Origin of the sequence: Curtobacterium sp. MCPF17_031, assembly GCF_003234035.1 — a bacterium.
Lineage (GTDB): Bacteria > Actinomycetota > Actinomycetes > Actinomycetales > Microbacteriaceae > Curtobacterium.
Genome location: NZ_QKSG01000010.1, coordinates 56326 through 109618, shown reverse-complemented (window position 1 = coordinate 109618; position 53293 = coordinate 56326). Strand labels below are relative to the sequence as shown.

General features: G+C 70.4%; 62 protein-coding genes (2 of these 62 running past the window's edge). 31 read left to right on the top strand and 31 right to left on the bottom strand.

Annotated features, from left to right (window positions below; translation table 11 throughout):
- A protein-coding gene (locus DEJ31_RS14245; protein ID WP_110904158.1) for an MFS transporter crosses the window boundary here: on the bottom strand, positions 1-866 show its 5' portion. It extends 340 nt beyond the left edge of the window; 866 of the gene's 1206 nt are visible here — the first part of the coding sequence; the start codon lies at positions 864-866; the stop codon falls past the left edge of the window.
- 365 nt (positions 867-1231) lie between these two features.
- Here DEJ31_RS14245 and nrdH point away from each other — a divergent pair, with 365 nt between their 5' ends.
- The 4 genes from nrdH to nrdF all read left to right on the top strand — a co-directional run bounded on the left by nrdH (position 1232) and on the right by nrdF (position 5220).
- Positions 1232-1465: a glutaredoxin-like protein NrdH gene (nrdH, locus tag DEJ31_RS14240; protein WP_058769310.1), complete on the top strand. Its 234-nt coding sequence runs from the start codon at positions 1232-1234 to the stop codon at positions 1463-1465.
- Between the two features lie 117 nt (positions 1466-1582).
- Entirely contained in the window at positions 1583-1999 is a 417-nt protein-coding gene (nrdI, locus tag DEJ31_RS14235) for a class Ib ribonucleoside-diphosphate reductase assembly flavoprotein NrdI (protein WP_110904159.1), read from the top strand.
- A 17-nt stretch (positions 2000-2016) separates the two neighbouring features.
- Positions 2017-4122, top strand: coding sequence for a class 1b ribonucleoside-diphosphate reductase subunit alpha (gene nrdE, locus DEJ31_RS14230; RefSeq protein ID WP_111122178.1), 2106 nt, complete (start codon positions 2017-2019; stop codon positions 4120-4122).
- A 96-nt stretch (positions 4123-4218) separates the two neighbouring features.
- Positions 4219-5220 carry a class 1b ribonucleoside-diphosphate reductase subunit beta gene (nrdF, locus tag DEJ31_RS14225; RefSeq protein WP_258366318.1) on the top strand — a complete coding sequence of 334 codons (1002 nt, stop codon included), beginning with the start codon at positions 4219-4221 and terminating at the stop codon, positions 5218-5220.
- 423 nt (positions 5221-5643) lie between these two features.
- Here nrdF and DEJ31_RS14220 read toward each other — a convergent pair whose 3' ends face one another.
- From DEJ31_RS14220 to DEJ31_RS16955, 5 genes are all read right to left on the bottom strand, one after another.
- Positions 5644-5841, bottom strand: a complete 198-nt coding sequence (locus DEJ31_RS14220) for a hypothetical protein (RefSeq protein ID WP_111043930.1) — start codon at positions 5839-5841, stop codon at positions 5644-5646.
- Positions 5842-6053: 212 nt separating this feature from the next.
- Entirely contained in the window at positions 6054-6584 is a 531-nt protein-coding gene (locus tag DEJ31_RS14215; protein ID WP_111043931.1) for a hypothetical protein, read from the bottom strand.
- A 44-nt stretch (positions 6585-6628) separates the two neighbouring features.
- Complete coding sequence (locus tag DEJ31_RS14210) at positions 6629-7255, bottom strand: hypothetical protein (protein ID WP_111043932.1); 627 nt, start codon at positions 7253-7255, stop codon at positions 6629-6631.
- Positions 7256-7422: 167 nt separating this feature from the next.
- On the bottom strand, positions 7423-7905 hold the full coding sequence (locus DEJ31_RS14205) for a hypothetical protein (RefSeq protein WP_111122177.1): 483 nt from the start codon (positions 7903-7905) through the stop codon (positions 7423-7425).
- Positions 7906-8105: 200 nt separating this feature from the next.
- Positions 8106-8459: a hypothetical protein gene (locus DEJ31_RS16955; RefSeq protein WP_146240614.1), complete on the bottom strand. Its 354-nt coding sequence runs from the start codon at positions 8457-8459 to the stop codon at positions 8106-8108.
- Positions 8460-8676: 217 nt separating this feature from the next.
- Between DEJ31_RS16955 and DEJ31_RS14195 the strand changes: the two genes are divergently transcribed.
- Together DEJ31_RS14195 and DEJ31_RS14190 are read left to right on the top strand one after the other, a co-directional pair.
- On the top strand, positions 8677-9012 hold the full coding sequence (locus DEJ31_RS14195) for an SdpI family protein (RefSeq protein WP_111043934.1): 336 nt from the start codon (positions 8677-8679) through the stop codon (positions 9010-9012).
- The gene (locus DEJ31_RS14190; protein ID WP_181433539.1) at positions 8969-10012 is read left to right on the top strand and encodes a CPBP family intramembrane glutamic endopeptidase; all 1044 of its coding nucleotides are present in this window, start codon (positions 8969-8971) and stop codon (positions 10010-10012) included. Before DEJ31_RS14195 ends, DEJ31_RS14190 begins: the two co-directional genes overlap by 44 nt.
- Before the next feature lie 138 nt (positions 10013-10150).
- Here DEJ31_RS14190 and DEJ31_RS14185 read toward each other — a convergent pair whose 3' ends face one another.
- Both DEJ31_RS14185 and DEJ31_RS14180 read right to left on the bottom strand, forming a co-directional pair.
- Positions 10151-11200, bottom strand: coding sequence for a methionine synthase (locus DEJ31_RS14185; protein WP_110904169.1), 1050 nt, complete (start codon positions 11198-11200; stop codon positions 10151-10153).
- A gap of 32 nt (positions 11201-11232) precedes the next feature.
- Complete coding sequence (locus DEJ31_RS14180) at positions 11233-12216, bottom strand: putative oxygenase MesX (RefSeq protein WP_111122175.1); 984 nt, start codon at positions 12214-12216, stop codon at positions 11233-11235.
- Between the two features lie 119 nt (positions 12217-12335).
- Between DEJ31_RS14180 and DEJ31_RS14175 the strand changes: the two genes are divergently transcribed.
- The 3 genes from DEJ31_RS14175 to DEJ31_RS14165 all read left to right on the top strand — a co-directional run bounded on the left by DEJ31_RS14175 (position 12336) and on the right by DEJ31_RS14165 (position 14132).
- Positions 12336-13277, top strand: coding sequence for a LysR family transcriptional regulator (locus tag DEJ31_RS14175; protein ID WP_110904171.1), 942 nt, complete (start codon positions 12336-12338; stop codon positions 13275-13277).
- 191 nt (positions 13278-13468) lie between these two features.
- Positions 13469-13702 (top strand): hypothetical protein, encoded by a 234-nt coding sequence (locus DEJ31_RS14170; RefSeq protein WP_111043939.1) that lies wholly within the window; start codon positions 13469-13471, stop codon positions 13700-13702.
- A gap of 25 nt (positions 13703-13727) precedes the next feature.
- Positions 13728-14132 (top strand): hypothetical protein, encoded by a 405-nt coding sequence (locus DEJ31_RS14165; protein WP_111122174.1) that lies wholly within the window; start codon positions 13728-13730, stop codon positions 14130-14132.
- 601 nt (positions 14133-14733) lie between these two features.
- On the opposite strand, the gene DEJ31_RS14155 is transcribed toward DEJ31_RS14165, so the two are convergent.
- Positions 14734-15837, bottom strand: a complete 1104-nt coding sequence (locus DEJ31_RS14155; RefSeq protein ID WP_111122172.1) for an SDR family oxidoreductase — start codon at positions 15835-15837, stop codon at positions 14734-14736.
- A 366-nt stretch (positions 15838-16203) separates the two neighbouring features.
- Between DEJ31_RS14155 and DEJ31_RS14150 the strand changes: the two genes are divergently transcribed.
- The 3 genes from DEJ31_RS14150 (at position 16204) to DEJ31_RS14140 (ending at position 18236) form a co-directional block, all read left to right on the top strand.
- The gene (locus DEJ31_RS14150) at positions 16204-16743 is read left to right on the top strand and encodes an RNA polymerase sigma factor (RefSeq protein ID WP_110904174.1); all 540 of its coding nucleotides are present in this window, start codon (positions 16204-16206) and stop codon (positions 16741-16743) included.
- A complete protein-coding gene (locus DEJ31_RS17305) occupies positions 16733-17554 on the top strand; it encodes a hypothetical protein (protein ID WP_111122171.1) in 822 nt (273 codons plus the stop codon). Before DEJ31_RS14150 ends, DEJ31_RS17305 begins: the two co-directional genes overlap by 11 nt.
- Before the next feature lie 139 nt (positions 17555-17693).
- Positions 17694-18236, top strand: coding sequence for a hypothetical protein (locus DEJ31_RS14140; RefSeq protein WP_110904176.1), 543 nt, complete (start codon positions 17694-17696; stop codon positions 18234-18236).
- Between the two features lie 103 nt (positions 18237-18339).
- Here the strand turns inward: DEJ31_RS14140 and DEJ31_RS14135 are convergent, their stop codons facing one another.
- Entirely contained in the window at positions 18340-19020 is a 681-nt protein-coding gene (locus DEJ31_RS14135) for an NUDIX hydrolase (RefSeq protein ID WP_375334539.1), read from the bottom strand.
- A 116-nt stretch (positions 19021-19136) separates the two neighbouring features.
- On the opposite strand from DEJ31_RS14135, the gene DEJ31_RS14130 reads away from it, so the two are divergent.
- Both DEJ31_RS14130 and DEJ31_RS14125 read left to right on the top strand, forming a co-directional pair.
- Positions 19137-19697 (top strand): MOSC domain-containing protein, encoded by a 561-nt coding sequence (locus DEJ31_RS14130; RefSeq protein WP_110904177.1) that lies wholly within the window; start codon positions 19137-19139, stop codon positions 19695-19697.
- A 37-nt stretch (positions 19698-19734) separates the two neighbouring features.
- Complete coding sequence (locus tag DEJ31_RS14125; RefSeq protein ID WP_111122170.1) at positions 19735-21201, top strand: SDR family oxidoreductase; 1467 nt, start codon at positions 19735-19737, stop codon at positions 21199-21201.
- Between the two features lie 9 nt (positions 21202-21210).
- Here the strand turns inward: DEJ31_RS14125 and DEJ31_RS14120 are convergent, their stop codons facing one another.
- Together DEJ31_RS14120 and DEJ31_RS14115 are read right to left on the bottom strand one after the other, a co-directional pair.
- On the bottom strand, positions 21211-21759 hold the full coding sequence (locus DEJ31_RS14120; protein ID WP_110904179.1) for an alternate-type signal peptide domain-containing protein: 549 nt from the start codon (positions 21757-21759) through the stop codon (positions 21211-21213).
- Between the two features lie 238 nt (positions 21760-21997).
- Positions 21998-23569 (bottom strand): phospholipase D-like domain-containing protein, encoded by a 1572-nt coding sequence (locus tag DEJ31_RS14115; protein ID WP_111122169.1) that lies wholly within the window; start codon positions 23567-23569, stop codon positions 21998-22000.
- Between the two features lie 217 nt (positions 23570-23786).
- Here DEJ31_RS14115 and DEJ31_RS14110 point away from each other — a divergent pair, with 217 nt between their 5' ends.
- Positions 23787-24137, top strand: a complete 351-nt coding sequence (locus tag DEJ31_RS14110) for a hypothetical protein (RefSeq protein WP_110904181.1) — start codon at positions 23787-23789, stop codon at positions 24135-24137.
- Positions 24138-24209: 72 nt separating this feature from the next.
- On the opposite strand, the gene DEJ31_RS14105 is transcribed toward DEJ31_RS14110, so the two are convergent.
- Positions 24210-24851 carry a GntR family transcriptional regulator gene (locus tag DEJ31_RS14105; protein ID WP_111122168.1) on the bottom strand — a complete coding sequence of 214 codons (642 nt, stop codon included), beginning with the start codon at positions 24849-24851 and terminating at the stop codon, positions 24210-24212.
- 105 nt (positions 24852-24956) lie between these two features.
- Here DEJ31_RS14105 and DEJ31_RS14100 point away from each other — a divergent pair, with 105 nt between their 5' ends.
- From DEJ31_RS14100 to DEJ31_RS14090, 3 genes are read left to right on the top strand one after another with little or no spacing between them, the layout of a single operon-like run.
- Positions 24957-25655 (top strand): DUF969 domain-containing protein, encoded by a 699-nt coding sequence (locus DEJ31_RS14100; RefSeq protein ID WP_110904183.1) that lies wholly within the window; start codon positions 24957-24959, stop codon positions 25653-25655.
- The gene (locus DEJ31_RS14095; protein WP_111043948.1) at positions 25652-26722 is read left to right on the top strand and encodes a DUF979 domain-containing protein; all 1071 of its coding nucleotides are present in this window, start codon (positions 25652-25654) and stop codon (positions 26720-26722) included. Before DEJ31_RS14100 ends, DEJ31_RS14095 begins: the two co-directional genes overlap by 4 nt.
- Positions 26709-27764 (top strand): DUF2891 family protein, encoded by a 1056-nt coding sequence (locus DEJ31_RS14090; RefSeq protein WP_111122167.1) that lies wholly within the window; start codon positions 26709-26711, stop codon positions 27762-27764. The genes DEJ31_RS14095 and DEJ31_RS14090 overlap by 14 nt, the downstream gene beginning before the upstream one ends.
- An 84-nt stretch (positions 27765-27848) precedes the next feature.
- Here DEJ31_RS14090 and DEJ31_RS14085 read toward each other — a convergent pair whose 3' ends face one another.
- From DEJ31_RS14085 to map, 5 genes are all read right to left on the bottom strand, one after another.
- Positions 27849-28154: a putative quinol monooxygenase gene (locus tag DEJ31_RS14085; protein ID WP_110904186.1), complete on the bottom strand. Its 306-nt coding sequence runs from the start codon at positions 28152-28154 to the stop codon at positions 27849-27851.
- A 100-nt stretch (positions 28155-28254) separates the two neighbouring features.
- Positions 28255-29196: a biotin-dependent carboxyltransferase family protein gene (locus DEJ31_RS14080; protein ID WP_181433538.1), complete on the bottom strand. Its 942-nt coding sequence runs from the start codon at positions 29194-29196 to the stop codon at positions 28255-28257.
- On the bottom strand, positions 29193-29900 hold the full coding sequence (locus DEJ31_RS14075) for an allophanate hydrolase subunit 1 (protein ID WP_111122166.1): 708 nt from the start codon (positions 29898-29900) through the stop codon (positions 29193-29195). The genes DEJ31_RS14080 and DEJ31_RS14075 overlap by 4 nt, the downstream gene beginning before the upstream one ends.
- Positions 29897-30667 carry a LamB/YcsF family protein gene (locus DEJ31_RS14070; RefSeq protein ID WP_111122165.1) on the bottom strand — a complete coding sequence of 257 codons (771 nt, stop codon included), beginning with the start codon at positions 30665-30667 and terminating at the stop codon, positions 29897-29899. The genes DEJ31_RS14075 and DEJ31_RS14070 overlap by 4 nt, the downstream gene beginning before the upstream one ends.
- A 75-nt stretch (positions 30668-30742) precedes the next feature.
- Positions 30743-31519, bottom strand: coding sequence for a type I methionyl aminopeptidase (gene map, locus DEJ31_RS14065; protein WP_110904189.1), 777 nt, complete (start codon positions 31517-31519; stop codon positions 30743-30745).
- Positions 31520-31568: 49 nt separating this feature from the next.
- On the opposite strand from map, the gene DEJ31_RS14060 reads away from it, so the two are divergent.
- The 3 genes from DEJ31_RS14060 to DEJ31_RS14050 all read left to right on the top strand — a co-directional run bounded on the left by DEJ31_RS14060 (position 31569) and on the right by DEJ31_RS14050 (position 34646).
- Positions 31569-31892 carry a helix-turn-helix domain-containing protein gene (locus DEJ31_RS14060; protein ID WP_111044086.1) on the top strand — a complete coding sequence of 108 codons (324 nt, stop codon included), beginning with the start codon at positions 31569-31571 and terminating at the stop codon, positions 31890-31892.
- A gap of 129 nt (positions 31893-32021) precedes the next feature.
- Positions 32022-33563, top strand: coding sequence for an MFS transporter (locus tag DEJ31_RS14055; RefSeq protein ID WP_111122164.1), 1542 nt, complete (start codon positions 32022-32024; stop codon positions 33561-33563).
- A 207-nt stretch (positions 33564-33770) separates the two neighbouring features.
- Complete coding sequence (locus DEJ31_RS14050; RefSeq protein ID WP_258366317.1) at positions 33771-34646, top strand: glycoside hydrolase family 16 protein; 876 nt, start codon at positions 33771-33773, stop codon at positions 34644-34646.
- A gap of 111 nt (positions 34647-34757) precedes the next feature.
- Here DEJ31_RS14050 and DEJ31_RS14045 read toward each other — a convergent pair whose 3' ends face one another.
- Both DEJ31_RS14045 and DEJ31_RS14040 read right to left on the bottom strand, forming a co-directional pair.
- The gene (locus tag DEJ31_RS14045; protein ID WP_111043953.1) at positions 34758-36890 is read right to left on the bottom strand and encodes an Ig-like domain repeat protein; all 2133 of its coding nucleotides are present in this window, start codon (positions 36888-36890) and stop codon (positions 34758-34760) included.
- A 127-nt stretch (positions 36891-37017) separates the two neighbouring features.
- Positions 37018-38316, bottom strand: coding sequence for a HupE/UreJ family protein (locus DEJ31_RS14040; protein WP_111044088.1), 1299 nt, complete (start codon positions 38314-38316; stop codon positions 37018-37020).
- Positions 38317-38444: 128 nt separating this feature from the next.
- Here DEJ31_RS14040 and DEJ31_RS14035 point away from each other — a divergent pair, with 128 nt between their 5' ends.
- Together DEJ31_RS14035 and DEJ31_RS14030 are read left to right on the top strand one after the other, a co-directional pair.
- Positions 38445-39203 (top strand): hypothetical protein, encoded by a 759-nt coding sequence (locus tag DEJ31_RS14035; RefSeq protein WP_111122163.1) that lies wholly within the window; start codon positions 38445-38447, stop codon positions 39201-39203.
- Positions 39204-39401: 198 nt separating this feature from the next.
- Positions 39402-39767 carry a hypothetical protein gene (locus DEJ31_RS14030; protein ID WP_111043954.1) on the top strand — a complete coding sequence of 122 codons (366 nt, stop codon included), beginning with the start codon at positions 39402-39404 and terminating at the stop codon, positions 39765-39767.
- 68 nt (positions 39768-39835) lie between these two features.
- On the opposite strand, the gene DEJ31_RS14025 is transcribed toward DEJ31_RS14030, so the two are convergent.
- Positions 39836-41314: an MFS transporter gene (locus DEJ31_RS14025; protein ID WP_110904194.1), complete on the bottom strand. Its 1479-nt coding sequence runs from the start codon at positions 41312-41314 to the stop codon at positions 39836-39838.
- 155 nt (positions 41315-41469) lie between these two features.
- Here DEJ31_RS14025 and DEJ31_RS14020 point away from each other — a divergent pair, with 155 nt between their 5' ends.
- Positions 41470-42048 carry a TetR/AcrR family transcriptional regulator gene (locus DEJ31_RS14020; RefSeq protein ID WP_110904195.1) on the top strand — a complete coding sequence of 193 codons (579 nt, stop codon included), beginning with the start codon at positions 41470-41472 and terminating at the stop codon, positions 42046-42048.
- A gap of 42 nt (positions 42049-42090) precedes the next feature.
- On the opposite strand, the gene DEJ31_RS14015 is transcribed toward DEJ31_RS14020, so the two are convergent.
- A complete protein-coding gene (locus DEJ31_RS14015; protein WP_110904196.1) occupies positions 42091-42390 on the bottom strand; it encodes a hypothetical protein in 300 nt (99 codons plus the stop codon).
- Positions 42387-42701, bottom strand: a complete 315-nt coding sequence (locus tag DEJ31_RS14010; protein ID WP_110904197.1) for an ATP-dependent DNA ligase — start codon at positions 42699-42701, stop codon at positions 42387-42389. Before DEJ31_RS14010 ends, DEJ31_RS14015 begins: the two co-directional genes overlap by 4 nt.
- Before the next feature lie 81 nt (positions 42702-42782).
- On the opposite strand from DEJ31_RS14010, the gene DEJ31_RS14005 reads away from it, so the two are divergent.
- The gene (locus DEJ31_RS14005; RefSeq protein WP_110904198.1) at positions 42783-43115 is read left to right on the top strand and encodes a hypothetical protein; all 333 of its coding nucleotides are present in this window, start codon (positions 42783-42785) and stop codon (positions 43113-43115) included.
- Here the strand turns inward: DEJ31_RS14005 and DEJ31_RS14000 are convergent.
- On the bottom strand, positions 43015-44298 hold the full coding sequence (locus DEJ31_RS14000) for an MFS transporter (protein ID WP_181427347.1): 1284 nt from the start codon (positions 44296-44298) through the stop codon (positions 43015-43017). The two genes, DEJ31_RS14005 and DEJ31_RS14000, sit on opposite strands and share 101 nt — an antisense overlap.
- Positions 44299-44321: 23 nt before the next feature.
- On the opposite strand from DEJ31_RS14000, the gene DEJ31_RS13995 reads away from it, so the two are divergent.
- Positions 44322-44879, top strand: a complete 558-nt coding sequence (locus DEJ31_RS13995) for a TetR/AcrR family transcriptional regulator (RefSeq protein WP_110904200.1) — start codon at positions 44322-44324, stop codon at positions 44877-44879.
- 118 nt (positions 44880-44997) lie between these two features.
- Here DEJ31_RS13995 and DEJ31_RS13990 read toward each other — a convergent pair whose 3' ends face one another.
- The gene (locus tag DEJ31_RS13990) at positions 44998-45639 is read right to left on the bottom strand and encodes an NAD(P)H-binding protein (protein WP_110904201.1); all 642 of its coding nucleotides are present in this window, start codon (positions 45637-45639) and stop codon (positions 44998-45000) included.
- A gap of 102 nt (positions 45640-45741) precedes the next feature.
- On the opposite strand from DEJ31_RS13990, the gene DEJ31_RS13985 reads away from it, so the two are divergent.
- The 5 genes from DEJ31_RS13985 to DEJ31_RS13975 all read left to right on the top strand — a co-directional run bounded on the left by DEJ31_RS13985 (position 45742) and on the right by DEJ31_RS13975 (position 47782).
- Complete coding sequence (locus tag DEJ31_RS13985) at positions 45742-46272, top strand: DUF1990 family protein (protein WP_111043956.1); 531 nt, start codon at positions 45742-45744, stop codon at positions 46270-46272.
- Positions 46273-46573: 301 nt separating this feature from the next.
- Positions 46574-46771, top strand: a complete 198-nt coding sequence (locus tag DEJ31_RS13980; RefSeq protein ID WP_111043957.1) for a hypothetical protein — start codon at positions 46574-46576, stop codon at positions 46769-46771.
- A gap of 87 nt (positions 46772-46858) precedes the next feature.
- Positions 46859-47023: a hypothetical protein gene (locus DEJ31_RS17300; RefSeq protein WP_181421611.1), complete on the top strand. Its 165-nt coding sequence runs from the start codon at positions 46859-46861 to the stop codon at positions 47021-47023.
- Positions 47020-47181: a hypothetical protein gene (locus DEJ31_RS17295; RefSeq protein ID WP_181421612.1), complete on the top strand. Its 162-nt coding sequence runs from the start codon at positions 47020-47022 to the stop codon at positions 47179-47181. The genes DEJ31_RS17300 and DEJ31_RS17295 overlap by 4 nt, the downstream gene beginning before the upstream one ends.
- A gap of 1 nt (position 47182) precedes the next feature.
- On the top strand, positions 47183-47782 hold the full coding sequence (locus tag DEJ31_RS13975; RefSeq protein WP_110904204.1) for a TetR/AcrR family transcriptional regulator: 600 nt from the start codon (positions 47183-47185) through the stop codon (positions 47780-47782).
- A 70-nt stretch (positions 47783-47852) separates the two neighbouring features.
- Here DEJ31_RS13975 and DEJ31_RS13970 read toward each other — a convergent pair whose 3' ends face one another.
- The 6 genes from DEJ31_RS13970 to DEJ31_RS13945 form a co-directional block, all read right to left on the bottom strand.
- Entirely contained in the window at positions 47853-48830 is a 978-nt protein-coding gene (locus DEJ31_RS13970) for a helix-turn-helix domain-containing protein (RefSeq protein WP_181433537.1), read from the bottom strand.
- A gap of 104 nt (positions 48831-48934) precedes the next feature.
- Positions 48935-50020: an ABC transporter permease gene (locus DEJ31_RS13965; protein WP_110904206.1), complete on the bottom strand. Its 1086-nt coding sequence runs from the start codon at positions 50018-50020 to the stop codon at positions 48935-48937.
- Positions 50017-50898, bottom strand: coding sequence for an ABC transporter ATP-binding protein (locus tag DEJ31_RS13960; RefSeq protein WP_110904225.1), 882 nt, complete (start codon positions 50896-50898; stop codon positions 50017-50019). Before DEJ31_RS13960 ends, DEJ31_RS13965 begins: the two co-directional genes overlap by 4 nt.
- A gap of 210 nt (positions 50899-51108) precedes the next feature.
- Positions 51109-51822: a response regulator transcription factor gene (locus tag DEJ31_RS13955; RefSeq protein WP_111122161.1), complete on the bottom strand. Its 714-nt coding sequence runs from the start codon at positions 51820-51822 to the stop codon at positions 51109-51111.
- Positions 51804-53102, bottom strand: coding sequence for a sensor histidine kinase (locus tag DEJ31_RS13950; RefSeq protein ID WP_146236768.1), 1299 nt, complete (start codon positions 53100-53102; stop codon positions 51804-51806). Before DEJ31_RS13950 ends, DEJ31_RS13955 begins: the two co-directional genes overlap by 19 nt.
- Positions 53103-53245: 143 nt before the next feature.
- Positions 53246-53293, bottom strand: the 3' portion of a protein-coding gene (locus tag DEJ31_RS13945; protein WP_111043962.1) for an NADH:flavin oxidoreductase/NADH oxidase. Its footprint extends 1035 nt past the window's final position; 48 of the gene's 1083 nt are visible here — the last part of the coding sequence; the start codon falls outside the window, past its right edge — the gene reads right to left on this strand; its stop codon occupies positions 53246-53248.

Sequence of the window (53293 nt, the reverse complement as noted above, 5' to 3'; positions counted from 1 at the left end):
GTCGGGTTGCCGACCGCGAGCACGAGTCCGACGAAGACGATCGTCATGCGCAACCAGAGGGCGTTCGGTGAGATCGGGAGGTGCCCCAGCGCGAGACCGCCGACGAGCGACCCGACCGCGAACACGGCGAGGACGATGCCGGCGTTCGGGCTGCCCTCGCCGAAGACGCTGGTGACGCTGGCCTCCACCGCGGCACACGCGCCGATGAGCAGCAGGCCCGTGACGGTGGCGACCACGACCGACGGCCGCTTCATGACGACCCCGAACGCGCGCTTCGAGCGGGGGATGCGGACCCGGCCGAGCTCGGGCGAGGCGATGAACCAGGCGCCACCGATGAGCAGGAACACCATCGCGACGACGATCGCCTGGACCGTGCCGATCTGCGTCGCGACGAACGTGGTGATGACCGGGCCGGCGACCCAGATGAGCTCCTGGGCGCTGGCGTCGAGGGAGAAGAGCGGGGTGAGCTGCGAGGACGTGACCATCTTCGGGTAGATGGTGCGGACGGCGGGCTGCACCGGCGGGACCGCCAGACCGCCGACGAAGCCGATCACGACGTAGGCCCAGAGCGGCATCACGAAGAAGGCGATGACGCCCATCGTCACCAGCGCCACGACGCTCGTCAGGATGAGGACGGGGCGCATGCCCCAGCGGCCCATCCAGCGGCTGGTGAGCGGACCGGCGAGGGCCTGGCCGATGCTCGTGGTCGCCAGGACGAGTCCTGCTGCGCCGTACGAGTCGAAGATGTGCTCGACGTGCAGCAGGTACGCCAGCGACAACATGCCGAACGGGAACCGCGCGGTGAGTTGCGCGGCGATGACCCTGCCGACCCCGGGCGTCTTCAGCAGGGACCCGTACGCGCTCACGAGACGAGTGTACGGACTGGACGGACCGCGTTGCGGCGGCTGTGGAGAACCGTGCCACCCGTGCGGGGGACGGCGCTCGGGGCGGTGTCCGCGCAGCGCTCTCAGACACGCCGAGCGGGAGGTTTCCACACCCGTGGAGAAGGCCCCCCAACAGGGTGTGGGAAGTGTCGGTGGGCGGTGGCAGAGTGGCGGAAAACCGGGCCTCACGGGAATCCACAGACTGTGGATGACGTTGTGGAAACTACAGGGGTGTAACACTTCCTCTAGTGGTCCACCCGCCCATCGGGCACTACATGTAGTAGCGTCATCGACAACACAGCACCAGAACGACGGGCCTCCTACCGGGCCCAGAACCAGGGGAGATCATGGCCGTCACCGTGTACACCAAGCCGTCCTGCGTCCAGTGCACTGCGACGTACCGCGCCCTCGACAACAAGGGCATCCAGTACGAGGTGCACGACGTCTCCACGGACGAAGCCGCACTCGAGCACGTCAAGAGCCTCGGCTACATGCAGGCCCCCGTCGTCGTGACCGACGACGACCACTGGTCGGGCTTCCGCCCCGACAAGATCGCCACCCTCAGCGCCGAACTGGCCTGACGCCTCGCGGGCCACTCGGCCCGCGACGCCCGGTGGCGGGTGGACGGCCAGGAGGCTCGTCCCACCCCGCACCACACCCTCCGGTCCGCAGTCCGCACCTTCGTCAGGGAGCGCACCATGAGCCGCCTCGTCTACTTCTCGAGTGTCTCGGGCAACACCGCCCGGTTCGTGGAGAAGCTCGGCCAGGACGCCGACCGGATCCCGCTGCACGCGAGTGAGCCGCCCCTGCGGGCGGACGGCCCGTACGTCCTGGTCCTCCCCACCTACGGTGGCGGCAACGGACACGGAGCGGTCCCCAAGCAGGTCATCAAGTTCCTCAACGACGAACACAACCGGGCACTGATCCGGGGCGTCATCGTCGGCGGGAACACCAACTTCGGCGAGGCGTTCGGCCTCGCCGGGGACATCGTCGCGCGCAAGTGCGGAGTCCCCGTTCTCTACCGCTTCGAAGTCTTCGGGACCCCCGACGACGTGGTGGCGGTCAACTCAGGATTGGAAGCATTTTGGACGCAGCAGTTGCAGACGTCGATCTGACGTCTCCGCAGACGGGGATGGACTACCACTCCCTCAACGCGATGCTCAACCTCTACGACGCGGACGGGAACATCCAGTTCGACAAGGATCGTGAGGCGGCCAAGCAGTTCTTCCTGCAGCACGTCAACCAGAACACCGTCTTCTTCCACAACCTGAAGGAGCGGCTGGACTACCTGGTCGAGAACGAGTACTACGAGCAGGCGACGATCGACCTGTACTCGATGGACTTCATCCAGCGGCTCAACGACCTGGCGTACTCGAAGAAGTTCCGGTTCCAGACGTTCCTTGGTGCGTTCAAGTACTACACGAGCTACACGCTCAAGACGTTCGACGGCAAGCGCTACCTCGAGCGCTTCGAGGACCGCGTCGTGATGACCGCGCTCGGCCTGGCGCAGGGCAACGAGCAGCTCGCGATCGACCTCGTCGAGGAGATCATCGCCGGCCGCTTCCAGCCTGCGACGCCGACGTTCCTCAACACCGCGAAGGCCCAGCGCGGCGAACTCGTCTCCTGCTTCCTCCTGCGCATCGAGGACAACATGGAGTCGATCTCGCGCGGCATCAACTCGTCGCTGCAGCTCTCCAAGCGCGGCGGCGGCGTGGCCCTGCTGCTCTCCAACATCCGTGAGGCCGGCGCCCCGATCAAGCAGATCGAGAACCAGTCCTCGGGCATCATCCCCGTGATGAAGCTGCTGGAAGACTCCTTCTCGTACGCGAACCAGCTCGGTGCGCGTCAGGGTGCCGGCGCGGTGTACCTCAGCGCCCACCACCCGGACATCATGAAGTTCCTCGACACCAAGCGCGAGAACGCCGACGAGAAGATCCGCATCAAGACGCTGTCCCTCGGCGTCGTCGTGCCGGACATCACGTTCGAGCTCGCGAAGAACAACGAGGACATGTACCTGTTCTCGCCGTACGACGTCGAGAAGGTCTACGGCGTCCCCTTCGGCGACGTCCCGATCTCCGAGAACTACCGCGCGATGGTCGACGACTCGCGCATCAAGAAGACGAAGATCAAGGCCCGCGAGTTCTTCCAGACCATCGCGGAGATCCAGTTCGAGTCGGGCTACCCGTACATCGTGTTCGAGGACACGGTGAACAAGGCCAACCCGATCAAGGGTCGGATCAACATGTCCAACCTGTGCTCGGAGATCCTGCAGGTCAACACCCCGACCACCTTCAACGAGGACCTCTCGTACAAGGAGATCGGCAAGGACATCTCCTGCAACCTCGGCTCGCTGAACATCGCGCTGACGATGGACTCGCCGGACTTCGGCAAGACCATCGAGACCGCCATCCGCGGCCTGACCTCGGTCTCGCAGATGTCGCACATCACCTCTGTTCGCTCCGTCGAGGACGGCAACGACAAGTCGCACGCCATCGGCCTCGGCCAGATGAACCTGCACGGCTACCTGGCTCGTGAGCGCGTGTTCTACGGCTCCGAAGAGGGCATCGACTTCACGAACATCTACTTCTACACGGTGCTGTTCCACGCCCTGCGCGCCTCGAACAACATCGCGATCGAGACGGGGGAGACCTTCGACGGCTTCCGCGACTCGAAGTACGCGTCGGGTGAGTTCTTCGACAAGTACACCGACCAGGTCTGGACGCCGGCGACCCCGCGCGTCGCGTCGCTGTTCGACAACGCGAACATCACCATCCCGACGCAGGACGACTGGAAGGCGCTGAAGGCGTCCATCCAGCAGTACGGCATCTACAACCAGAACCTGCAGGCCGTGCCGCCGACCGGTTCGATCTCGTACATCAATCACTCGACGTCGTCGATCCACCCGATCGCGTCGAAGATCGAGATCCGCAAGGAAGGCAAGCTCGGCCGCGTCTACTACCCGGCGCCGTTCATGACGAACGACAACCTGGACTACTACCAGGACGCGTACGAGATCGGCCCCGAGAAGATCATCGACACGTACGCCGCGGCGACGCAGCACGTGGACCAGGGCCTGTCCCTGACGCTGTTCTTCAAGGACACCGCCACCACGCGTGACATCAACAAGGCGCAGATCTACGCATGGCGCAAGGGCATCAAGACGATCTACTACATCCGTCTGCGCCAGCTCGCACTCGAGGGCACCGAGGTCGAGGGCTGCGTCAGCTGCATGCTCTGATCGCTTCCGCGATCTCCTGACTGGAGGCGCGGGGCGGCCCCGCCCCGCGCCTCCGGTTCCGTACTTGTTCTGCACCACCACCTCCGGAAGAACGCAATGACTCTCACCGACCCGGTCCACGCCACCGGCAAAGCCGTCCCGCTGATCCGTTCGGTCAGCGCGATCAACTGGAACCGAATCCAGGACGAGAAGGACGTCGAGGTCTGGAACCGCCTCGTCAACAACTTCTGGCTGCCCGAGAAGGTGCCGCTGTCGAACGACGTGCAGTCGTGGAACACCCTCACGCCGGAGGAACAGCAGCTCACCATGCGCGTGTTCACCGGTCTGACGCTCCTCGACACCATCCAGGGCACCGTCGGCGCGATCAGCCTGATCCCCGACGCGATCACCCCGCACGAGGAGTCCGTCTACACGAACATCGCGTTCATGGAGTCGGTGCACGCCAAGAGCTACTCGTCGATCTTCTCGACCCTGGCATCGACGCCCGAGATCGACGACGCCTTCCGCTGGTCCACCGAGAACGTGAACCTGCAGAAGAAGGCACAGATCGTCCTCGACTACTACACCGGTGACGACCCCCTGAAGCGCAAGGTCGCCTCGACGCTGCTCGAGTCGTTCCTGTTCTACTCCGGCTTCTACCTGCCGATGTACTGGTCCTCGCGCGCCAAGCTCACCAACACGGCCGACCTGATCCGCCTGATCATCCGCGACGAAGCCGTCCATGGGTACTACATCGGGTACAAGTTCCAGAAGGGCCTCGAGGGCGCTTCCGAGGAGCGCAAGCAAGAGATCAAGGACTACGCGTTCAGCCTGCTGTTCGAGCTGTACGAGAACGAGATCCAGTACACGCAGGACCTCTACGACCAGGTCGGGCTGACCGAGGACGTCAAGAAGTTCCTGCACTACAACGCCAACAAGGCGCTGATGAACCTGGGCTACGAGCCGATGTTCCCCAAGGAGACCACGGACGTGAACCCGGCGATCCTGTCGGCGCTGTCGCCAAACGCGGACGAGAACCACGACTTCTTCTCGGGGTCTGGGTCGTCGTACGTCATCGGCAAGGCGGAGAGCACTGAGGACGAGGACTGGGACTTCTGAGCCTGGTCCGACTCGTGGGGACGCCCCGCTGGCTTTGGCCAGCGGGGCGTTCCTCGTTGTGATTCGACCGGCGCCTCGTATCGCAGTGTTCTACCTACAAAGAGCGTCGTCTCCGAGCCGATCGACAAACGCATCATGGTACGCCATATCGAATAGTGACCCGGAATCAGGATAGACGGGGATATGCATCGAGCCGGCGCAACAAGCATTTCGTTGAGCGCCCGCTGAGAAGAGGTTGTGAGTCCGCATCTCAGGGCGCGCTAGCTCGCTAACCAGGCAAAGTTGCGACACCTGGTGCAAGCAATCCTCACATCGGGAACCGCTTCGCGAATTGCCGAGATGACTTCCGCACGTGGATTATCGTGACTCCCTCGCCCATTCGACACGAAGGCGTGCCTAGGTTTGAGACGGCGAGGTGCCACGTCAGTGCTGCTGAGTGCGTCGGCGCGTACGTGCCTCCCTGACGAACTTGGCGCCCAGGCCGGCCCCGATCACGACGACCGGAGTGCCGACGAAGAAGAGGACGGACGATGGCTTCGGGAAGCTGTCAGCGATTGCGAGAAGTGCTGTGAGCGCTGTGATGACGACCAGTGTGTAGAGCAGCCATGCACGCATGAGCATTGCCCTTCCCTGCGTCGAATCAGATGTGTGCCAACCAGCGGCAGTCGACGCTCGATCCGCCCTTGACGATGGAGGATGGCGCGACGCTGAGGACGACAACGATGGCTGAGCATGCCGCTCCGCCGCCGCCAGGGGTCGGGCAGATTGCCGTACCGATGTCAGTACCACCGTTTGCCGCAAGGGTTTGCTGGTGGACCGTGTTGCCCGACCCCTCATCGGACGTCGGCGCTTGACCAGAGCTCGCGCGCGAGACTCCAACTCAGGCGGAAGACCGGTCGCAAGCTCAGAATGACCACGACGAGCAGCGTGCCGGCCTGCACGATGAGGAACGCCGCGAGCGCAACCGGGATGAACGCGGTCGCAGTCCAGGCCAGGGCGAAACCCACGAGGAGCGCCGCGACAACTCGCACGATCACGAGTTCTCGATGACGGTGCAGGACGAGCGCTCCTGCCGCAGCGAAAGCCAGTGGGACAAGGGCCTGCAGCGCGACCGCGATGGGGAACCAGAGATGGATACCGGTGGCGGGGGAACGCGTGGCCACGAAACCGACAACGGCAACGGCAACGAAAACACGCGTGATGTCACGAGCCAGCACGCCGCCAACAGCCGCCACCGAACCCGCCAACACGGAGACCGCAGCGATCATCGGAACGAAGGCTGTGTCGATTGCGTGGGTTCCGACGAAACCGAGCAGGTTGTCGATCGAGAGAAGGGCCGCGCCAGCGGTACCGAGGATCAACACCGAGGTGGGTCCTCTGCCGGCCGAGCGAGAGATTCGCGACGTGGTCATCCTTCGTCTCCGTCGAGCGGGCGGACGGAGTCTCCGACCGCCCGGTACGCAGCAGCGCACTGCTCCTTGAGACGCGGCCCGATCGGCGACAACGCCGCGATCCATCGGTCCTCGTCCATGATCTCCAACACGCGGGCCCGCCCGAGATCGTCGACTGCCGCGTGCGTGGCGGCCGAGACGCCGGGGAAGAGTGCGCCGTACTGATCGGCGGATACGCTTCGCTGCTTCGGATGCTGCACATACCGCTGGCTCTCGCTCGAGACGTACAGCACGCAGGTCGTCAGGTAGTCCTGCTCGGGCGTCAGTGGAACGGGTGACCCGAGATCGTTCGCTGTTCGCGGTGCTCCATCCGGAGGCCGCACGGCCGAGACGGTTGCGGGAGTACCGACGACGTACCAGTTCACACCCCGAGCGACTGCACGCCCGGTTCCGAACGTGCCGTCCCATTCCGCGAGGGTCTGTGGCACCGACGCCGCGTGCGCGTAGACGCGGATGAACGTCGGCTCGTCGTGGTCGAAGCAGTCGAAGCCACGCATGCTGTCCCAGAACGCGAGATCGTCCAGCAGGGTATCTGCCCGCGTGCAAGGTACCGTCGCGCGGATATCGGCCGCCAGGGTCTCCATCGCCGCTGCGTCGAGAGTCGCTACTGCCGAGCGTGGAGGAGCGTGCACCAGGGGCTGGGCATGCGGGTGTTGATCGTCGGAGCCCGACGAGCACCCGGACAGGACAGCTGCGGCGACGCAGATCGAGGCGATGGCCTCGATGCTGCGTCGCCGCGATCGCTCTGGCATCACTGCCACTGCACTCCGGCCCAACCGATGCCGGTGAGGCCCTTCATCTTCTTGGTGGCAGCCACGTTCCCCCACGGGACGGACTTCGAGCGACCAGTGCCGCAGTCCAAGGCCGTCCAGGTCGGAGCGTGCTTCGCGTTGAACGACTTCCCCCAGATGCAGGGGCTCGAGTTGCCCTGATGCTTGTACCACTTGTACTGCACCTGGGCTGATGCCTTCGAGCCGATGACGCTGCAGCCGTTCAAGGACTGCGTCATCGTCGCGACGACCGCGAATGCTCTGTCCTTACAATCTCCCGACCGAGCGGAGCGTCCGTCACCGGCGACGACGACCTCCCCAGTGGGATCGAAGCTCTCATCGATCACGACGTTCGACGGGACCTCGACCTGCGTTGCGCTCTGGGCCTGCGCAGGCTCCGCGATCAGGAGTGCCGCGGTTGCGGTGGTCACCACCGCTGCGAGGAGCGAGATGGACTTCTTCATGTTTTCTTCCCCTCGTTGCCGCCGAAGACACGGCGGGTGCAACCAGAGTGCTACATATCACCGTGCGGCACAACCTTGCGAGTACGAGCACTACCCGGCATCCGCGGACTCATGATGTGGCCGCCCCCCATGTTGCGTTTTCCTCATCGGGCCTCGTGTCGATGCCACAGAGCAGCAGTGAGGCGCCGGCGTGCCCGGGGTTACTGTGACGCCCTGCTGGCTTCGGTCGGCGGGGCGTTCGGTGTTGAACGACGCGTCTCATCGTGTCCGCTCGGCCGAGCCGCTAACGCTCCGGCGACGGCAGCGACTGCTCGCTCGATCGAGAGTCCGGGATGGTCCTCGCGGTACTTCCGGACATCTGTGGGATCGACCTCCGTGCCGGCCGGAAGGTCGATCGGCTCGCCGGAGCTCCAGCGTGTCGTCGCCATCCAGAGTGTGGCTGCCCCCATCCAGCCAGTCAGGAGCGGGCTCAGGTACAAGCACCCGTACGCCGTGGCTGCAGCGCCGACGACGACGGCGGGGATGCGGATCCACCTCTTCATGGAGAGCAGCATGCTCTGGCCGCCCTTGACATGCAAGATATGTCCGGTGGAAGATCAGTGCGTGATGCAGGGCGATCCTGGAAATTACGCTCGTCCGGGACTCGAGGTCCTTGGGGATCGCCAGGGCGGAGCGGTCCTCACCTGTCGCACGTCGCAGAACGCTGCGGCGTTCAGCATCACCGCTCAACGGCCAGGCGCGCGCTCGGTCGTTCAGGAAAAGGGGTAGAAGGTGATCTTCGTCGAAATGGTTGCGGCGGTGGTGACCGTGGTCTTCGTCGTGTTGCCCGCACGGGGCGTCATCGGCCGGAACTCATTCGTCGGTGTTCGTACGCGAGCGACGATGCAAGATGCGGCAGCCTGGCGCCGAGGGCACCAGGCTGCCGTGCTCCCGACCAGCGTTGCTGCCGGTGGCGTGATCGTTCTCGGGATGACCGCAGCGGCCACGGGGCGGCCGAACGACGTGTCCGCGGTGATCCTCTGCGCAGCTGTGCTGCTTGCCGGGGGGTTGTGGAGCGTCGCCGTTGCGCAACGAGCAGTCCGGGAGGCACCTGATGCTTCGCGTTGATGGCCCTGTCGTCCCTGAGCCAGTGGTAGCGGAGGTCCGCTGGAAGCCGATCCTGATCTTCACGGTCCTGGCCTGGGGCTTTGGATGGCTCGCCAGCCTGCCGCTGTGGATCGATCCGGTGGGCTTGGCGTCGGCGCACGCGCTGTGGGTCCTGCCGATCATGATGTTCACACCCTGCGCTGCAGCAGCGATCGTTGTGCTGCTGCAGCAACGCGTTCCGGTGCGGCAGGCTGTCCGGCAGCTCGGAATCGTCCCGCTCCGACCGGTCGGAAAGCTCCTGCGCTTCTCACTGGGTGGCATCGTCGTGCTTCCACTCGTCGTCATCGCCGGCATCGCAGTCGCCGCGCTCCTGCATTTCGTCAGCCTCGACCTCGTGACGTTCAGCGGATTTGCCGCGATACTTCCCGAGGAAGCGAGGGACCTTCTGCCGATCGGAGTACTCGTTCTCATGCAGGTCGTGTCGATCCCGATCGCCGCGATACCGAACGGGGTGCTTGCGTTCGGTGAGGAAGTCGGGTGGCGCGGCTTTCTGCTCCCTGCCTTACGACCTCTTGGTGACTGGGCCACTGTGCTGATCACCGGCATCGTGTGGGGCGTCTGGCATAGCCCGATCATCTTGCTGGGCTACAACTTCGATCGTCCAGACCTGGTGGGGGTCTTCCTGATGATCGTCGGAGCCACCGCCGTCGGAACGTTCCTCGGCTGGCTCCGGATCTGGAGTGGTTCCATCTGGCCCGCCGTACTCGGGCACGGCGCGTTCAACGCAGCGGGCGGTCTGGTGCTGCTGTTCTCGTCTGCGAAGTACCCGCCTGACCTCGCCCTCGCGGGCCCGCTCGGCGTCGGAACCTGGATCTTCGCAGCGGTGTTCGCAACGATCGTCGTCTGCTCGCGTCGATCGAGTGTTCTCTCTGACAGCGACAGCGACAGCGACCGGGACCGGGACCGGGACCGGGACCGGGACAGCGACAGCGACCGGGACCGCGGGCAAGGCGAAGGCTGACGCCAGTACCAACGCGACCTGCCGGTCCGACCGCAGTCGCGCCTCCAGACCGGAGCGAGAGCCGAGCACCTCGCCACCAAAACGAACAGGGCGGCTCTCCTCCTTCCGGAAGAGAGCCGCCGTGGTGTCTCGCAGTGGTTAGCGTGCCGACGGGACCGCCGTGCCGACGAGCTCAGCCTTCACGATGGCGGCTCCCGCGGACAGCGCGCCGAGCTTCGAGAGCGCGGCACCCCGCGCCAGCGGCGCCATGCCGCAGTTGGAGCTCGGGATGAGCTTGTCCGCGTCGACGAACTCGAGCGCTCGGCGGAGCACCTCCGCGACCTCCTCCGGGGTCTCGACGGTTTCGGTCGCGACGTCGATCGCCCCGAGCATGATCTTCTTCCCACGGATCAGCTCGACGAGCTCGAGCGGGACCTTGGAGTGGATGCACTCGAGCGAGATGATGTCGATCGACGACTGCTGCAGGAGCGGGAACGACTGCTCGTACTGGCGCCACTCCGCTCCGAGCGTCTCCTTCCACTTGTTGTTCGCCTCGATGCCGTAGCCATAACAGATGTGCACGGCGGTCTCGGCGCGCAAGCCCTCGGCCGCCCGCTCGAGCGCAGCGACGCCCCAGTCCTGCACCTCGTCGTGGAAGACGGTGAAGGCGGGCTCGTCGAACTGGATGATGTCGACGCCGGCGTCCTGGAGCTCGCGCGCCTCCTGGTTGAGGATCGTGGCGAACTCCCATGCCAGCTTCTCGCGGCTCTTGTAGTGCTGGTCGGAGAGGGTGTCGATCATGGTCATCGGGCCGGGGAGCGCCCACTTGATCGGGCGGTCGGTCTGGGCACGGAGGAATGCGGCGTCGTCCACGAATACGGGCGCCCGACGGCTCACGGCACCGACGACGGTGGGGACGGCCGCGTCGTACCGGTCACGGATCCGGACCGTCTCCTTGCGCTCGAGGTCGACGCCGTCCAGGTGCTCGATGAACGTCGTGACGAAGTGCTGGCGGGTCTGCTCGCCGTCGCTCACGATGTCGATGCCGTGGCGCTCCTGCTCGTGGACAGCGGCTCGGAGTGCGTCCTGCTTACCCTCGGTCAGCGCTGCCCCCTCGAGCAGCCAGGGGGACCAGAGTCGTTCGGGCTCGGCGAGCCAGGAGGGTTTCGGCAGGCTGCCGACGATCGCGGTGGGCAGGAGGGTGCTCATGTGCAGGTGGTTCCTGTCGGGTGGGGTGTTGATCAGAGGGAAGGGACGGCGGCGCGGGTGGCCCACCGCTCGAGGAGTGCTCGGTGCGGCGTGACGAGGTGCTCCTCGGTGTACCGGCCCTGGGTGATCGCGAGGCGGCTCCGTTCCTCGCGGTCGTACGAGACGGAGGGCACCGAGTAGTCCGTGTGCGCGAGGCTCGGGCGGTAGGTGCTCGGCGCGGCCGTGTTCGCGTTGTAGATCTCCGGTCGGTAGATCTTCTGGAACGTCTCCATGGTGCTGATCGTGCCGATGAGCTGCAGGTCCGAGTAGTCGTTGACCAGGTCGCCGCGCGTGTAGAACGCGAGCGGCGCCTTCCCGCCAGCGGGCATGAAGTACCGAACCTGCATGCCCATCCGACCGAAGTAGTCGTCCGTGAGCGAGGAGTGCTCGTGCTCGTACTCGGCGCCGAGGACCGGGTGGACGTACTCCGTCTGCCGGTAGGTCTGGCTCGTGGAGACGCTGATGCAGACCACGGGCTCGGCGGTGAACTGGTCCTGGAACGCAGCGGACTCCAGGAAGCGCTGGAAGAGCTGCCCGTGCAGCTCGCCGAAGTCCGAAGGGATGCCAGCGCTCTTGTCGAGCGACGGCAGCAGCACGGCGAAGTCGTAGTCGCGGAGGTACGAGGAGAAGTTGTTGCCCAGGATCCCCTGGTGGCGCTCACCGGTGTGCTGGTCGACGATCGCGACGTCGAGCATCTCGAGCAACGGGAACTCGCCGGATGAACCCTGGTCGACGAAGTGCGCCGTGACCGAGACGATGTCGAGCTCGACGCGGTACCGGTCGCCGTTCGGATTGTTCGACGACAAGAGGTCGTTGCAGCGCCGGTCGATCATGTCGAGGGCGGTGCGGAGGTTCTGCTGGCGGTGCTCGCCGCGCGCCAGGTTGGCGAAGTTCGTGGTCAGCCGGGAGCTGTCCGAGGGGGAGTAGTCCTCGTCGAACCGGGTCCTGGTGATGCTGAAGGTGAGGTCGTTCGCCATGGTCGGCAGTCCGTACGTCGAGTGCCCGGGGGCTCGGGGGAAGGTGTCCCACGATCATGACTGCAGGCGCGGGTCATCAGGTAATACCGAGGCGCTATGCGCCGGTATAGCCTGCGCCTATGGCCCGGGTCTCGAACGACATCACCCTGCAGCAGCTCCGGTACTTCATCGAGGTCGCGACGGAGGGCTCGATCAGCGCGGCAGCCGACTTGCTCTACGTCGCGCAGCCGACGCTGTCCGCGGCGATGAAGGACCTCGAGACGCGGATCGGACGCCCGCTCTTCACCCGCTCGGCCCGGGGGGTCGTGCTCACCGTCGACGGGGTCGAGTTCCTCGGGTACGCCCGACAGGTCGTCGAGCAGGTCTCCCTCCTCGAACAGCGCTACGTCGGCGGGCAACCGTCGCGTCGGCTGCTCGGGGTGTCGGCGCAGCACTACTCGTTCGCCGTGGAGGCCTTCGTCCGGATGGTCGAGGCGGCGGCGGCGGACGAGTACGAGTTCTCGCTCCGTGAGACGCGCACGTGGGACATCATCGAGGACGTCCGCACGCTGCGCAGCGAGGTGGGCATCCTCTACCGCAACGACTTCAACCGCCAGGTCCTCGGCAAGCTGATGCGTGACGCCGGCGTCGTGTTCACCCCGCTCTTCGTCGCCCAACCACACATCTTCGTCGCCCGGCGGAATCCGCTCGCGTCACGGGAGCGCGCGACCCTCGCCGACCTCGCCGACCTGCCACGGCTGACGTTCGACCAGGGCGCGAACAACTCCTTCTACCTGGCGGAGGAGATCCTGTCGACGATGTCGAGCAAGCGGGAGATCCGCGTCTCGGACCGGGCGACGATCTTCAACCTCATGATCGGCCTGGGCGGGTACACGATCTCGACCGGCCTCATCAGTGACGACCTCGACCCGGAGATCGTCGCCATCCCGCTCGACGTCGACGAACGCATCGAGATCGGGTGGATCGCCCACGCCTCGGTGCCCCTGACCGTGCAGGCGCAGACGTACCTGGACGAGCTGCGAGCGGTGGTCATCGGCTACGGCGTCGAGCCGCTCGGGTAGACGGCCGGCAGACGGCGACAGGTGCGGTGACCGCTCGTGCGGTGACCAGCCTGGAGGCGCGACCCGCGTCCGTCACGCGGGTCACGCCTCCAGTCCGTCGCGTCGTAACGCCGCGGCCGCGCGCCTGCGGCATGATCGGGGGCGGTGTCCGTCCGGGACGCCTGCGACCAACTTGCATCATGGAGAGGCTGATGAACCCACAACTCATCTTCGGGATCGGCGGGGCTGTCGCCGTGCTGTGGGGTCTCACCATCGCGATCTTCAACCAGTGGGCGCAGAAGCTGCGTGGTGGCCGGCTCGCAAACGGACGGCCGCTGACACCAGGCTTCGTCCGGTTCATCGGGATCTTCCTGGTGGTCCTCGGGACGCTTTTCGTCGTCCTGGCCGTCACCGGGTTCCTGCCGGACCACGCGTCGTGGCGGTGACGCGGGCCAGCCGAACACCGGCGAAGTGACTTCCGAGGGTCAGAAGGCGGACTCTGACTCCTCGAAATTCGTCAACCACTCCGCCGAGACGGTCGGCGACGGTTGGGCGATCGACAGCGGACCAGGACTCGGTAGGTGCACCCGCAGCCTCGGTCGCGGCGGTGTCGCCTACCTCGTCGTCACCGCGCGCGACGCGGGGCCTGATCCCGCTGCCGACGTCGAAGCGGTCGAGCGGTTCTTGAAGCAGGAGGGCGTCGCCACTGAGCGTTACCAGAGCGGCGGCGCCGAACCGGTCCTCGGAGTTCGAGGTGCCGGCGGGCCGCTGGCATCCATCGATTTCTTGGCCGATCCACGTGGTTACAGCATCCAGGGCGAATCGGCCTGCGTAGCCGGTGACTTCGACCAGATCAGCCGCGACAGCTTGGAGTAGCGACGGGCGCAGGAGCAGAAGGTGCCCGCCGATCTCTCCAGGCTGATGATGCCGTGCAACCGTGTCCACGTCAGCAGCGCGAGCGCGAGCACCTCGACATCGACGTCGGCGAGCCCGGACCGTTCCGCCCATACGGCGACAGAGGCCCTGAGCGGAGAAGCGTCCCCGGGCAGGTCGGCAGTGGATCCGCTCCCCGCTCCCCGCTCCCCGCTGCCACGGCTCCGAGCGCCTCGACGATCACGGCTATGCTCCGCGACGCAGCCGGGATTCCGGGCATGTCCCGTTCGTCGCGGACGGCGAAACCGGCCTGGCGGAACGCGGCACGGGCCTCCAGTCCGCGGCGATCGGACGGCGACGTCGACGCGGCGAGGGTGACCGAGCGCATGACTGCTCCGCGGAGGACGCCGTCCTGCCCGTAGCCGCCGCCGGCGCCGGGGAAGCCGAAGACGACCTGGTCCGTCGGCATGGGGGTCACCGCCGCTGCGGGTTCGTCCCACACGTTGCCGAGGACCACCACGGTCGCGTGGCCGATCCGCGGCGCCCGGAAGGCTGCCGTTTCCGGGAGGCGACGGTGGCCGACGCTGATCGGGTAGGCGGGGCACTACCTCGCGGGAACGGGCAGGATCCGCCGCCGACCGAGGTCGTCGAGGAGTTCCACGAGCCGGTCCGCCGAGTCGTGGCACTCCGCGAACCCCGCCTGCCGGATCTTGATCAGGGACGAGACGTTGTCCCACGTCGAGTTCAGGATCATGTCCGCGAACCGCCAGTCGACGAGGTCCGCGTACGGGGTGGCGACCAGCCCGTGCCGTTCGACCATCCGCTGCCACAGGTCCTCCCGGGAGGGCATCACCTGCGCGAGTTCCATCGACTGGGGTTCGGCGAGGTCCAGGCCGTGGTGGTCGGCGAGGCGTTCGAACAGGTGGCTCCACCGCACCACGTCGCCGTTCGTGAGGTTGAACGCCTGCCCGGCTGCAGCCGGCGTCGTGCCGGCCCAGTCGGTGGCACGGGCGAGGAGCTCCGCGTCCGTCATCTGGTAGAAGATCCCGTCGTACGTGGTGCGGGCGCCGGGGAACCGCAGCGGCAGCCCGAGCTCCTTCGTCATGCTCACGTACGTCCCGATCGCCATGAGCAGGTTCATGGGCGTGCCCTGCGCGTACCCGATCACGGCCTCGGGCCGGAGCACGGTCATCGCGAAGCCTCGGGAGGCGGCGCGCTCGCGGAGCAGGTCCTCCTGGTCGTAGTAGAAGTTCGGCACCATCAGGCGCGGGTCGTCCTCCTTCGCCGGCGTCCTGAAGCGCCCGAGGTGTGCCCCGTAGTACTTCATCCCCTGGTAGAGGGTGACGTGCCGGAGCGGAGCGCCGAGACGGTCGAGGGCGTCGAGCGTGTTCTCGAGGAGGGCGACGTTCGGGGCGATCTGCTCGGCGAGGTCCGCGTGCTCCACGTACGCGGCGAACGCGAGACGCGTCGTGTCGGCAGCCGGGCGCAGTCCGTCGACCGCCGCCTCGGTGTCGGACAGGTCGACCGGCAGGTGGTCCCACCCGGACACGGGCCCCTGCGGAGCGCGACGACTGGCCCCGCGGGTGCGGACACCACGGCGGGCGAAGTGCTCGACGACGCTGCGCCCGACGACACCACCGGCTCCGACGACGAGGACCACGTCGCTGCTGTCGGTTGGTGTCCCTGAGGCGGGCGTTCCGTCGGTCATGATGCGGCTCCTGTCGGGTGGTGAACGTTGCGCAGCTGCTGCCGCGCCGGTGCCGATCCTGCCCGGCGGACCCCGGCCGCAGTCCAGGAACGGTCCGCGACGAGCGACGAGCGACAAGCGACGGGCGGGAGGCACGGTGCCAGCTGGCACCGTGCCTCCCGTCCGTCACACCGACCGCCCGGTGTCGAGACGCACCGCCTCATCCGACAGCGAGGTGACCGAGCGCATGACTGCTCCGCTGAGGACGCCGTCCTGCCCGAAGCCACCGCCGGCGCCGGGGGAGCCGGCGACCTCGACACACCGATTCGTGGAGTCCTCGTCAGGATCGCCCCGCGCCCGACACTTCTGTAGTGAGAGGGGGCATCCGTGGAAGAGGACACCGAAGCCGACGCAGCACTGACTCGTCGGCTCGCGAGCGGGGAACGGACGGCGTTGGCCGACGCGTTCGACCGGTTCGCGCCGACACTGACCCGGTACGCGTGGGCACTGGCCGGCAGCAGGCAGGACGTCGAGGAGCTCGTGCAGGACACGTTCCTGACGCTCTGGCAGAAGGGCGGCGAACTCGACCTCGCCACGAGCGCACTGCTGCCGTGGTTGTTGGTCGTGTGCCGGAACCACGCACGCAACCAGTCCCGGCGCCTCGCGAAGGGGGCCGCTGACGAGCTCCCCGAGGACCTGCCGACGCCGCCCGACGCCGACGAGGCCCGCGAACGCCTGCGCTGGGTCCGCGACGAGATCGCGACCCTGGCCCCGACGGACCAGCGCATCTGCGAACTCTGCCTGCTCGAGGGGCACTCGTACGCGGAGGCTGCGCAGATCCTCGGCCTCAGCGTCGGGGCCGTCACCCAGCGGGTCTCCCGCTCGCGCGCACGACTGAAGAAGGCGGTGATGCACGATGAACACTGAGCCCCCCACCGGAGACGACCTGCAGCGGATGCTCGTCTCGATGAAGCAGACCGTCCTCGACCGTGCCGAGGACCGTCGCCCCGCACCGCGCCGACGAGGCCGCCGTGCCGGCATCGCCATCGGCGTCATCGCCCTGCTCGGCCTCGGTGCCACGAGCGGCGGTGTGGCCCTCGGGATGATCCCGCAGCCCTTCACCGCATCGGCACCGGCTCCTGCCCCGAGCCCTTCCGAACCGGCGATGCCCAGCACCCCGGCCTCGGCACCGGTCCAGGAGACGCCGGACCCCGTGCCGACACCGACCCCCACGCCGACGAAGGGTCCGTTCGCGCTCGACGATCCGTCGACGTGGACGATCTCGGGCAGCGAGGTCGGACCGGTCGCCCTCGGTGGCGACACAGAAGCGGAGAGCGACGACCTCGAGCGTGCGTACGGGTTGGTGCCGGCGACACCGAGCACCTGCACTGCGCCGGGGACCTGGGCACGCGACGGCAGTCCGACGTTGCGGATCACCGACGAGGCCGACGGCGTCAGCGGAGTCCTGATCGGTGCCGAGGGGGACCCGGCACGGACCGAGACCTCCGGACCGACGACCGCGGCTGGTGTCGGCGTGGGGTCGAGTGTCGATGCCCTCCGCACGGCGTACCCGTCGCTCCAGGAGCACGTGTCGACACCGACTGGTGCGTGGTCTCGGTGGGATGTCCAGCTGCCGGACGGCCTGGTCTCGTTCCAACTCGGCAACGACGGGATCCATGTGGACTCGGTGTGGGTGAGCGCCGACCGGAACCCGCCGACATCCGTCTGCGACCTCTGAGCACGACGGCGGGCGGGAAGCAGCCATTGGGGGGTGCTTCCCGCCCGTCCGTGCACAGATCGCGCGGCTACTGGGCCGTCCCGATCCTCCGTCCGCGTAGCGTCCCGCGCACCACGTCACCGACCCAGGGAGTCACCTCATGTCCGAGAACAACACCGTCATCCGCAGCATGCACGACCTCGGCCTCGCGGCCTGGTTCGGAGGTCAGCTCATGGGCGCGATCGGCCTCAACGGTGCCTCCGCCGGGGCGAAGGACCCTGTCGAGCGCCTCACCCTGTCGTCCGTCGGGTGGGCGAAGTGGGCGCCGGTGCAGCTCGCGGCGCTCGCGGTCCACGGCGTGGGTGGGATCGGCCTGATCATCGCGAACCGCGACCGTCTCGGCGTCCAGCAGGGCGCCCGCACGAACACGGGTCTGAAGCTGGTGCTGACCGGGGCCGCCCTGGTCACGACGTTCTGGTCGGCTGCGGTCGGCAAGAAGATGGCGGAGCACGCCCGGGAAGGCGCCGCAGGCACGACCGAGCCGAACGCGAACGCGTCGGACGCGCTCAAGGCGGCGCAGGGGCAGCAGAAGATCCTGCAGTGGGCGACGCCGGTCCTGACCGGTGTGCTGCTGGTGATGGGCGCGCAGCAGGGCGAGCAGCAGCGTTCGAAGGCCGGCATCCTCGACAAGTGGCGTCGCTGACCAGACCGGCTCCACCACCGGACGGGAGGCGCGGTGCCGGCTGGCACGGCGCCTCCCGTCCGTCACGTCGACGGCCGTGGTGCACCGCCAGCAGGAGGACCGCTCACTGCCCGGGGATCGCCACGATCCGCTCGTGGTCCCAGGGCTCGGTCCACCCGACCCGGTCGAACAGGCCGTCCAGCAGTGTCGCGGTGAAGCCCCACACGACGTACGACCCGGAGTCGGCGAGGACGGTGAACGCCGGCCCGCGCCAGGTGCGACCCGCCCGGCGGAACACGGTGGTGCCGCGGTTCTCCGGGTCGAGCAGGTCGGCCACCGGGGTGCGGAAGACAGCGGCGGATTCGGCCTCGTCCACGACGCGGATCGGGGACGGCGTGCGCCACCAGCCGAGCACCGGCGTGACCAGGTGCCGGGAGTGCGCCAGCGGCACGGGCGCAGCAGACCCGAGCACGTCGACGCCCGTGACGTCCAGGCCGGTCTCCTCACGCGCCTCCCGGAGTGCGGCAGCCACCACATCGGCGTCACCGGGGTCGACGCGTCCGCCGGGGAAGGCCACCTCGCCGGCGTGGGAGCGCAGGGTGCTGGCACGGGAGAGGAGGAGGACGTCCAGGTCCCGTGAGACCTCGGCCGCTCGTGCCGGTCGCTCGCTCGGGACGCGGTCGAGCGGGCCGAACAGCATGAGCACCGCAGCCTGCCGTGGGTCCGGTGCTGCCGGCATGCTGCTGACCAGTGGTGCGGCGCCGGGGGTGACGGCCGCCGCGAGCTGAGCCCGCGCGGTCACGATGCGAGCCGGTGGAAGCGGGCGGACGACGTACTGGGCAGGACCACTCCGTCAGCCTAGGCATGAGTCGGGAGGGGTGCCCGTTGCCCACGGCGGGCGCGGTGCGCGAGACTCGGGGCATGGGGAACGAGGGAACAGGCCGATCAGAGGTCGTGGCCGTCAGCCGGGACCACGACCACCGGTTCAGCAAGCCCGTCGTCGACGAGGTGACGCTCGTCGAGGGGTGGGGCATCGAGGGCGATGCACACGCCGGGACGACGGTGCAGCACCGGTCCCGCGTCGCTCGAGACCCCTCGCAACCGAACCTGCGCCAGGTGCACCTGATCCACGCCGAGCTGTTCGACGAGCTCGACGCGTCGGGGTACGTCGTCGAGCCCGGCCAACTCGGCGAGAACGTCACCACCCGCGGGGTCGACCTGCTCGGGCTGCCCACCGGAGCGCTGCTCCACCTGGGCGACGACGCGTGCGTGCGGGTCACGGGCCTCCGGAACCCGTGCCAGCAGATCAACGGCTTCGAGCCGGGGCTGCTCCGCCAGGTGCTCGGCCGCACCGAGGACGGGTCCGTCTCGCGCAAGGGCGGAGTGATGGGCGTCGTCGTGACCGGGGGAGTCGTCCGGCCGGGCGACGGGGTGCGGGTCGAGCTGCCCGAGGGCGACCTCCAGCCGCTCAGTCCGGTGTGACGACGGGAGCGGTGCCCGGTCCGCCGTAGAATCCCGTGTGATCTCCGAGCGTCTCGAACCCAGCGGCATCGACCCGGCAGACCTGAGCGTCACGCTCCGGGTCCTCGAGCAGCTGACCGACATCGACGAGACGCACGCTGACTTCGTCCGCGTGCGTCAGGCGACGGCGAAGATGTTCAAGGCCGTGAAGCGCGCCCACCGTCTCGAGAAGCGGGCTGTTGTCGCCGACGCGGATCGTCGCGTCATCGCCGCCACCGCGACCGGGGCGTCCGACCGCATCGACGACGAGACCCGCGGCATCCCGATCAGCACCTCGTCCGGGTCGTCCACCGCCGGCACCCTGCTGAAGTCCCGCCCCTGCTACATCTGCAAGCAGCACTACACGCTGGTCGACGCGTTCTACCACCAGCTGTGCCCCCGCTGCGCTGCGATGAGCCACGCCAAGCGCGATGCCCGGACCGACCTGACCGGCAAGCGGGCGCTGCTCACCGGCGGACGCGCGAAGATCGGCATGTACATCGCGCTCCGGCTGCTGCGCGACGGGGCGCACACCACCATCACCACGCGGTTCCCCCGCGACGCGGTGCGCCGGTTCGCGAGCCTGCCCGACTCCGCCGAGTGGATGTCGCGCCTGAAGGTCGTCGGCATCGACCTGCGTGATCCCGCTCAGGTCATCGGGCTCGCCGAGGACGTCGCCGCGGCCGGCCCGCTCGACATCCTGATCAACAACGCCACGCAGACGGTGCGCCGGTCGACCGGGGCGTACCAGCCCCTCGTCGACGCCGAACTCGCACCGCTCCCGGACGGCCCACTGCCGGAGCTGGTCACCTTCGGGCACACGAACGACCGGCACCCCCAGGCCCTCGCACGCTCGGTCACGGCGCACCCGATCCTCGCCGCCGCCGCAGCCCGTGCGGACGAGCTCACTGAGCAGGCGATGGCGCCGGGCTCGAGTTCGCTCGAGCGACACGCTGCGGGCACCGCGATCGACGCCGGTGGGCTCGTGCCGGACCTGCACGACGAGAACTCCTGGACGCAGCGCGTCGACGAGGTCGACCCGCTCGAGATGCTCGAGGTCCAGCTCGCCAACACGACGGCGCCGTTCATCCTCATCTCGAAGCTGCGTCCCGCGATGGCGGCGAGCGCTGCGCGGCGCACGTACATCGTCAACGTGAGTGCCATGGAGGGGGTGTTCGGTCGTGCCTACAAGGGGCCGGGGCATCCGCACACGAACATGGCGAAGGCCGCCGTCAACATGCTCACGCGGACGAGCGCGCAGGAGGTGTTCGAGACCGACGGCATCCTGATGACGAGCGTCGACACCGGTTGGATCACCGACGAACGCCCGCACCCGACGAAGGTCCGGCTCGCGGAGGAGGGCTTCCACGCCCCGCTCGACCTGGTCGACGGAGCCGCCCGCGTGTACGACCCGATCGTGCGCGGCGAGGCGGGCGAGGACCTGTTCGGTGTCTTCCTGAAGGACTACGTACCGAGCTCGTGGTGACCGTCGCGGTCAGTCCTCGATGGGCTTCTGCGTCAGGGTGAACGTCAGGCCGCTGAGGTCGATCGTCTGGTCCTCGCCCGTGGTGACGTCCGACGACAACCCGATCGTGGCGGTGACGTCGAGGACCGAGACGCCCGCCGAGGGCCGCACGAGCCACGAGGTCCGCCCGGCCGGGGTGAGCGCCGCGCTGTCGGAGGTGACGGCGAGTGAACTGGTGACGGCCTGCCGGAGTTCGGCGTCCCCGGTGATGTCCAGCGGCGTCCAGCTCAGGTCCGCCGACAGGTCGTCACCGGTGGCCGTGACGTCGAACGTCTGGTGGAACTGGTACGCGTTCCCCGGAACCATCCGGACCGCGGAGATGTCGACCGGGTCCGAGTGACCGTTCGTGATGTCCGTCCAGACGCCGTCCGGGTTCGCCGTCAGGGCGAGGTCCCCTGCGTGCACGGTCGACGAGCGGGTGCTCGCGTCGGCGTTCCAGAGGGCGAAGCTGCCGGCGCCGCCGAGCAGCAGCGTGATGCCGGTGGCGGCGGCGATGGTGCCGGTGACGATCGAGCGCACGGGGTTCCGTTCGGTCCGGGGAGCCGCGGGATGCCCTGAATCTACTGGTCCCCCGAAGTGCGGACACGGGCACCATCCACTTCACCGCCCCCCAGAACGCGGGACAGCGGCTGAGTCTGTCGGTTCCGACACGCGGCCGGGCTGCTGCTCGCCGGCATCGTCGACGTCGTCGTCGGCAAGGTGCGGGGAACCGAGGCGTCGGTCTGACGGTCGCCCTGTCCGTCTGCCGCGTCGTCCGTCAGAACCGTGTCGTGCCCCGCGACGCGCGCGGCCGCCCGTCGGGGTCGACCACGAGCTTCGCCGCCGCCGCCGCCCACAGCCGCTGCAGTGCCGACACCGGTTCCGGCTCGTGCTGGCGGACCCGCCCCGGCGGACGGGCGCCGGGCTGGCCGTCCTCGTGCCAGTGGTCGAGCGCCCGGGCATGCGAGCGCCAGAGGGCGAGGAGCTCGGCACCCGTGCCGTCGAGCCGCGCGTCGTCCGGCGTCGTCGCGAAGTGCTCGGCCCACAGCTCGTGTCGCAGGTCGCGGGCGAGTGAGCCGTCGGCAGTGTCGACGACCGCGCAGGTCAGCTCGCTGTCCGACGTCCAGGAGCGACGGTTGAAGTTGTCCGACCCGATGGTGAACCACTGGTCGTCGACGATGCACACCTTCGCGTGGATGTAGATCGGCCGGCCGGACTCGTGCTCCAGGTCGAACACCCCGACGCGGTCCGGGGCCGTCCGCCGGAGGGTCGTCATCGCGTCGATCTGCCCGAGACGGCTCGGCGGGCCGCTGAACACCCCGTCCGAGTTCGGGTACCGGGGCACCAGGATGATGACCCGGAGATCCGGGTTCCGTTCGAGGGCCTCGGCGATGCCGGTCGCCACCTCGCGGGACCACAGGTACTGGTCCTCGATGCAGATCAGGGACCTCGCGGTGCGGAACGCCTTGCCGTACGCACGGGCGATGCTCCGTTCGCCCTCCGGCGCGAAGGGGAACGGCGGCCGCTTCACCCCGTAGGTCCGGAGGAGCTGCACGGCGTGCTGCCCGGCGGTCGGTGGCGGTGGAGTCCGCTCCGGCAGCGGCTCCGGGCGGCGCGGCATCCGGACCAGGCGCTGCAGCAGCATCCGGTACGGCAGGCTGCGGTCCAGCGGGTGCGGGTCGTCCCAGCGCTCAGCGAACACGGCGAGCACGTCGGCGACGACCGGGCCGCGGAGCTCCATCGACGCGTCGTGCCACGCGGGGCGGTCGCCGTACCGGGAGTCCATCGAGATCGCCTGCGGGTCGCCCTCGTGCCCGGCGTCGTCCCGGCGGCTGTGGCACAGGTCGATGCCGCCGACGTAGGCGACGTCGCGCGACGGGTCGTCGCGGTGCTGGATGACGAAGGACTTCTGGTGGTGCGAGCCGAAGAACCGGACGCGCTGGTCGAGGAGGACCTCACCGCCCGCGTCGTTGATCTTCCGCCCGAGCAGCTCGTTCGCCTTCGCGCTGAGCGACGCCGAGATCCGCTCGCCGTGGGAGCGCCAGATGAGCCCGCGGACCTCCACGCCGGCGCGGGCGCGGTCGGCGAGCAGGTCGCCGATGGTCGGGCCGTCCGGCAGCAGGCGCTCGTCGGCGTCGCCGCGCCAGTCGGTGAACCAGACACGGTCGCCGGGCTGCAGCGCCGACAGCTCCGCCTCGATCCGCGCGAAGTACGGTGCCCCGTGCACCAGGGGGCGGACGAGGTTGCCGTCGGACCACGCGGGGCCGTCATCGGTGCCGGCGTGCACCTCGGTCGCGGTGTTGCCGCGTTCGTCGCGGGTGAGGAACCAGTGACGCGCATCAGTGGGCACGGTCGAAGGATAGGGCCGCGCCCGGCCTCGGGCAGGACCGCCCCTCCGGGCCTGTGGGGGTCCTCAGCAGGTGGACGGGAGGCGGGGGACGGGTCCACACGTGCCTCCCGTCCGGCGGTGCGACGGCCGGCACCGGAACGATTCGCGGTTCTCGGAGCAACTGAGCCCTTCGTCGGAGGCGAGGGCCAGGATGAAGGGTGGAAGGGGAACAGCACCGATGAAGACCATCCGATACGACAACACCGCGATCCTCACGAGCGACGACGTCGCGGACGCCGTCATCGAGTACGCGGCAGCGCTCTCCGGCGGGGACCGGGCCGACACCGTGGCAGTGCCCGCAGTCGCCGACGACGGCACGATGACGACCACGAAGATCCTCATCGGCCCGACGAGCGAAGTCGTGGTGGAGGACGCCGAAGAGGACGAACTCGAGCTCGAGAACGACGAGTTCGTCGCCCGGCTCCGCGCCGCCGCCCGGACGTTCGGGCACGACACCGTCATCCACGCGGACACCCGGGCGGACCTCACCGAGGGCGACGACCAGACGGAGCCGCCGACGGCGGAGTGAGCCTGCGCTGCTCGACGCAGGAGTGCGGGAGGGACGGGGCGGGCCCTCGCCGCGCCTCCCTGCCGTCGTCCGTCAGGACGCGGTGGCCGCCGCCCGCAGGACCCGCTCCGCGTCGTCGAGGTAGTCGGCGAGCAGTGCCGAGGCGCCGTCCCGGTCCCCGGAGCGGAGCGCTGCGACGATGGCGTCGTTGCGCTCGACGAACCCGCCGTGGAACGCCCCCGGGTCGTCCGTCGTGAGGAACGCGAGTCGCATCTCGGCGAGCAGGGAGTCCATCAGGCCGTGCAGCCGCGTGCTCGGGACGGCTCGGACGAGTTCGGCGTGGAAGCGGATGTCCGCGCTGCCCACCGCTCGCCAGTCGTGCGCTGCTGCGGCCGTCCGGGCCTCCGCGACGGCGGCTGCAGCAGCGGCGAGGGCGGGTGAAACTGGCGTGCAGGCGCGGAGGCCGGCTTCTTCGAGCACCCGACGAGCGGCGTAGAGGTCGGTGACGTCCGCCGCCGAGAGCCGCCGCACGAAGACACCGCGGTTGAAGACGTGCTCGACGAGTCGGTCCCGGGCGAGCAGCCGGAAGGCCTCGCGCAGGGTGTTCCGCGAGACGCCCAGCTGGTCGCTCAAGCGCTCCTCGGACAGCTGGGTGCCCGGCATGAAGGCGCCGTCCGCGATCGAGGACCGCAGGCGTGCCGCGGTGGACTCTGCGCCGCTGACGGTTCGGGTCATGCGCCGATCCTCGCAGAGCCCGACAGCGCGGCCCGTGTGACCGCCGTGTTACAGATCACGGCAGGGTCTTGAGATTGTTGAACAATGCGGGCCAGACTGTCCCGCATGTTCGTCCTCATCGGCGTCGCCGTCGTGATCATCGGCTTCGCGTTGCGCGTCAACGCGCTGCTCGTCGTCACCGTGGCGGGCATCGTCACCGCAGCCATCGGCGGGATCGACCCCGTCGGCATCCTCACCGCGTTCGGCAGCGGCTTCGCGTCCAGCCGCAGCGTGACGACCTTCGCGCTCGTGCTGCCGGTCATCGGCCTCATCGAGCGCTACGGCCTGCAGGACCAGGCGAAGCGCCTCATCGCGAAGCTCGACAAGCTCACGACCGGGCGCATCCTCGCCGGGTACCTGGCGGTGCGACAGATCACCGCCGCCGTCGGCCTGACGAGCATCGGTGGCCCGGCGCAGACCGTCCGCCCGCTCGTGCACCCGATGGCCGAGGGAGCCGCGACCAAGAAGTACGGCCGGATCGACGAGCGGATGCGCGAGAAGATCAAGGGCTTCTCGGCCTCGTCGGACACCGTCGGGGTGTTCTTCGGCGAGGACGTCTTCGTCGCGGTCGGGTCGATCCTGCTCATCACGACCTTCGTCGACACCACCTACGGGCTCGCCCTCGAGCCGATCGACCTGGCGCTGTGGGCGATCCCCACCGGCATCGCCGCACTGCTCGTGCACGGCACCCGGCTGCTGCTGCTCGACCGCAGGCTCGACAAGATGGCGGCCGACCTCCACCAGACCCAGGGGGTCGCAGCATGATCACCAGCGAATGGCTCTACTGGCTCATCGGCGCGTTCTTCATCGCCGTGTCCGTGTTCATCGTCACCGACCGCACGCACGCCAAGCGTCTCGGCAACGCGGCGTTCTGGGGCATCCTCGGGCTCTCCTTCTTCGCCGGCACCTTCGTGGTGTCCGGTGCGATCCCCGCATGGGCGCTCGGGATCGCCGTCCTGGTGATGGTGGCGCTCGCCGGACTCGGGTTCACCGGGACCACGAGTCGCACCCGTGTCGCGAGCGTCCCCGGTGCCGGAGTCGGCTCGGCGACCGGGCCGGCCGAACCGACCGCGGTCACCACCCGGCCGAGCTCCAGCACGAGCGTCCTCGCCACGACGAGCCCGGACGAGCGCGCGGGCTTCGCGCAACGGTTCGGCAACCGGCTCTTCATCCCCGCGCTGGTGATCCCCGTCGTCGCGGTGCTCGTCGCGACCCTCGGCCCGCTCGTCCGGATCGGTGGGGAGCCGCTCCTCGCCGAGGGGAGTGCGACCCTGACCGGGCTCGGCATCGGATCGGTGCTCGCCGTCGTCGTCGCGGTGCTCGTGCTCCGCCCGCCACGGCTCGACACCCCCGTCCGCGAAGGTGCCCGGCTGCTGCAGGCGATCGGCTGGGCGGCGCTCCTGCCGCAGATGCTCTCCACGCTCGGCATCGTCTTCACCCAGGCCGGCGTCGGTTCGGCCGTCGGGACGATCATCAAGGCGGTCCTGCCGGACGGGTCACTGTTCGCCGCGGTCATCGTCTACTGCCTCGGCATGGCCCTGTTCACGGTCATCATGGGCAACGCGTTCGCCGCCTTCCCGATCATGACCGCGGCGATCGGCTGGCCGGTGCTCGTGCAGGGCTTCGACGGCAACCCGGCTCCGATCTTCGCGATCGGCATGCTCGCCGGCTTCTGCGGCACGCTGGTGACCCCGATGGCCGCGAACTTCAACCTCGTGCCCGCTGCCCTGCTCGAGATGCGGGACAAGTACGGCCCGATCAAGGCGCAGATCCCGACCGCCGGGATCCTGCTCGTCGTCAACATGGGAGTGATGTACCTTGTCGCATTCTGACCCCGAACCGACGGACCTCGGGCGTTCGGCCTGGGCTGCGGGCTTCGCCGCCGTCGCCCTCGACAACGTCACGCGCGAGTACCCGTACGCCGCGCACCACACGACGTCGGGTCCGGACGACCGCGCACTGCCGGTCGAACTGCACCCCGCCTTCGCGACGTCGTACGACTGGCACTCGTCGGTGCACATGCACTGGCTCGCGACCCGCCTGGTCGCGTACGGGGTGCCGGCCGACCTGGAGGCACGGATCACCTCGGTCCTGCAGGCCCACCTGTCGACGGAGCACCTGGCCACCGAGGCCGCGTACCTCCGCGAGACCCCGCACTACGAGCGCCCGTACGGCTGGGCGTGGTTGATGCGCCTGGCTGCCGAGGTGTCCGCCTCCGAGGTGCCCGCGATCCGCGCGCTCACCCCCGGCTTCGCTCCGGTCGTCGAGGTGCTCGAGGACCTCGTCACCCGGTGGGTCGACGGCGCCGCGCACCCGGTCCGGCACGGGGTGCACTCGAACTCCGCGTTCGGGCTGCTGCTCGTGCTCGACGGCGCCCGGTCGCTCGGGCGGCACGACCTCGCCTCGACCGTCGAGCGCGCCGCCCGTGAGTGGTTCGGCGACGACGCGGGATGGCCCTTCGCGTGGGAGCGGAGCGGGCACGACTTCCTGTCCGCCGGGCTGGCCGAGGCGGACCTGATGCGGGCGGTGCTGCCGACGGCCGAGTTCGGTCCCTGGGCCCGGAGGTTCTTCGCCCAGGTCTCCGCCGGGGACGCGATCCTCACGTCGACGACCGTCCGCGACGAGAACGACCCGCAGCAGGTGCACCTGTTCGGGCTCGACCTGTCCCGGGCCGGTTCAGCGCGCCGCATCGCGGACGCCCTGCGCTCCGCCAGGGCCGAGGACACCGCGCTCGCGGACCTGCTGGACGGCGCGGCCGACCGGCTGCTCGCTTCGGGTCTCGCCGCGAGCGTCGGCGAGGAGTACTACTCCACCCACTGGCTGGCGAGCTTCGCCTGGGACGCCATGGAGGCGCGCGAGCACGCGGCTCGCTGACCTTCCGCGGAACGCAACGTCGGCGGTTCCTCGCAGCGGTGTTCCGCTGCGCAGTGCCGCCGACGTTGCGTTTCGCGGGGGAGGCTAGACCAGGGGGATCGTGCGGCCGAAGGTCTTCGTGACGGGCGGGGCGGCGAGGACGGCGCCGAGCGCTTCCGCGGCGCCCTCGGGGGTGGCGCGCCAGGCGACGTAAGCGTCGTGGTCCTCGGCGGTGGCCCACCGCTCGAGCACGACCATGCGCGTGGGGTCCTCGTCGTCGACCAGGACCTCGAGCGACTCGTTGCCCTGACGCTCTGCGGTCTGGGCCAGGGTCTCGCGGATCGCGGCCTCGACCGTGTCTGCGGCGACGTCGTCACGGATCTGGACCTCGAGGAAGACGGTCATCGTCATGGTGCGCACCTTTCGTCGTCGGACCCCGTCCGCTGACGGTGTCCGGTGGCACCAACCACGGCGGGCCGGGCGTTGTTCCGGCGCAGCGCAACCGGTGCGCTCAGCGGGCGAGCCGGAAGCGCAGCGTGTCGCCCGGGCGCAACTGTGCGGCACGGTCGACCGACTCCGGCGTCAGGACGGCCACGACCGGGTAGCCACCGGTGACCGGGTGGTCCGCCAGGAACAGCACCGGGAACCCGGCCGGCGGGACCTGCAACGACCCGGTCTCGACGCCCTCGCTGGGGAGCTCGCGGGTGACCGCTCGGACCAGCGGAATGGACGCGGTGGTGCGGACCCCGACCCGGTCGCTGTCCGGGCTGACGTGGAACTCCTGGCCGGTCAGGGTCGTCCGCCACTCCGGGGTGAACCAGTCGTCGCGGGGTCCGGGCACCACGTCGAGGACCACCGGGTTCCCGGGCCACGGCAGGAGCGGCGGCGGCACCGCGTCGACGACCGGCCAGGCACCGACACTGATGGGGGCACCGGCACCGGCACCGGCACCGGCACCGGCACCGACACCGTCCGACGCGGGCCCGACCGGCAGGACGTCCCCGACCGACAGCGGAGCGGGTCCGAGCTGCGCGAGCGAGTCCCACGACCGACTCCCGAGCACCTGCTCGACGGCGATGCCTCCGCGGACCGCGACGTAGGCACGCAGCCGGTCCTCGGCCAGCCCGACCCGCAGGGTGTCGCCCGGCTCGAGCAGCAGCACCTCGTACGCGGCCGCGCCGCGCACCCGGCCGTCCGCCCGTTCGACCCACACCGGGCACGGGGCACCGGTGACGGCGGCGACCGTGTACGAGTCGGCGCGGAGCGTGACGGAGCCGAGGAGGGCCTCCAGGACGGCCGCGTCCGGACGGTTGCCGACCATCCGGTTCGCCAGTGCGGCCGATCCGCGGTCCGCCGCTCCGGCGGCACCGAGCCCCATGTCGCTGAGCCCGGGACGGCCGAGGTCCTGCGTCGTCACGCCGTACCCGACCAGCACGACGGTCAGGGTGCTCACGAGCGTGCCTGGGCGTCGACGAAGCGCAGACGGACGCCGGCCGGGGCGAGCGCGGGCGGGGTGCGGTCCAGCGACCACATCGGCACCTCGGTCCGCCCGATCAACTGCCAGCCGCCGGGCGAGGTCCGCGGGTACACGGCGCTGAACTCGCCGGCGAGGGCGACGGCGCCGCTCGGGACGGCGGTGCGCGAGGCGTCCCGGCGGGGCACGTCGAGCGACGGCGCGGTACCCGTCAGGTAGCTGAAACCGGGGGCGAAGCCGCAGAACGCGCTCGTCCACACCTGCCCGGTGTGCCAGGCGACGAGGTCGTCGCGGGTCATGCCGGTCAGGGTGCTGACGGCTTCGAGGTCCACGCCGTCGTAGGTGACCGGGACGACGACGGGCGCGCGTTCCTCGCGGTCGTCGGAGGGACGGGAGGGCCGGACTCCGGACAGCAGGGAGCCGACCCGTCCGGCGTCGGTCACGGCGGGGTCGAACCGGAACAGCAGCGTCCGGGCGCCGGAGACGACCTCGGTGACGCCGGGGAGCCGGGCGCCGGCGGGCCCCGTGTCGGCCAGTCCCGGGTCAGCCAGTGCCGTGTCCGCCGGTGCCGTGTCTGCCAGCGCCGTGTTCGCCAGTCCGGCGCGGAACGCCACGACCTCGGCCAGGGAGTCGAACGTCGCCAGTACCGCCGAGGCACCGGCCGCCCGGACGTCGGGGGTCATGCCGAGGGCACCGCGAACGCCGTGACGTCGACGCCCTGCTCGGCCAGCAGCGTGCGGATCGCCCGGGCCATCGCGACCGCGTCCGGCGAGTCGCCGTGCACGCAGACCGAGTCGGCCCGGACGCTGATGTCGGTGCCGTCGACCGCGGTGGCGACGCCGTCGGTCACCATCCGGAGCACGCGGGCCGCGACCTGGTCGGGGTCGTGCAGCACCGAGCCCGGTCGGCTGCGCGCGACGAGGGAGCCGTCCGGTTCGTAGGCGCGGTCCGCGAACGACTCGCTCACCGGTCGGAGGCCGTGCCGTTCCGCGGCGAGGAGCAGTTCCGACCCGGGCAGTGCGAGGACCGCCAGCGAGGGGTCGACGTCAGCGACCGCGCGGACGACGGCCTCGGCCTGCACCGCGTCGGCGCAGGCCGTGTTGTAGAGGGCGCCGTGCGGCTTGACGTAGGTGACGCGGGTGCCGGCGACGTGGGCTGCCGCGGCCAGGGCGCCCATCTGGTGGACGACGTCGGCGTACAGCTCGTCCGGGGTCACGTGCACGGGCCGACGGCCGAAGCCGGCGAGGTCCCGGTAGGCCACGTGCGCCCCGATCGCGACACCGCGCTCCGCTGCTGCCCGGCAGGTGTCGAGCATGATCGTCGGGTCGCCGGCGTGGGCACCGCACGCGATGTTCGCGCTGGAGACGAGGTCGAGCACCGCGCGGTCGTCGCCCGCGGCCCAGGCTCCGAAGCCCTCGCCGAGGTCGCTGTTCAGGTCGATCGTGGGCATGCGGACCTCCTGTCGGGATTGTTCAACAACCTAGCGCGCACCGCCGACCGTGTCACCGTCCTCGACGCGTCGGGGCTACGGGCGCGACGGCAGCGTCAGCACCTCGGCCCCGTCGTCGGTGATCGCGATGGTGTGTTCACTGTGGGCGGTCCGGCTGCCCGTCGCACTGCGGAGCGTCCAGCCGTCCGGGTCGGTGACGAGCTCGTCGGTGTCGACCATGATCCAGGGCTCGAGTGCCAGGAGCAGCCCCGGGCGGAGCGCGTACCCACGGCCCGGTCGTCCGTCGTTCGCCACGTGCGGGTCCTGGTGCATCGTGGAGCCGATGCCGTGGCCGCCGAACTCCAGGTTGACCGGGTACCCGGCCTCGGTCAGCACGGACCCGATCGCGTGCGACAGGTCACCGAGTCGCGCTCCTGGCCGGGCCGCCGCGATGCCGGCGGCCAGGGCGCGTTCGGTCGTCTCGATGAGCGCGACGCTCTCGGCCGGCCGACTCTGGCCGACGATGAAGCTGATCGCGGAGTCCGCCGCGTAGCCGTGATGCACGACGGCCAGGTCGAGGGTGAGCAGGTCCCCGTCGGCCAGGACCCGGTCGTGCGGCAGGCCGTGCAGGACGGCGTCGTTGACGGCCGTGCAGATGTGGTGGCCGAACGGACCACGCCCGAACGAGGGCGCGTAGTCGACGTAGCAGGAGGTCGCCCCGGCCGCGCGGATCATCTCCGCCGCCCACCGGTCGAGGTCGAGCAGGTTGGTGCCGACCGTCGCCCGGCCGCGGAGGGTGTGCAGGATGTCGGCGACGAGCGTGCCGGCGGCGCGCGCCCGGGGCAGCTCGGCCGGGGTGAGGATCTCGATCATGCGGGCGCTTCTTCCGTCGGGATAGTTGTACCGGTATTACTATCAGACCATGGTTCGTCTCCCGCTCACACCGCTCGACCTCGAACGCGGCCTCCGCCTCGGCCGGACGCTGCGCTCGGCACGGGGCGACCGGTCGATGCTCGACGTCGCGCTCGCCGCCGGGCTGTCGCCCGAGACGCTGCGGAAGATCGAGACCGGCCGCATCGCCACCCCCGCGTTCTCCACGGTGGCGGCGCTCGCCGGGGTGCTCGGCCTGTCCCTCGATGCGGTGTGGGCCGAGGTCAACGCCGGGACGCCCGGAGCGGATGCTCACCTCGACCACACCTCTGGTATCGTTATGGTCTCAGAACCAAGGGGGCTGCCCGTCGCGTGAGGTCGACGGACGGCTCGTGTACCGCTCGCAGTCGGTGCCACTCCCGCGTCCTTCGGTTCGCACCTCTCGTGCCCCTCGCCGCACGGCCCAGCCGTCGGAGCACGATCCGTGTCGTCCGAAGGAGCTCCCATGGGCACAGCCATGCCCGGAACCCGCCGCAGCCTGCGCGGCAACCCGATCGCCACCCTCGTCGCCGTGTGCTTCGGCCTGTTCATGGTCGGCCTCGACGCCACCGTCGTCTCGATCGCGAACCCCGCGATCGCCGCCGACCTCGGCACCACTTTCACCCAGCTGCAGTGGATCACCAACGCCTACCTGCTGGCACTGGCCGTGTTCCTGATCCTCGGTGGCAAGCTCGGGGACCGCTTCGGCCGTCGTCGGATGTACCTCATCGGGGTCGTCGCGTTCGCGCTGTCCTCGGTCGCGATCGGCCTCGTCGGCACCGCCACCGGCGTCATCGTGTTCCGCGCCGTCCAGGGCCTCAGCGCCGCACTGCTCATGCCGCAGACCCTGGCGCTGCTCCGTGCGACCTTCCCGAAGGAGAGGTTCGGCGTCGCCGTCGGGGTCTGGGGTGGCGCGTCCTCGGTCGCCATCGCCGCCGGGCCGATCGTCGCCGGGGTCCTCGTGGCCTCGCTCGGCTGGGAGTCGGTGTTCTTCGTGAACGCCCCGATCGCCGTCGTCGGCCTGGTCTTCGGCGGCCTCGTCCTGCGCGAGTCCACCGCCCCGCACCGCGGACGCTTCGACGTGCCCGGCGTGGTGCTGCTCGCCCTGGGCCTCTTCGGCATCGTGCTCGCCGTCGTCCAGTCCGAGTCGTGGGGCTGGACGAGCCCGCTCACCCTCGGCGTGCTGCTCGCCGGCGTCGCGCTCCTGGTGGTGTTCGTCGTCGTCGAACTGCGCGTCACCGACCCGCTGCTGCCGATGTCGCTCTTCCGGTCGTCGTCCCTGTCGATCGGTGGTCTGGCCGTCGGGGCGAACTTCTTCGCGATGCTCGGCGTGACGTTCTTCCTCTCCCTCTACATGCTCAACCTGCGCGGGGTGACCGGTCTGCAGGCGGGGCTCATGCAGCTCCCGCTGAGCGGCGTCTCGATCATCGCGTCGCCGATCGGGGCCGCCCTGGTCGCCAAGCTCGGCATCCGCCGCACCCTGACCATCGGCCTGCTCATGGTCGGCGTCGCCCTGTTCCTGCTCACCGGCACCACCCGGGACTCGCCGTACATCGGCATGGCGATCCCGTTCGTGGTCTTCGCCCTGGGTGCGGGCTTCACGATGACCGCCGGCGCGGAGGCGGTGGTCGGTGGGGCCCCGGTCCAACTCGCCGGTGTCGCGGGCGGGTTCCAGGCGACCGCACTGCAGCTCGGCGGCGCACTCGGCACGTCCGTCCTGTCCGCGGTCGTCAGCGCCGGGGTGCTCTCCGGCACGACGGGCCTCGGAATCGGTACCGCCGCTGGTCAGGGCCTGGCACAGGGGATCGTGCCGGACGGGCTGAGCGCCGCGGCGTCGGCCGTCGCCCGGGACGCCTTCCTCGGTGGCATGCACACCGCCTTCGTCGTGGCCGGGGTGGTCGCGGTCGTGGTGGCGGTCCTCGCCGCCGTCTTCGTCCGCACCCGCTCGACGCACGCGCCCGCCGAGGTGCTCGAGGAGACCGTCGAGGCGTCGGCAGGGCACGCCTGACCGTGATCCGCACCGACGGTCGCTGGTCACGGTGGTGACCGCTTGACGGACGGGAGGCCCGTGGCGGATCCGCCACGGGCCTCCCGTCCGTCCGGGGTGCGGTCCTGGCCGCTCGACGCGGTGCGCCCGGACGGGGGGCTGGCGCCGCGGACGGCGACGGGTGAACCTGTCCCTCCGTGCGGAGCCGCCGCACGCGATGGAGGAACCGTGCAGCGAGACGACCAGCAGCAGACCGACCACCCGGACGACGGGTCCGGCGGGATCGATCGTCGTCGCCTGCTGACGCTCGGTCTCGGGGCTGCCGCGGCGGTCGGAACGGCCGGAGCGTTCGGTCTGCGTCCGGATGCGGCGAGCGCAGCGACCAGCCCGACCCTCCTGGCCGCGGACGAGTTCGACGGAACCGCCGGCAGCGCCCCGAACCCCGGGATCTGGCGGTACGACCTGGGTGGCGGCGGCTGGGGCAACGGCGAGCTCGAGGTCTACACGGACTCGCGGCGGAACTCGGCTCTCGACGGCAGTGGGAACCTCGTGATCACCGCGCGGCGCGAGGCCGACGGGTCGTACACGTCGGCGCGGCTCACCTCGCAGGGCACGTACACCGCCCAGTACGGTCGGATCGAGGCGCGCATCAGGATCCCGCGCGGGCAGGGGATCTGGCCGGCGTTCTGGATGCTCGGCGCTGATCTGCCGCAGGTCGGTTGGCCGGCGTGCGGCGAGATCGACGTGATGGAGAACATCGGTCGTGAGCCCGGAGCGGTCCACGGCACCGTGCACGGCCCGGGGTACTCGGGCGCGGAGGGCATCAGCGGCACGGCGACGCTGCCGGCCGGCGCCTTCGCCGACGACTTCCACGTCTACGGGGTGGACTGGCGACCGGGGTCGATCAGCTGGACGGTCGACGGCGCGACGTACCGCACCGTCACGCCGGCGGACCTGGGTGGCGACCGGTGGGTGTTCGACAAGCCGTTCTTCGTGGTGCTCAACGTCGCGGTCGGCGGGGGATGGCCGGGTGCCCCGGACTCGTCGACCCGGTTCCCGCAGCAGATGACCGTCGACTGGTTGCGGGTCTGGCAGAACGCCTGACGCCGAGCGGATGCGGGCGGGGAGCCGACGCGGTCGCTGTGCCGACGGCCCGGCAACGGGTGAGGGCCCCGCAGCCGAAGCCGCGGGGCCCTCACTCTGCCTGACCGGAGGTCAGCGCACCCGGACCGAGAGGACCGGGCTGGTGCTGCCGGCGATCGTGCCGGTGCCGCTGAAGACGACCGTCAGCTTGTGCGTGCCGCGCTTCAGGGCGAAGCGGGTCGCGGCTGTGTCGCCGGAGACCTTGACGGTCTTGATGTGCTTCTTGCCGTCGTAGATCTTCGCTTCGCCGTTCACCGTGTTGCCGGGCGAGGTGACCCGGACGACGGCCTTGCCCTTGGCGTAGGTCATGGACGACGCCGAGGTGGCCTTCGCGACCGTGACCACGACCGCCGTGGTGGCCGCCGTGTCCTCGCCCGAGTAGGCAGAGGTGCTCGTGAAGGACGCGGTGATGCTGTGCTTGCCGACCGAGGTGGTCTTCGGCAGCGTGAACGTCGCCGTGTTCTTCGTCACCGGTGCGGTGCCGAGCGTCTTGCCCGCCTCCGTGAAGGTGACCGTGCCGCTCTTGTCACCGAGGCCGCCGCCGATCGTGGCGGTGAGGGTGACCGGCTTGGCCGTGCCGTAGGACTGCTTCGTGGCCGAGGCCTTCAGCGTGGTGGTCGTCGCCGGCAGGGCGGCGTCGAGCGTGAACTGGTCCACGGTCGAGCCGATCGCTGCCGGGTCGGCCGAGGCCGTCGGCTTGAGGGTGACGCCGCAGCTGTCGACCTTGCCGTGCTGGACGGCCGAGTTCAGCGTGGTGCAGTCGCTGGCACGGACGGTCGTGACGGCGAGGTTGTCGTCCGTGACGCCGACCTTGACGTAGGTGCGGACGTGCTCCTGGTTCTCCACCGAGTTGGCGAAGTGGCGCTGACCGGTCGGGTCGAGCGGGTCGGCTCCGTAGCCGCCCTGCGTCGGGTCCGGGGTGGTCAGGTCGTAGTACTTCGAGCCCGACGCGGAGTTGGCGGTCAGGTAGATGACGCCACCGGGGCCGGCGAAGACCTCGTCAGCGCCCGGCTGCTCGGCGGGGTTGGCCTTCTTGCCGTTCTTGATCGCGTAGCTGCGCGAGTACGAGTGGTCGTGACCCTGCAGGACGAGGTCGACACCCATGTCCGAGAACGCGCGCGTGAAGTCGAACCGGCGCTGCTGGTTGTCCTTGTCGTTCGCGTGGTCGGCCGGCGAGTAGATCGAGTGGTGGTAGACCAGCGCGGTCCACTTCGCGTCGTCGCCGTGACGGGTGATCACGTCGCGCACGTAGTTGACGTGCGCTGCGTCCGAGCCGCCCGCGTAGGCGTTCGAGTTGATGTCGATGAACAGGACGCCCTTGTACATGTACCAGTAGTCGCCACCCGAGTTCGTGGTGGTGTTGCCACCCGGGTAGAAGTCCGGGACCTTGAGCGAGTTCGGCAGCTGGTTGTGCTGCTCGTACGACTTGCCACCGACGTCGTGGTTGCCGATGGTCGAGGCCCACGGGTAGCGCTTGAGGACGTCGCTGCTGTCGGCGAACGCACCCCACTGGTACTCGTTGTTGGCGTTCTCGACCTGGTCGCCACCGGAGACCAGGAGCTCGGCGTCCTTCTCCTTCGTGGTGGCGTACTTCAGGGTGTCGGCCCAGCCGGCACCGTCGTCGTCGACGAAGCCCGACGACCCGATCTGCGGGTCACCGAAGAACAGGAAGTCGAAGTCGCCGCTGAAGCTCTTCGTCGTGAAGGTGTAGGACGTCGACCAGGCCGAACCGTCCGCGGCACCCACGTGGTAGGTGTACGTCGTGTTCGGCTCGAGGCCGTCGATGACCGCGTGCGCGTTGACGTAGCCGGCCTCGTTGGTGATGCCCGGGATCGCCTTCGTGCTGCTGTCGGTGGTGCTGGTGTCGGCCGCGGTGTTCGCGGACTTCTGCGCGGCGATCGTCTTCTTCGCGTCGGTGAAGACACCGCCGGTCATCGTGTCGGTCTTCTGGATCTCGACCGACTGGTTCACGTTCGCGGGGAAGTACCACGAGGCGATGCGCTGGCTCTCGGTCGCGCCGACGCCGAGCAGGATGTGGATCGGGCCACCGGACGAGATGTTCGTCGTCGGGGTGGCGGTGGCCGCGCTCGCGGAGCCGGTGCCGACGAGGCAGGCGCCCGCGATGAGGGCGGCGCCGATGACGGCCCCGCCGAAGCGGAGGGTGGTGGTTCTGCGCCGGGAGGGGGCGCCGGACAGGAGACTCATGTGTTTCCGTTCTCAGTGACAGGGATGGTGCAGCAGACAGACTCTGCATCGCCTTCGTAGATCGTGGGTGAACGCTGTGTGTCCATACGGGTTCCGGCCCGCAGGTGGTAGGAGAGCCCAGGCGTCGTCAGCCCTCGACCAGCCGTTGGACGAACCAGATCATCCCCATCACGAACACCCCGGCCGTCACGGCGCCGGTGACCCAGAGTGAGACCCGGTGGGACTTCCGGCGGAGCAGGGACAGCGGCGGGAACACGATCACGATGATCGCCAGTTGGACCGCCTCGATGCCGACGTTGAAGACGAGCAGCGACACGAGCAGCTGCCACGAGAACGCCTCGTGGATGCCCAGCGCTCCGGCGAACCCGAGCCCGTGGATGAGCCCGAACGCGAACACCACGGCCAGTCGGGACCACCCGGAGCGGTCCAGCGCGAACCGTCCCTGGTCGGACAGGACGAGCGCGTCAGCCTGCGACCGTCGGGTCGCCAACCGCCAGAGGTACCAGCCGGCCACTGCGGCGATCGAGAGGGCGATGAGCGGCTCGACCACGATCGACGGCGGACTGACGACGCCGAGCGCCGCCAGGATGAACGTGATCGAGTGCGCGATCGTGAACGCCGACGCCGTGTAGACGACCTCGCGCAGCCGTCGGGAGCCGGCGATCAGCGCGATGAGGAACAGGATGTGGTCGATCCCGGTCAGCAGGTGCTCCGCCCCGAGGGTGAAGAACTCCCAGAACCGCTGCCCCGCCGACTGCTCGGTCGAGAACCTCGGTTGGGACGCGTCGAGGGTGGCTGTGCCCTGCTTGCCGTCGACGTCGTACGTGACGATCGTCTTCGTGTCCCGCACGAACGTCTCGCTGTCCGGGAAGAGCGTCGACTCCACCACGTGCCCCGGGTCGGTGCGTCCCGGTGTCGGGCAGGCGAAGTCCGCGACGACCTCGGCGTAGGGGACCTCGTCCTGCACGTCGACCTCCATGGTGTCCTGGAGCGTGCCGGTGCACGCCTCCCCACCGGAGGTCATCGAGAACCGGTCGAACAGGTACTCGCTGATCGCGTCGTGGTGCGCCTCCGCCGCCCTGACCATGCCGGGGTCGTCGCCGTCGTCCCACGCGGCCTGGCCCTGTCGGTACAGCTCGTCGTCGTGCTCGCTCGTCGCCACGGACACGAGCATGAGGTCGTACTCCAGCCCCAGTCGGGCCCGCACGGTGTCGGCCCCCTTCCCGCTGACGTCCGCGTAGACGACGGAGCTGAAGCCGTGGGCGCTCGCCGCGGACACTCCCGTCAACAGGCTCACGACGACGGCGCCGAGGAGCACGAGGACGGCGACCAGCCGCGCGACGATCCGGGGGAGGACGGGCCGGGGGCGGAAGACCGCGGGGAGGAGGTGGAGCCCGCTGCGAGCGGGACGGGTGGTTCGGTGCATCACCGGCCTGACCATCGCGGCCGAGATCGACGCGCAGGCGAACAACGGGTTACGAACGGCTGGACGGGCTCTGGACAGCGGCTCCCACCGGTCCGTCGCGGCCTCCGGTTGTGCTTGCATGGCGTCTCGTGATCCGTCTGACTCGTCGCGCCACCACCGTCCTCGCCGCCGCTGCCCTGGTGGCGGCCGGCTCGGTCCTCGTCACCGGCTGCTCGACCGGGGCGGAGCAGACGGGCCGCACCGCCGACGCCGAGCAGGCCACGGGCCTCCGGACCGGAGCCGCCACCACGGCGGTGCCGACCGACGCCCCCACCCCGGTCCGCGGGACGGGCGCGCTCGGCCCGGGGTTCGTCGACCCGGACTCGCCGCCCGCGCCGGAGGCCACCGTCAGCCCCGCACCGCACTCGTGGGACGACGTGGCGCCACCGACCGGGTACCGGGTGGTCCTGCTGTCCCCGGGGAAGCCGGATGCACAGACCGAGACCCTCGTCGACGCCGTCCGCTCGTGGGCCCGGTCCGAGGACGTCACGGTCGTCCCGGTCGTCGAGGACACCGCCGAGGACCGGCTGCCGTCCGTCGCCGCGGCGATCGGCAAGCGCACCGACCTGGTGATCAGCGTCGGCGACGAGCTGGTCGACCCGATCGCCGCGATCTCACCGTCCGCGCTGCACCAGCAGTTCCTCGTGCTCGGTGCCGAGATCGCCGAACCCACGGCGAACGTGACGGCGGCGGACTGGACCGGCGCCGGTTTCCGCGGTGAAGGGCTCGGCACCTCGAGTCACCACGACCCGTCCACGTTCACCGACGAGCGTGCCGGCCGCGCCCTGCGCGCGGGGGTCGCAGCGCTGCTGAACGGCTACAACGGCATCGTCGTCTGGGTCGCCTGACCGGTGCACGGCGCCGGTGGTCGCGGGCGCGGGCGCGGGTGCGGGCCCGGGACACGGGCAACCGTACGCAATCGGGATCGTCCGTGCACCGTCCCGACGGGTGCGACGTATCCTCGAGGACGGAAGCAACGTCGGTTCCGGCCAAGCCTCGCGCGTCTCACCCGCGCCGAGACAGACACTCGCCACCCTGAGCTCCTCGTGACTGAACACATCATCGAATTCGTCGCCCGCGACCGCACGGGCATCACCACCGTGGTGACCGCCAACGGGGTCACCGACGCGGACACCGTCATCCAGGCGATCACCGCCGGCCACTCCGGCTACGCGGTCGCCGCCTCCGGCGTGCGCCCGGCACCGGTCCGCAGCCTGATGGCGCTCGGCACGCCGTACCTCTTCGCGAACTGGGACGGGTCGAAGCGCAACAACCTGCACGACCTCGCCTTCACCGCACCGATCCGGACCCTGCCGCCGGCCCCGCCCGCCGGCGTCCGGCTCCGGATGGCGATCGTCGCGACGCTCGCGTCGCTCTTCGGTCGTCAGCCCGAGACGCCGCCGAGTCGCTGAGACGCCGCCGATTCCGGCGGCGTCTCGCACGACCGGCGGCGTCTCGCCGACCGGGCCCGTTCAGCGGGTCAGTGCGTGACCTCGTCGAAGTCGTCGACGCCCGCGGCGACCGCTGCGGCCCGGCGGGCGCGCATCGACGGGGCAGCGAGGGCCGCGACCACCGCGAGGACGGCCACCCCCGTGCACGCCCAGAACCCGATCGTGAACGCGTCGTCGGTGGGCAGACCCTGCGGGGTGCTGTGTGAGGTGATGAGTGCCGCGATCACGGCCGTGCCGACGCTGGAACCGATCGTCCGGACGACGGTGTTCGCGCTGATCGCCTCGCCGGTCTGGTTCGCCGGCACGCTCTCGATGATCGCGTTCGAGCAGGCGGCCAGTGCCAGGCCGATGCCGATGCCGGTGAAGACGCCCGAGATGACCACCTCGGCGAGGGCGGCGTGCGAGATCGCGGGGATCACGAACGCGGCGACGATGGCGATCCCGCCGATGAGCATCGGCGGCTTGGGCCCGACCCTGCGGACGAGGATCCCGGCGATCGGCCCGGCGATGACCATCATCACGACGGTCGGGAGCAGGAAGAGACCCGCCTGCGTGACGTCCTTGCCGAAGCCGTAGCCGAGGGCGCTGGGGAGCTGCAGCAGCGTCGGGACGAGGACGAACGTGCCGAACATCGCGAAGCCGAAGACGAGCGCGACGACGTGGGCGGTCCAGACCCCGCGGACGGCGAAGAGCCGCACGTCGATGAGGGGTTCGGCGACGCGCAGCTCGACGAACACGAACGCGACGAGGGCGACGGCACCGACGATCAGCAGGCCGACGGTCTTGACGTCGCCCCAGCCCCACGTCTGGCCCTCGCTGACGGCGAGCAGGATCGCGACGAGCGAGACGGCGAGGACGGCGGTGCCGGCGACGTCGAGACGGCCGGGCTTCCGCACCGGGGACTCGGGCATGCCGAACACGGCACCGAGCAGGGCGATCACGACGAGGACGGCGGGCAGCCAGAACAGCCAGTGCCACGACAGGTGCTCGACGATCGGCCCGGCGGCCACGATGCCGACGCCGGCACCGATGCCGAAGATCGCGGAGAGCAGGCCGATGGTGACGCTGACCTTCTCCTTCGGCAGCTCGTCGCGGACGATGCCGATGGACAGCGGCATCACCGCGCCCGCCGCGCCCTGCAGGGCTCGGGCGACGATGAGCACGCCGAGGTTCGGGGCGAGCGCGGCGAGGACGGCACCGACCAGGAGGATCGTGAGGACCACGATGAGCACCTTGCGCTTGCCGACCATGTCGCCCAGGCGACCGAGGATCGGGGTGAGCACCGACGCGGAGAGCAGGTAGGCGGTGAGGACCCAGCTGGCGGCGCTGGTCGAGGCGCCGAGGTCCGTGCCGATCGTCGAGAGCGCGGGTGCGACGAGGGACTGCAGGACCGCGAACGACAGGCCACCCAGGGACAGGTAGACGATGATCGCGGTGCTGTTCGGGCGCCGGCCGTGTTCGGTGGTCGGGGTCGAGCCCGTGCGGGGGCTCGCGGTGGCGGTGGACATCGTGCTCCGTCGGATCGGGGTGTTCTGGGCAGGGGGCCGACGACGCTGTCGATGTCAACAACTGCTGACTTGACGAGGGTACGCGTTCTCACACCGATGTCAACATGCGCTTACATCACGATCGGTCGCACCGACGCGGGCGCTACGCTCGGGCCATGAGCAAGGACGCCGCCGCCACTCGCCTGGCCCTCGTGCAGGCTGCCCGGCGCCGGTTCGCCTTCGACGGCTACCGGGCCACGACCGTGCGGGACATCGCCGCCGACGCCGGGGTGAACGTCGCGCTCATCAACCGGTACTTCGGATCGAAGGAGGGGTTGTTCCGCGCCTGTCTCGATCGAGCAGCGCCGGACCGGGACGCTGCGCCTTCGGGCTCGGACCTGGAGCGGGCGCTCGGCGGCCTCATCCGGCACATCATCCGGTCGCCCACGGACGAGGACTCGATGCAGCTGCTGCTCCTGCTCCGGAGCTCCGGAGACGAGGTCGTGGACCGCATCCGTCGTGAGACCCTGCGCGGCTACGCGGAACGCCTCGCCGGCGCCGTGCGAGCCGGGAGCCCGGACGAGATCGACGACGACCTGCTCGTCCGCGCCGAGATCGCCCTGTCCGTCGTGCTCGGCATGACCATGATGCGGACCTCGACCCGCGTGGAACCCCTGGCGTCCGCCGAGGTCGAATCGGTCGCCGTGCCGTTGGAGGACGCCCTGCGCGCACTGCTCGGCGGCGGTCGGGGCTGAAGTGGCGTCGGACGGCAGAGCGGTCGACCGCTCCCGACGTCGCTAGTGCTCGGTGGGCCCGATCTCGATCGACGCCGGCCGGGTCTGCTCGGGCAGCAGGTAGCGGGCGACGGAGCCGTCCTCGTCCTGCTCGTCGACGTCCCGCTCGGTGATGATCGCCACCGGGGTCGCCGGGGAGATGAGGAGCACGGCGGGCGTCACCCGGCCGTCCCCGTAGTTGACCTGCAGCCACATGAACGGCTGGTCCCGCAGACCCGCGTCGATGCGCGCCTGCACCGTCTCCGTGTCCTCGTTGGCGATCGTGTACTGCGTCCCGCCGTAGGTCAGGACCGTGCGCTTCACAGGGTGTCCCCGGAATCAGTCGGTTCCGGGACGATGCGGAGGCCCGCGGACGACCCGGCGGTCAGGCCGAGCGCTTCGACCCAGGCGCGGTTCACGGCGGGGATGCGACTGCCCGAGTAGCGGAAGACGAGGGGCATCGAGCGGTCGAGCCAGATCGCGGTGCGGCCGTCACCGAGCTCCACGTCGTCCTTCCACGAGAACATGAAGGACTCGCCGCGGCGGAGCTTCATCCCGATCACGATCTGCAGGTGCGTCAGCAGGCGGTCGTCGAACTCCGCGGTGAACGTCGAGTCGTAGACGAGCTTGCCCATGGTGGTGTCCTTCCGCGCCGACTGTCCGGCTCCGGCAAAGCCTAGGCGTGGGCTCAGGGACCGTCCGACACCCTGGCCGACATGCGCCGCATCCACTACGTGAACAGCTCCTTCCTGACCGGGGACCGCACCTGCAAGGCCCTCCTCCGGTACTGCCGTGCCCTGGCCGTGGCGAACAAGTCCGACGTCGTCCAGATCCCGATCATCACCGAGGGCGGCGGGACGGTCTACGCGCACCTGCTCATCGGGCCGGCCAGCGAGATCTTCTCGACGCCGGTGCCGGACAGCGCCGACGAGCCGTTCGACCCGGAGGTCATCGAGTACCTCGAGTCGGAGACTCTGCGCCTGCAGCCCGCGCGGCCTGCGTGGAACGAGGAGATGACCGACGTGCCGGACATCGGCGAGGACTTCTGAGCGCCGGCACCACCCCGAGCGCGACGACCACCGCGGCGGCGACGAGCACCGGGCCCGTCCCCGCCGCGGTGACCGCGCTGCCCGCTGCGGCCGCCCCCAGTGCCTGCCCGAAGACCAGGACCACGAAGAGCACGGAGGTGCCGGCGGCCGCGCGGTCGCGGTCGAGTTCGGCCGTCCACGAGATGAGAGCGCCGGTCGCGGCGGTGTAGCCCCACCCGAACAGTGCGCAGCAGCCCAGCGCCACCGCGGTCAGGGCGGCGCCGTGCAGCTGCGCGACCACGCCGAGGCCGAGGGTCGCGATCGCCACCACGGCCGCGGTGCGTGTCCACGCGGTCCGCGCCGGCAGTCGCCCGAGCCACCGGGACGTCAGGGCCACCGCCGCACCTCCGGCCCCGAGGGCGATCCACGCCACCACTGACAGGGCCGTCGGTGCGCCGGCGTCGACGAGCAGGGTCCGACCGTACGTCCACACCGCGGCCGATCCGGTGCCGAGCAGCAGTGCCACCAGCACGGGGCGGCGGTGTGCGGCGAACCAGGGGCGGGGTGGAACGGTGGTGGCTCCGGTGTCGGTCGGGGGATCCGGTGCTGGTGCTGGTGCTGGTGCCGGTGCTGCTGCGCCCGCTCGGTCGGCGAGCAGGACGGCCGCACCGGCGAGCACCGTGACGAGGGCCGCCACGGCCCAGGCCGTCCGCCAGTCCGGCAGCAGCACGAGGGCCAGGAGGCCCGCGATGACGAGACCCGGCCCCGTGCCGGAGTTGACCACGGCCTGCGCCCCGTTCGCCCGGTCAGCTGTCAGGTTCCGCTGCACGAGTCGGACGAGTGCGGGGGAGGCCAGCCCTGCCCCCGCCGAGCTGACGACCGCGGCGACGCCGAACCCCAGTGGGCCGGTGCTCGCGGCCATCCCGGCGACACCGAGGCCGGCCGTGAGCACCGCCAGGACGACGGCGGTCCGGGGGTGCGTCGGTGCGACCAGGAATCCGGCGAGCGCGCCGACGCAGTACACGACCGAGGAGCCCGACGCGATCCAGCCCGCCGGGCCGTCGCCGAGCCCGATCGCGTGCTGGACGTCGGGCAGGAACAGTCCGTACGCCAGGCGGACCAACCCGTAGGTGGCCGCGATGAGCGCGGTACCGCTGCCGACGAGCGCGCCGGGCGAACCCAAGAACGAAAACGTACGTTTCACTTTTGAGAGCCTAGGGTGCTGGCATGACGATGCGTCCAGGAACGGAGCGGAAGCTCCTCGACGCCGCGGAGGAGCTGTTCTTCACGCGGGGCATCGCCGCGACCCCGATCGACGCCGTCCTCGAACGCGCCGGGGTCTCCGCCGCCACGCTCTACCGCGGGTACGCCAGCAAGGAAGCCCTGGTCGCCGCAGCGCTCGAACGGCGGCACGACGAGTGGCTGCGGGTGTGGGACGACGCCGTCGCAGATGCGCCCGACGACCGGGGCCGGCTGCTGGCGGTCTTCGACGCGCTCGACGACTTCCGGTCGACGCCGACCGGGTCGCGGTGGTGCGCCTTCCTCGGCACGGCGTCGGAGTACGCGGATCCGCCCGACGAGATCACGGTCGTCCTGCACCACGAGACCGCCACGCTGCGGTCGCGCCTCCGGCAGGCTGCGGTGCCGTTGGTCGGGCCGGAGGAGGCCGACGTCCTCGCCGACCGACTGCTCCTCGTGGTGTCCGGGGCACTGGCGATGCGCCTCCGGGGCGGCGCCGGCGACACCGCGACGGCCCGCGCGGTGGCCGCCGCGCTGCTCCCCTGAGCGCTGCCGACAGCACGAGACGCTGCCGACAGCACGAGACGCCACCGGATCCGGCGGCGTCTCGTGGACATGCGGGCGTCTCGCAGCGCGGGACGACGGCGCAGCGAGCGGCGACCGCTCAGTCGCGGACGAACTGCTCGATCGCGACGTCACCGGTGTTGACGCGGAAGGTCTTGCCGACCGACGCGTCGTCGTGCAGGGCTGCGGCGACCAGTGCGGCGACGTCCCCGCGGGCGATGCTGGAGGACGGGTCGGCGGTCTCGACGGACCCGGTCGGCTCGTCGTCGGTCAGGGTGCTCGGGGCGACGATCGTCCAGTCGAGGGCCGAGTCGCGGAGGACCGCGTCGGCGATGGTCTTCGCCTCGGCGTAGGCGAAGAAGTCGTCGTCCTCGGGGACGCCGTGGCCGAGGCCCGCGTCCGACCAGGAGACCAGGACGAATCGCTGGACGTCCGCCTGGAGCGCGGCGTGCATGGAGCGGATCGCGGCGTCCCGGTCGACGGCCCAGGTGCGCTCGGCGGAACCCCCACCCGCCCCTGCTGCCCAGACGATCGCGTCGTGTCCGCGGACCAGGTCGGTGAGCCCGGCGATGTCGAGCTGCTCGATGTCCGCGACGACGGGCTCCGCACCGGTGCCGCGGACGTCGTCCTGCTGCTCGGCCTTGCGGATGACCGACGAGACGGTGTCGCCGCGGGCCGTCAGGAGCTGCGCGGTGAGGAGGGCGACGCGACCGTGGCCGCCGAGGATGATGACGTTGCTCATGGTCTGGACGGTACGCGCGGGGCCTGACGACGGGGTGGTCGGCGATGGGCCGGGAGGGTCGTCCACCGCTCCCGCGCACGTCCTTCGGGCAGGATGGCCGGCATGGGCAGCGACGAGGGGACGGCCGCGGTCGGACGGGGCAGCGCGGCGGGCGCGGCACGGACGGCGGTCGCGTCCGCCGTCTGGGGCCCCACGGCCCCGACGTACCGGCGGTACGAGCGGCGGTCTGCGGTCGGCACGGGCGAGGCGGTGTGGGAGCGGGCCTCCCGGTCGGTGCTCCGCTGGGGCGTGAAGACGCGCAGCGGCTTCTCGGTGCCCGACGACACGGAGGCGCGACCGGGTCAGCGGCTGGACGTGCGCTTCCCGATCGGGCTGGTCGTCGTGCGGGAGCCCGTCGAGGTCGTCGAGGTCGTGCGCACCGCCGACCGTGTCGGGTTCGCCTACCGGACGCTGCCCGGCCACCCGGTCGACGGCGAGGAGGCCTTCGTCGTCACCCGTGAGGGCGACGCCGTGTGGTTGACGCTGCGCTCCCTGACCCGGCCGTCCACGACTCGCCACTGGGCGCTCGTGTTCCCGCTGCTCCGGGTCGCGCAGGTCGTCGTCCGCTGGCGCTACCGGCGGGCACTGCGCTGACCGGCCCGGCTCGCTGACCGATCCGGCCCGCCGCCCGGCCCGACTCGGCCGAGCCCGGCCCGCAACGCGATGCGCGGAACGCGCGTGACCCCCGCTCGGGAAGCGCGGTGCGCCCCGTCGCGAGTCGCGGATCCACGAACGCGTTCGTGTCCCGCCGGACGGCTGTCGTAGCGTCGCAGACACCAGGACGAACATCATCCCGAGTGCCCCGACATCCCCCGCGATCTGCGGTGGCCTGTACGCAGCGGTCGCCCTGGTCGACACGGGACCGTCCGAGGTCCCTGCAGAGGAGGCGAAGCTCATGCCCGCCACCATCACCGCCATCCCGACACCTCTCGCCGGAGGCCCGGCCGTTCGCCGCCCGAGGCGCACCGAGACCTTCTCCGAGGTCCGCGAGGCGACCCGCCGCCGGATCCTGACCGCCAGCGCGCTCGTCGCCGGCCTCGCCGCCGTCACCGCGTTCACGCTCGCCGTGATCGCCCTGGTGGTCGCCTCGTGATCACCGCCGCAACAGCGCCGTACGACACCGTCGCGCTGACCGAACCCATCGACATGACCGCGCTGCTGCGCGAACAGGAGGCCCCCCGTGCGTGACTCCACCATGATGCAGGAACTCCGCTCCGACCCCCTGGAGTGGCACCGACGAGGCATGTCCTCGCCCGTCGAGATCGACCGGATCGTGATCAGCCGACTCGGCATCGGCGTCAGCACCGACCCCACGTACGCCGAGTTCTTCCAGGCCGTCGCGTGAACGCCCTCCAGCAGGGGAACGCCCGTGTGACGGCCGACGCCACCGGGCTGACGGCCGACCACCGGGTCGTCTGGGCACGACTGGGCCGGCTCGAGGCGCTGTGCGCCGAGCGATCTGCTCACGGCACCGCCCTCCGCACCTCGACGACGACCATCTGACGTGGGCGTCGACGTCGAGCAGGCACCGCACCGCTGGGACCGTGCTCGCGTCGTCGACGCCGCTGACCGGGTCTTCACCGCCGAGGGGGCCGTCGGTCTCGACCACGCCGCCATCGCGACGCTCGCCGGGGCAGACCAAGCGACGGTCCGTGCGCTCTTCCCGGAACGGATCGACGTCGTCGTCGCCGTGCTCGAGCACCGCCACGAGCGGTGGAACGACGGTCTCGCCGCCGCCGCCGTCGGGGCTGCCGACGCCCGGGACGAGATCCTGACGGTCTTCGCACACCTCGAGTCCTGCTTCGAGGACGAGTCATGGACCGGATGTGCCTTCATCAACGGCTACGGCGAGCTCGGGCGCTCCGAGTCGCGCGTCGCCGCCCTGGCTCACGAGCACCTGCGCGGCATCGAGGCCCACCTGCACGCGCTCGCCGGTCGGGCAGGACTGCCCCTGCACGTCGCCGACGCGTTGTCGCTGCTCGTCGAGGGCGCCAAGGTCGAGGCTGCGATCCACCGCACGACCCGTCCGGCGCGCTCCGCCCGGCTCGCCGCGGCGACGTTGATGACGGCCTACGCGCCGAACGCGCACACCGACTTCATCTGAGCCCTGCCGGACCGACGGTCGGGAGGCACGGCCTCCTCCCGTCGACCGGTGCCGCCACGAGTTGGCCGGGTCAGTCCGCTACCGGACCCCGCGCCGAGCGCTCGAGGGTGGCCATCGGGGTCTCGCCGACCTCGGCCACGTACTGCTGCGCGAAGCGACCGAGGTGCGCGAAGCCCCACCCCGCGGCCACTTCGCGGACGGTGACGGCGGTCGGCTCGGAGGCGAGCAGCTCCTGTCGCACCCGGTCCAGGCGCACCTGCCGGATGTAGGCGTTCGGCGTGGTCTGCAGGTCCCGCTGGAACGCCTCCTGCAGTGCACGCAGGCTCACGTCGAGGTGTCGTGCCAGCGAGCTCGTCGTGATCGGCATCCGGGCGTGGTCGTTGACGTACTCGACGGCTGCGCGGACGTGCACCGACAGTGCCGTGCCTTCGGGGCTCCGGCGTGCCGGGCGCTGCTGCGGGTACATCTCGAGCAGGGACGCCGCGGCCAGCCGTGCCATCTCGGCGTGCAGCAGACGGCCTGGCGTGCCGTCACGCAGGGTGTGCGAGATGAGCGACACCGTGTTGTGCCAGGTCCGGACGGACTGGTCGGACGGTGGTGTCATGTGGTCGAAGCGCAGGCCGGCGGTCAGGTCCGCACCCTGCTCGGCCGCGACGCGTTCGACGACCTCACGGGACAGGTGCACGAGCCGCTGCTCGTAGTCCTCCATGCTGAACGAGAACGTGCGCTCGGGCAGCAGCGGCACCGGGACGCCCGGTTCCATGTCGAGGACGCTGCCCCCGGTGTCGAGCCGGGAGGACCCGGACTGCAGCCACTGGACGATGACGGCGTCCGACGGCGGCAGTTCCCCGTCGACGTGTCCGGCGAACTGGGCGATGTGCAGCGACATCGTGCTGTCGCCGAGTGCCGCGTACCGGAACGAGAACGGGGTCGCGACGGGCTCGACGCGGAGTTCCGCGCCGTAGAGGTCCGCGATGAAGGTCGCGGCCTCCCCGAGGTCCGTCCCCGTCACGTCGAGACGCACCGGCTTCGCGTCGTCGATCGGCATCACGCGAAGCATCCCACGACAGCCGTCCCCCATGGCAGTCCGGTGTCCGGGAACCGCCACGGGGGACCGACCGATCGCGTCCTCCGGAGCATCGGTGACCAGGGTCAGCCGCGGATGGCCTCGGCCAGCTTCACCCGGCCACCGGTGCGGAGCAGCGCGTTCTCGTAGACCCGGGCACCGAGGAGCACCACGACGAGGGCGGACGCTGCGACGACGACCAGCGAGAGCACGGGCTCCCACCACTCGGCCGTCCCCAGGAAGATCCGGACCGGCATGCCGATCGGGGCGCTGAACGGCACGTACGACATGATGCCGAGGATCGTCGGGTCGTCCGCGGCGAACACGATGAGGAAGTACGGGATCATCAGCAGCATCATCACCGGTGTGGTCACGCTGCCGACGTCCTCCTGACGGGACACCAGGGCCGCCGACGCCGCGAACAGCGCCGCGATGAGGACGAACCCGACCGCGAAGAACCCGACGAACCACAGCGCGCTCGGGCCGAGCAGCGTGAAGAGGTTGTCCTGGCCGGTCACCGCGAGTGCGACGGCGGCGGCGATCGCGATCGCCACGATCTGTCCGAGGGCCATCGCGCTGTTGCCGATCACCTTCCCCGCGAGCAGTGCCCGTGCGGGGATCGCCGCCATCAGGATCTCGACGACCCGGGTGGACTTCTCCTCCACCACGCTCTGCGCGATCGACTGTCCGAACGTCACGGCCGAGGCGAAGAAGACCACGCCGAACGCGATCCCCACCAGGGACACCAGCCCGGGCGGCAGCGCACCGGGGTCGAGCAGGTCGACCTCGGGGGAGACGCTGAGCGCCTGCACGACGTCGGTCGGCGCGCTGTCGAGTCCGACGACCCGGAAGCCGAGCTGTCCGCCGTCGGGGACGATCGCGGCGTCCACCTCGCCGCCGCGCACGAGATGCTCGGCGGATGCGCGGTCAGTGGTCCGCGTGACGTCGAGCCCGTCGGAGCTCGGCAGGCTCACACCGCTGACCACGGCGACCGGGGTCGTCGCGTTCGCCGCTGACTTGCCGACGATGCCCGCGATGACGATGCCGGCCACGACCATCACGAGCAGGATCGCCGCGGAGACGACGAACGCCTTGCTGCGGAGCCGGGCCTGGATCTCCCGCACGGTGACGAGCCGGACCGCGTCGACGGTGCTGCGCTGGACGACGCTCATCGGACGACCTCCGTGAAGACCTCGCTGAGACGGGGGACCCGCGGACCGAACGACGCCACCGCGCCCCGGCCGACCGCGCGCTGCAGGACGGCCTGGGCGACGGACTCGTCCGCTTCGAACAGGGCGTAGCCGCCGTCGAACTCCCGGATGGTGACGCCCGGTTCCTCGCGGAGCCAGGCGACGTCGTCCGCCACCAGGAGCTCCCACGCCGCCGGTCCCGCCTTCCGTCGGAGTTCGTCCTGCGGCCCGGCCGCCCGGATGCGACCGCCCGCGATCACGACGACGTCGTCGCAGAGCCGCTCGACCACGTCGAGCTGGTGGCTGGAGAACAGCACCGGCACGCCGTCCGCCGCGGTCTCACGGAGGACGCCGAGGACCGTGTCGACGGCCATCGGGTCGAGGCCCGAGAACGGCTCGTCGAGCACCAGGACCTCGGGCCGGTGGGCCAAGGCGGCAGCGACCTGCACGCGCTGCTGGTTGCCGAGCGAGAGCTTCTCCACCGGGTCGCCGGCGTGTACGCCGAGTTCGAGCCGCTCGAGCAGCTCGGTGGTCCGCGCCGTCGCGGTCCGGCGGTCGACACCGTGCAGCCGCGCCAGGTACGTGACCTGCTCGGCCACCGGCATCTTCGGGTACAGGCCGCGTTCCTCGGGCATGTACCCGAACCGACGTCGGTCGGCCGGGCCGATCGGGACGCCGTCGATGGCGACCGTGCCGCTGTCGGCGTCCAGCACGCCGAGCATGATGCGCATGGTGGTGGTCTTGCCGGCGCCGTTGCCTCCGACGAACCCGGTCAACCGGCCCCGACCGACCGTGAAGCCGACGTCGTCGAGCACGCGGCGCTCGCCGAAGTGCTTGGTCACTCCCTCGATGCTGAGCATGGCGGGTCCCTTCCGCAGCGACCGTCGCTGCGCCTCCGACGGTACGAGGGCGGGTGGGGTCGGCGCCTCCGGCACGAGACGGGGATCGTCGCCCGGGCTCCTCCGCCATGCGGGGGAGACGGTCTCTTCCGCGAGACGCAACGCGGGCGGTTCCGCGCAACGGAACACCCTTGCGCCGTGCCGCCGACGTTGCGTCTTGCGGGGGAGGGCTCAGTCGCCGGAGCGGACCACGCCGTTCTCGTACGCCCACACCACGGCCTGGATCCGGTCCCGCACGCCGAGCTTCTGCAGCACGTTCGACACGTGGGTCTTCACGGTCGCGTCCCCGACGAAGAGCAGTCGGGCGATCTCGGCGTTGCTCAGTCCGCGCCCGAGCAGCCGGAGCACCTCGGTCTCGCGCTCGGTCAGGCCGGCCACCGGATCAGCACCGGGTCCCGCGTGCACGCCGTCGGTCGCGGGCGCGGTCACCGACGCCACCACCGGCGCGCTCGCGCTCGTCGCACGGCTGATCACCCGTCGGGTCACGTCCGGGGAGAGCAGGGCGTCCCCGGCAGCGACCGTGCGCACCGCCTCGATGAGCTTCTCGGGGGAGGCGTTCTTCAGCAGGAACCCGCTGGCCCCGGCGGCGAGGGCGTCGAACAGGTACTCGTCGGTGTCGAACGTCGTCAGCACGAGCACCGCTGGCGGGTCGTCGGTGGCGGTGATGCGCCGAGCGGCCTCCAGCCCGTCGACGCCGGGCATCTGCACGTCGAGGCAGACGACGTCCGGCCGATGGGCGGCGACGGCGGCCACGGCTGCGGCGCCGTCGGCGGCTTCGGCCACGACCCGCACACCCGGTTCCGATTCCAGGATCACCCGGAAACCGGCCCGCACCAGGTCCTGATCGTCGGCCAGGACCACCCGGATCACGCCGTCGGCAGCCATGCCCGCACCAGGTAGCCGCCGCGGGCACGGGGCCCGATCTCGATCCGTCCGCCGACCGCGGCGACGCGCTCGCGCATGCCGACGTGGCCGAGTCCGCTGCCCGCGGTCGACCGGGAGGCCCGAGCCCCGGCCCCGGTGTCCGTCACCTCGAGCTCGAGGCCGTCCGGCAGGTACCGCAGCCGCAGGTCGGCGCGGGCGTCGTGCCCCGCGTGCTTGAGGACGTTCGTCACGGCCTCCTGCGCGATCCGGTAGGCGACCGCCGCGACGGTCGGCGGAACGGGTCGGACGTCACCGACGACGCTGAAGCCGGTGTCGTGTCCGGCGCTCGTCGCGGCCGCGGCCAGTTCCGGCAGCCGCGCGAGCCCCTCGGTGCTCGGCGCGTCGGCGGGCAGCGTGTGACCGTCCGCATCGGACTGCCGGAGGGTACCGAGCATCCGCCGCAGTTCCTCCACCGCGGTCCGGGCGCTGTCCTCGACGACCCCGAGGGACGCCGCGGCCTGCACCGGGTCGCGGTCGATCACCCGTCGGGCGGCGCCGGCCTGCACGCCCATCAGGGACACGTGGTGGGCGACGACGTCATGGAGCTCGCGGGCGATGCGGACCCGTTCGAGGGCGACCGCCTGCGCCGCGGACCGCTCCCGCTCGGCGGCCAGTTCGACCGTGCGCTCGTCGAGGTCGTGCTTGGCGACCGCGGCCGTCCACGCCCGGTTGCCGGAGTACCAGGCGGCGCCGAAGTACACCAGGTTGATGATGATCGACAGCAGCGAGTTCGCCACGAACGGCGGGATCACCGAGTCGCCGTCGCCCGGCAGCGCGCTCGGCACCGACCACCGGAACACGATCGCCAGGAACACCCACGCGAACATGCCGAGGATGAGGACCCACCGCACCGCCTCGGCGCGGACCCGGTCCGAGCACCAGGCGCCGACCGTGTACAGGGCGATGAAGAGCGTGAAGTTGACGAACAGCCCTTCGGGCACCCGCAGGAGCTGGGTCGCGGCGAACGCCAGCGCGGCGACCACGGCGACCGACATCGGGAAGCGCCGCCGGACCGCGAGTGGTCCGGCGTTCGCGACGACCATGAGCGCCGACACCCACCAGGGAGCCGGGTCGTCGTAGAGGCCGATCGCGCCGTAGAGGGTCATCGACACGGTCAGGGCGGCGGCGAGCACGAGCGCCAGGACCACGTCCTGTCGGTGTTCGCGCCGCCCCACCGGCAGTCGCGACCACTCCTCGCCCCGCGCCGGGCCGTGCCCGGCGGTCACCCCCGTGCCCGTCATGAAGACCACGGTAGCGGCTCACGTCGGCCGGGCCGCCGGAGCGATCCCGACCTGTGGACGGCGGTCCGGGAACGGCCGTCTGTGGAGGGTGACGGACGGGAGGCGGTGGTGCGGGCCTCCCGTCCGTCACCCGCGCAGTGGGATCAGCGGTAGGCGCGCTCGTACGGTGCGGGCTTGTACGGCAGGTCCAC

Bases quoted from the DNA above. Each gene is read 5' to 3' on its own strand.
- nrdH (WP_058769310.1), top strand. From the start codon at position 1,232: ATGGCCGTCACCGTGTACACCAAGCCGTCCTGCGTCCAGTGCACTGCG.
- nrdI (WP_110904159.1), top strand. From the start codon at position 1,583: ATGAGCCGCCTCGTCTACTTCTCGAGTGTCTCGGGCAACACCGCCCGG.
- nrdE (WP_111122178.1), top strand. From the start codon at position 2,017: ATGGACTACCACTCCCTCAACGCGATGCTCAACCTCTACGACGCGGAC.
- nrdF (WP_258366318.1), top strand. From the start codon at position 4,219: ATGACTCTCACCGACCCGGTCCACGCCACCGGCAAAGCCGTCCCGCTG.
- DEJ31_RS14220 (WP_111043930.1), bottom strand. From the start codon at position 5,841: ATGCTCATGCGTGCATGGCTGCTCTACACACTGGTCGTCATCACAGCG.
- DEJ31_RS14210 (WP_111043932.1), bottom strand. From the start codon at position 7,255: ATGGAGACCCTGGCGGCCGATATCCGCGCGACGGTACCTTGCACGCGG.
- DEJ31_RS14205 (WP_111122177.1), bottom strand. From the start codon at position 7,905: ATGAAGAAGTCCATCTCGCTCCTCGCAGCGGTGGTGACCACCGCAACC.
- DEJ31_RS16955 (WP_146240614.1), bottom strand. From the start codon at position 8,459: ATGCTGCTCTCCATGAAGAGGTGGATCCGCATCCCCGCCGTCGTCGTC.
- DEJ31_RS14185 (WP_110904169.1), bottom strand. From the start codon at position 11,200: ATGAGCACCCTCCTGCCCACCGCGATCGTCGGCAGCCTGCCGAAACCC.
- DEJ31_RS14180 (WP_111122175.1), bottom strand. From the start codon at position 12,216: ATGGCGAACGACCTCACCTTCAGCATCACCAGGACCCGGTTCGACGAG.
- DEJ31_RS14175 (WP_110904171.1), top strand. From the start codon at position 12,336: ATGGCCCGGGTCTCGAACGACATCACCCTGCAGCAGCTCCGGTACTTC.
- DEJ31_RS14170 (WP_111043939.1), top strand. From the start codon at position 13,469: ATGAACCCACAACTCATCTTCGGGATCGGCGGGGCTGTCGCCGTGCTG.
- DEJ31_RS14155 (WP_111122172.1), bottom strand. From the start codon at position 15,837: ATGACCGACGGAACGCCCGCCTCAGGGACACCAACCGACAGCAGCGAC.
- DEJ31_RS17305 (WP_111122171.1), top strand. From the start codon at position 16,733: ATGAACACTGAGCCCCCCACCGGAGACGACCTGCAGCGGATGCTCGTC.
- DEJ31_RS14140 (WP_110904176.1), top strand. From the start codon at position 17,694: ATGTCCGAGAACAACACCGTCATCCGCAGCATGCACGACCTCGGCCTC.
- DEJ31_RS14130 (WP_110904177.1), top strand. From the start codon at position 19,137: ATGGGGAACGAGGGAACAGGCCGATCAGAGGTCGTGGCCGTCAGCCGG.
- DEJ31_RS14110 (WP_110904181.1), top strand. From the start codon at position 23,787: ATGAAGACCATCCGATACGACAACACCGCGATCCTCACGAGCGACGAC.
- DEJ31_RS14105 (WP_111122168.1), bottom strand. From the start codon at position 24,851: ATGACCCGAACCGTCAGCGGCGCAGAGTCCACCGCGGCACGCCTGCGG.
- DEJ31_RS14100 (WP_110904183.1), top strand. From the start codon at position 24,957: ATGTTCGTCCTCATCGGCGTCGCCGTCGTGATCATCGGCTTCGCGTTG.
- DEJ31_RS14095 (WP_111043948.1), top strand. From the start codon at position 25,652: ATGATCACCAGCGAATGGCTCTACTGGCTCATCGGCGCGTTCTTCATC.
- DEJ31_RS14085 (WP_110904186.1), bottom strand. From the start codon at position 28,154: ATGACGATGACCGTCTTCCTCGAGGTCCAGATCCGTGACGACGTCGCC.
- DEJ31_RS14075 (WP_111122166.1), bottom strand. From the start codon at position 29,900: ATGACCCCCGACGTCCGGGCGGCCGGTGCCTCGGCGGTACTGGCGACG.
- DEJ31_RS14070 (WP_111122165.1), bottom strand. From the start codon at position 30,667: ATGCCCACGATCGACCTGAACAGCGACCTCGGCGAGGGCTTCGGAGCC.
- map (WP_110904189.1), bottom strand. From the start codon at position 31,519: ATGATCGAGATCCTCACCCCGGCCGAGCTGCCCCGGGCGCGCGCCGCC.
- DEJ31_RS14060 (WP_111044086.1), top strand. From the start codon at position 31,569: ATGGTTCGTCTCCCGCTCACACCGCTCGACCTCGAACGCGGCCTCCGC.
- DEJ31_RS14055 (WP_111122164.1), top strand. From the start codon at position 32,022: ATGGGCACAGCCATGCCCGGAACCCGCCGCAGCCTGCGCGGCAACCCG.
- DEJ31_RS14045 (WP_111043953.1), bottom strand. From the start codon at position 36,890: ATGAGTCTCCTGTCCGGCGCCCCCTCCCGGCGCAGAACCACCACCCTC.
- DEJ31_RS14040 (WP_111044088.1), bottom strand. From the start codon at position 38,316: ATGCACCGAACCACCCGTCCCGCTCGCAGCGGGCTCCACCTCCTCCCC.
- DEJ31_RS14025 (WP_110904194.1), bottom strand. From the start codon at position 41,314: ATGTCCACCGCCACCGCGAGCCCCCGCACGGGCTCGACCCCGACCACC.
- DEJ31_RS14020 (WP_110904195.1), top strand. From the start codon at position 41,470: ATGAGCAAGGACGCCGCCGCCACTCGCCTGGCCCTCGTGCAGGCTGCC.
- DEJ31_RS14010 (WP_110904197.1), bottom strand. From the start codon at position 42,701: ATGGGCAAGCTCGTCTACGACTCGACGTTCACCGCGGAGTTCGACGAC.
- DEJ31_RS14005 (WP_110904198.1), top strand. From the start codon at position 42,783: ATGCGCCGCATCCACTACGTGAACAGCTCCTTCCTGACCGGGGACCGC.
- DEJ31_RS13995 (WP_110904200.1), top strand. From the start codon at position 44,322: ATGACGATGCGTCCAGGAACGGAGCGGAAGCTCCTCGACGCCGCGGAG.
- DEJ31_RS13990 (WP_110904201.1), bottom strand. From the start codon at position 45,639: ATGAGCAACGTCATCATCCTCGGCGGCCACGGTCGCGTCGCCCTCCTC.
- DEJ31_RS13985 (WP_111043956.1), top strand. From the start codon at position 45,742: ATGGGCAGCGACGAGGGGACGGCCGCGGTCGGACGGGGCAGCGCGGCG.
- DEJ31_RS13980 (WP_111043957.1), top strand. From the start codon at position 46,574: ATGCCCGCCACCATCACCGCCATCCCGACACCTCTCGCCGGAGGCCCG.
- DEJ31_RS13970 (WP_181433537.1), bottom strand. From the start codon at position 48,830: ATGCCGATCGACGACGCGAAGCCGGTGCGTCTCGACGTGACGGGGACG.
- DEJ31_RS13965 (WP_110904206.1), bottom strand. From the start codon at position 50,020: ATGAGCGTCGTCCAGCGCAGCACCGTCGACGCGGTCCGGCTCGTCACC.
- DEJ31_RS13960 (WP_110904225.1), bottom strand. From the start codon at position 50,898: ATGCTCAGCATCGAGGGAGTGACCAAGCACTTCGGCGAGCGCCGCGTG.
- DEJ31_RS13955 (WP_111122161.1), bottom strand. From the start codon at position 51,822: ATGGCTGCCGACGGCGTGATCCGGGTGGTCCTGGCCGACGATCAGGAC.
- DEJ31_RS13950 (WP_146236768.1), bottom strand. From the start codon at position 53,102: ATGACGGGCACGGGGGTGACCGCCGGGCACGGCCCGGCGCGGGGCGAG.